The organism is Pseudomonas sp. G166 (assembly GCF_037027455.2).
In the GTDB taxonomy this organism is placed as follows: Bacteria; Pseudomonadota; Gammaproteobacteria; order Pseudomonadales; family Pseudomonadaceae; genus Aquipseudomonas.
In genome coordinates, this window is record NZ_CP146985.1 from 3,725,210 (window position 1) to 3,782,880 (window position 57,671).

The window sequence follows — 57,671 nt, forward strand, 5'->3', positions numbered from 1 at the left end:
TAGCAGTCATCGACGATTGGCAAGACGTGGCACGAGACGTGGTGGACTGGTCGGTGCTGGACAATATCGGCCAGGTGACTTTCCTTCACGACTACCCAGCCGACCGCGACACCCTCGCACAGCGCCTGCAGCGCTTTGAAGTCATCTGTGTGATGCGTGAGCGCACATCGTTCGACGAAGGCCTGCTGCGCCGCCTGCCCAACCTCAAGTTGTTGCTCACCGGCGGCATGCGCAATGCCGCCCTGGACCTCAAGACCGCCACCGAGCTGGGCATCCAGGTCTGCGGCACCGACAGCTACAAGCACGCGGCCCCTGAATTGACCTGGGCGCTGATCATGGCCCTGACCCGCAACCTGGTGCAGGAAGCCAATGCCCTGCGCACCGGCCTGTGGCAGCAAGGCTTGGGCGGAGATCTGCACGGCAAGACCCTGGCGATTCTCGGCCTGGGCAGCATTGGCAAGCGCGTCGCGCAGTTCGGCCAGGTGTTCGGCATGCGGGTGATCGCCTGGAGCCAGAACCTCACCGAGGAAAAAGCCGCCGAAGCCGGTGTGACCTACGTGAGCAAGCAGGCGCTGTTCGAACAGGCCGACATTCTTTCGATCCATCTGGTGCTCAGCGAGCGCAGCCGCGGCCTGGTGGATGCCCAGGCCCTGGGTTGGATGAAGCCTGAGGCGCTGCTGGTCAACACCGCGCGTGGGCCGATCGTCGATGAGGCCGCCCTGATCGACGCCCTCCGGCACCAGCGCCTGGCCGGTGCCGCCCTGGACGTGTTCGCCCAAGAGCCGTTGCCGTCCGACCACCCATTCCGAACCCTGGACAACGTCCTGGCCACGCCACATGTGGGGTACGTCAGCCGACAGAATTACCAGCAGTTCTATTCCATGATGATCGAGGACCTGCAGGCCTGGGCGGCGGGCAAGCCGATCCGCTTGTTGACGCCAGTCACCTGATCTCAACTCCACCATAGCCTTCCCTGCGGGAGCGAGCTTGCTCGCGATAGCGGTGTACCAGTCACTCTCGATGGTGATGATCTGCCGCCATCGCGAGCAAGCTCGCTCCCGTAGAATAGTGTTTTTCCAACACTGAAAATGGCCATCAAAACGCCTCTACCCCACCCGCCCTCCAATGGTGCGTCGCGCCATTGCATCGCGCACGGCGATGAAACATCGAGTTGCCCCTACACCTTTTTGGTGACAAGGAACTGCACTTCGTCGGTGCGTATCCCCCTTTGTCGTGTAGGAGATTGCCGACAAAAACCGTGATTGTCCGACAATGCGACGAAGCGAGCCGCACCGCTCTAAGTTCTGACCTAGACTGCCTAACCGGGGGAAAAACCTACCGGTCATCCAGCTGAAAAAAAGTCGAAACTTTTCACAACGGCGACAGGTCAGGTTAGAGGTAGGGCAACAGCGGGTGGTGCATTCCTTGCAACCACCCTTCCACCTGATTCGCTTCGCCGCATTGGGCAGCGCTTTGCTTTCCTTGCGTAGCGCTTGTGCGCCTGGCCGCAGGATTCGGCCAATGAAACAACAGCTCTGGCGCTTGCCGGAAACAGATCGAGAAAATGGGAGAAAGTTATGATCAGTGCTGCCTTGGAACCACAGCAAGTCCGTTCTCAATTACCGCCGGCGGCTGAATCCCCGACGGCACCGGTGCTGGCCACCGGCGGCAAGGCACTGCTCCCCGTCGTTCGACAGAATCCCAATCGCAAGAAGGTATTGTTCGTAACGTCGGAAATCGCTGACCTGGTAAAGACCGGCGGCCTGGGCGACGTTTCGGCCGCACTGCCTCGGGCCATGGCTGGCCTGCATGATGTCCGGGTGCTGATCCCCGGTTATCCGCAGGTGATGAACAGCGGCAATCCCATCCACATCATCGGCGAACTGGGTGGCCACGCAGCGCTGCCGCCCTGCAAGATCGGGCGCATGGACATGGCCGATGGCCTGGTGATCTATGTCCTGATCTGCCCGGAGCTCTTTGCCCGCGAAGGCTCGCCTTACGGAGCCAACAACGGTCGCGACTGGCCCGACAACCACATTCGCTTCGCCCGCCTGGGCCTGGCCGCGGCCGACATCGCCGCCAACCTGGCACAGATCCACTGGTGCCCCGACCTGGTCCACGCTCACGACTGGCCAGCCGGGCTGGCACCGGCCTATATGCACTGGCGCGGCCAGCGCACGCCGACCCTGTTCACCATCCACAACCTGGCCTACCAGGGCGTGGTGAGCCTGGCGTCCTGCCCGGAACTGGGTATTCCCGAACACGCACTGCAACAAGAAGGCATGGAGTTCTACGGCAAACTGTCGTTCCTCAAGGCCGGCATGGCCTACTCCAGCCACATCACCACGGTCAGTGCCACCTATGCCCAGGAAATCACCACCCCGGCGTTCGGCTGCGGCCTTGACGGATTCCTCGCGGCCAAGACCCAACAAGGCCTGCTCAGCGGCATCCCCAACGGCATCGATGAAAGCTGGGACGCGGCCACCGACACGCACCTGTTCCGCCAGTTCGCCATGGGCGACTGGGAAGGCAAGGCGGTCAACGCTGCCCATGTGCGCGATCTGTTCGGCCTCGACGACTCTACCGGCCCGCTGTTCGCCGTGGTGTCGCGCTTGGTGTACCAGAAAGGCCTGGACCTGACCGAAGCGGTCGCCGAGTTCATCGTCGAGTCTGGTGGACAGATCGCCATCATCGGCCGCGGCGAACCGGAAGAAGAACAAGCCATGCGTGAACTGGCACTGCGCTTCCCCGGACGGATCGGCGTGCGCATCGGCTTCAACGAAACCGACGCTCGGCGGATGTTCGCCGGCAGCGACTTCCTGCTGATGCCCTCGCGCTACGAGCCATGCGGCTTGAGCCAGATGTACGCCCAGCGTTTCGGCTCGCTGCCGGTAGCGCGCAATACCGGCGGGCTGGCAGACACCATCGAGGACGGCATCACCGGCTTTCTGTTCGATGAGTCCACGGTGGAAAGCTACAAACAGGCATTGAGCCGGGCCTTCAAGGTCTTCGCCTTTCCCGACCTGCTCAACGCCATGCGCTGCCGGGCCATGTCGGCCCCTTTCAACTGGTGCAAGGCCGTGGAGCCCTATGCCGAACTCTACGAACAGCTAGTGGCCAAGTCACTGGGTAAATCGGCCAGACAATGAGGTAACAATGCCGTCAAGGACGCCTGAAACCTGGACCCATGGCGCGGTCATGCTCGATGCCGAGCACACCCGTTTCGCCCTCTGGGCCCCGGATGCTTTTTTTGTCAGTGTCGAGCTCGACACTGGCGAGTCAATACCGCTGCTGCCCCAAGCCGACGGCTGGTTCATGATCCAGACCCGCTGCCCCGCCGGCACCCGCTATCGCTACAACATCGACGGCGAACTGGAGGTGCCAGACCCGGCCTCCCGCGCCCAGGCCGGTGACATCGACCGCCACAGCGTGGTGGTCGATCCCCATGCTTATCAATGGCGCCACACGAACTGGTCCGGTCGGCCCTGGCACGAAGCGGTGATCTACGAGCTGCACGTCGGTGCCCTGGGTGGTTTCGAAGGGGTCGAGCAGCACCTGGCACGCCTGGCCGGCCTGGGCGTAACCGCCATCGAACTGATGCCGCTGGCGCAGTTTCCCGGCGATCGCAATTGGGGCTACGACGGCGTCCTGCCCTACGCCCCCCAAGCGTCCTACGGCACGCCGGAACAACTCAAGCACCTGATCGACAGCGCCCACGGCCATGGGCTGGCGGTCATTCTGGACGTGGTCTACAACCACTTCGGCCCCGACGGCAACTACTTGCATCGCTATGCCAAGGGGTTCTTCCGCGAAGACAAGCACACGCCTTGGGGGGCGGCGATTGACTTCCGCCGCCGCGAGGTGCGGGACTTCTTCATCGATAACGCACTCATGTGGTTGTTGGAATACCGTTTTGACGGCCTGCGCCTGGATGCCGTGCATGCCATTGAAGATCCGGACTTCCTCCAGGAGCTGGCGATCAAGGTGCGGCAGCAGATCGACCCGACCCGGCATGCCTGGCTGACCGTTGAAAACGAGCACAACCAGGCCAGCCTGCTGGAACATCACTACGACGCCCAGTGGAACGACGACGGCCATAACGCCCTGCATGTGCTGCTGACCGGCGAAACCGATGCCTATTACGCCGACTATGCCGAACAACCGACCGAACAACTGGCGCGCTGCCTCAGCCAGGGTTTCGTCTTCCAGGGCCACACCAATCGCCATGGCGAGGCCCGGGGCGAACCCAGCGGGCATCTGCCACCCAACGCGTTCGTACTGTTCCTGCAAAACCACGACCAGATCGGCAACCGTGCCCTGGGTGAGCGCCTGCATCAACTGGCCCCGCCCCAAGCCTTGCACGCGGCAATCGCCTTGTTGCTATTGTCGCCCATGATTCCGTTGCTGTTCATGGGCGATGAAGTGGCCGCCGAGCATCCGTTCCTGTTCTTCACCAGCCATCACGGCGAATTGGCGGAGCTGGTGCGTGAGGGCCGGCGCAACGAGTTCGCGGCTTTCAGTGCCTTCGCCGATCCCGAAAATCGCGAGCGGATTCCCGACCCCAACGACGCCAGCACTTTCGAAGCCTCACGCCCGGTGTTCGAGGCGCAGCAAACCCAACAGCACGCCACCGAGGCGCTGTACCGCAAGCTGTTGAAGATTCGCCGCGAAGAGATCGTCCCGCGCCTGCCCGGAGCCCAGGCCCTGGGGGCCGATGTGCTGGGCTATGGCGCGGTCAGCGCACGCTGGCGGTTGGGGGACGGCAGCGTGTTACGCATTGACCTGAACCTCAGCGAGCAGCCGGTCGAGCATACCGCCCCGCAAGAAGCGCGCATTCTTTTCGAACATCCGCAGCAGACCATGGGTCTGTTGCAACAGGGCGCCCTTGCGCCCTACAGCGCGCTGGTCAGTCTGACGCAAGCGGCAAACGTGCCCAACATCACTGGAGAGCGCCTATGAGCGATGCGCAACTTGAAATTCTCGCCAGTCGAGCGGGCCTTGCAGTGGACTGGATAGACGCCAACGGCCGGGCGCAAAAAGTATCGCCCGCCGTACTGCGTTCAGTCCTGACGGGCCTGGGCCATCCCGCTGGGAGCGCCCAGGAAATAGATGCCAGCCTGCAGCAATTGCAACAGGATCAGCAGAATCATCAACTCCCACCGCTGATCACCGCTGACGTCGGTGTCAGCGTGGACCTGAGTCGCTATTTCGAAGCGGCAACGCCCTGCGAAATCAAACTCGAGGATGGCGCGACGCTGAACCTCAAACTCGACGCCGACGCCAAACTGCCGGGGATGATCCCGGTGGGTTATCAGCATGTCGCCATCCAGGACCAGCATTTCACCCTGGCCGTAGCGCCGGCCCGTTGCTACAGCGTAGCCGATGCGGTGGACGACCCGACGCCACGGGCCTGGGGCCTGAGCGCGCAGTTGTACGCGCTCAGGCGTCCTGGCGACGGCGGTTTCGGCGACACCCAGGCGTTGGAAGAACTGGCGCGGGTGGCTGGCGAACGCGGTGCCGATGCTATCGCCATCAGCCCGATGCACGCGATGTTCAGCAGCAACACCGGAAGCTACAGCCCTTACTCACCCTCCAGCCGACTGTTCCTCAACAGCCTGTATGCCGCGCCGGGCACCATTCTGGGTGAGCGCGCGCTGCGCACAGCCATCGATGCCACTGGCTTGACCAATCAGCTGCGCAGCCTGGAAGAACAACCTCTGATCGATTGGCCGGTAGCGGCCCAGGCCAAACAGAAAATCCTGCGTGCCTTGTATGACGGTTTCAGCCAGGGCGAACACCCACTGCATGAAGACTTCAGCAGCTTTCGCCACAGCAGCGGCGAAGCCTTGGAAAACCATTGCCGTTTCGAAGCCTTGCAGGCCGAACGCGCGGCTCGGGGAGAAAGCCTGGACTGGCGTCACTGGCCCGAAGAATGGCGTAACCCACGCAGCCCTGCGCTGACGCATTTTGCCGAAGAAAATGCTGACGAGATTGGCTACTACGCCTTTTGCCAGTGGCTGATTACCCGTTGCCTGGAGCGCGCCCAGAGCACAGCCAAATCCAGTGGCATGGGCATCGGCCTGATCGCCGACCTGGCGGTGGGCGCCGATGGTGGTGGCAGCCAGGCCTGGAGCCGGCAGGACGAACTGCTCGCCTCGCTGACCGTAGGGGCGCCGCCGGACATTCTCAACCGTTCCGGGCAAGGCTGGGGGATCTCGGCGTTTTCCCCGGAAGGCTTGGTACGCAACGGTTTTCGCGCCTTCATTGAAATGTTGCGAGCCAACTTCGCCCACGCTGGCGGCTTGCGCATCGATCATGTCATGGGGCTGCAACGATTGTGGGTAATCCCCAACGACGCCCCACCCGCCGATGGCGCCTACCTCTATTATCCGCTGGACGATCTGCTGCGCCTGCTGGCGCTGGAGTCCCATCGCCATCAGGCCATCGTGCTGGGCGAAGACCTCGGCACCGTGCCGGACGGCCTGCGGGAAAAACTCAGTGCCCGCGCGATCCTGGGCATGCGCGTGCTGCTGTTCGAACAAGACAACACCCACTTCAAGCCGATTCTCGACTGGCCGGACAACGCACTGGCAACCACCAGCACCCATGACCTGCCGACCCTCAATGGCTGGTGGCATGGTCATGATATCGACTGGAACGCGCGGCTGGAGTTGATCGACTCCCACACCGAGATGGACTGGCGCAAACATCGCGAGCGGGAACGCGAAGGCCTGCGCAACGCATTGAACCAGGATCCGCAGAATTTTCGCGAAGAACACCACGAGACCGACCAGGTGCTGGACGCCAGCGTGCGCTTCCTTGGCCACACCCGCGCGCCACTGGTGCTGCTGCCGATCGAGGATGCCCTGGGCATCGACGAGCAAGCGAACCTGCCCGGCACCACCGACACCCACCCTAACTGGCGCCGCCGCCTGGCCCACGAAAGCCAGGCGTTGCTGGATGCCCCGGACGCCGCCCGGCGTCTGGAAATACTCGCCTGCGCGAGACTTCAGGCGAGCGAGCGTGACCGATGAAACCGACGTTGATCCAACCACTACGGGCCACACTTCGCCTGCAGTTTCATAAAGACTTCACCCTGGACGATGCCGTCCCACAGGTACCGTACTTTGCCGCGCTGGGCATCAGCCACATATATGCCTCGCCACTGCTCAAGGCCCGCGCCGGGTCCATGCATGGCTACGACGTCGTCGATCCGACCCAGGTCAATCCGGAGCTGGGCGGCGAAGCCGCGCTCAAGCGCCTGGTCGCGACCCTGCGCGAGCACGGAATGGGGTTGATCCTCGACATCGTCTCCAACCACATGGCCGTCGGCGGCAACGATAACCCGTGGTGGCTGGACCTGCTGGAATGGGGGCGCCTGAGTCCTTATGGCGAGTTCTTCGACATCCAGTGGCACTCCCCTGACCCGTTGATGGAAGGCCAACTGCTGTTGCCGTTCCTGGGCAGTGACTACGGTGTGGCGTTGCAGGAAGGCACGCTGAACCTACGCTTCGATGCCTCCCAAGGCCGCTTCTATGTCGAGCATTACGAGCATCACTTCCCCATCTGCCCGATGCAGTACGGCGAGCTGCTCAAGCCCGCCGAAACCCTAGCGCCGGACCTGACAGAATCGCTCAAGGCCTTGGCCGAGCGCTTCACCACCTTGAACTACCAGACCGACGCCCATACCCTCGCCCGCCCGCTGCAGGCAGAGCTGCGGGACCTGGCCACCCAGCCGGGTATCCTCGCCGCCATCGCGGACAACCTGCGCGGCTATGACTCCCTGGAGCCCGAAGGCTTCGAACGGCTGCATCAACTGTTGGAGCGCCAGAGCTATCGCCTGGCCAGTTGGCGCACCGCAGCGGACGACATCAACTGGCGGCGGTTTTTCGATGTGAACGAACTGGGCGGCCTGCGCGTCGAGCGCCCGGCCGTGTTCGAAGCGACCCACGCAAAAATTTTCGAACTGATCGCCCAAGGCCTGGTAGACGGGCTGCGGATCGACCACATCGACGGACTGGCCGATCCTCGCGGTTACTGCCGCAAGTTGCGCAGACGTGTCGATTCGCTTTCGCCGTCGCGGCACCTACCGATTTTCATCGAGAAGATCCTCGGCGATGGCGAGACTTTGCGCCGGGACTGGAACATCGACGGCAGCACCGGCTACGAATTCATGAACCAGATCTCGCTGTTGCAACATGACCCGGCCGGCGCCGAGCCCCTTGCCGAGTTCTGGAGCCGTCTCAGCGAGCGGCCGGCGCACTTCATCGAAGAAGCGCGCCTGGCGCGCCAGCAGATTCTCAACGGGTCCCTGGCCGGCGACTTCGAAAGCGTCGCCCAGGCCCTGCTCCAAGTGGCCCGGGACGATGTGATGACCCGCGACCTGACCCTGGGGGCAATTCGTCGGGCCTTGCAGGAGCTGATCGTGCATTTCCCGGTGTACCGCACCTACATCAATCCATTGGGCCGCTCCACCGAGGACGAAGTGTTTTTCAACCAGGCCTTGGAAGGCGCCCGGCAAACCCTCAGCGAAGCCGACTGGCCAGTGCTCGATTGCCTGGCCGGCTGGCTCGGCGGCATGCCCTGGCGGCAACGACCACGCGGCAGCCAGCGCAAGCGCCTGCGCCACGCCTGCGTGCGTTTCCAGCAACTGACGTCACCGGCCGCCGCCAAGGCCGTGGAAGACACCGCGCTCTATCGTTCCGCGGTGCTGCTGTCCCGCAATGACGTGGGCTACAACACCGAACGTTTCAGCGCCCCGCCGCAAGCATTCCACGACGCCTGTCTCGAGCGGCTGCAACACTGCCCCGACAACCTGGTGACCACCGCCACCCACGACCACAAGCGTGGCGAGGACACCCGCGCACGCTTGGCAGTGCTCAGTGAACGTCCGCACTGGTACATCGCCTGTGTGGAGCAATGGCGCATTCTCTCGCCTTCACTGCACAGCGACCCCGCGGCCCCCTCGACCGGCGATGAACTGATTCTCTACCAGGCACTGCTCGGAAGCTGGCCACTGGACCTTGATCTCCATGCCCCCCAGGCACTGGCCGACTACAACGAACGCCTGTGGCAATGGCAACGCAAGGCCCTGCGCGAAGCCAAGTTGCAAAGCAGTTGGGCAGCGGTCAACGACGCCTACGAGCAGGCCACCCAGATGTTCCTCGAACGGCTGCTGCTGTGCGATGAAGGGCTGCCCCTGCGCAGCGCCATTGCCGAAGCGGTCCAGGCCATTGCCGCAGCGGGCGCCCTCAACAGCTTGGCGCAGACTTTGCTGCGAATGACCGTACCTGGCGTGCCGGACCTGTATCAGGGCAACGAATTCTGGGATTTCAGCCTGGTGGATCCGGACAACCGCCGACCGGTGGATTTCGAGGCGCGCCGTGAGGCGATGCACGCCGACAATACCCCGGCAGCGCTGATACGTGACTGGCGCGACGGCCGGGTCAAGCAGGCGTTGATCGCCAGGACCCTGGCGGTGCGGGCCGAACACTCGCAGTTGTTCCAACAAGGCAGCTATCAGCCGCTACCGGTGTTCGGCGAACACGCCCAACGGGTGTTGGCGTTCATGCGTGAGCACGAGCAACAACGGGCAATCATAGTTGTACCGATCCACGCAGCCGGCCTGCTGGAAAACAGTGCCGTGCCGCAGGTGGCTGCATCGGACTGGGGCGATACCCGTGTGTCGCTGCCATTTGCCGCCGAGGATGAAAAACTGAAGGGACTTTTTTCAAGCGCAGCAGTCACACCCCAAAGGGAGCTGATGGTCAGCGCCGCGCTGGGGGACTTCCCGGTCAATGTCTTTATCCAACCTTGAGTTCAGTCAGGAGCACCGCGATGAGTACCGACGATAAACGCATTCGTGAATTCGCCTATCAAATCTGGGAATCCGAGGGTAAGCCGACAGGGCAGGAAAAACGCCACTGGGAGATGGCGCGCAAACTGGCCGAAGCTGAAGCGCTCGCGCCGAGCAAACCGGCCAAGGCGGCGGCCAAACCTGCGGCCGGCAAGGCCGATGGCGCCAAGCCAGGCGCGGCCAAAAACACCGCAGCCAAGGCCGCGCCCAAAAGTACCGCCAAGGCCAAGCCTGCGACCAAACCTTCAGCAGCGGTCACGCCCGCTGAAAAACCTGCCGACAAGAAGCCACGGGCGGCACGCAAGCCGCCGGCGAGTTGACTCCTTCCTCACTGATCTCAAGCAAGCATCTCTTTGTGGCGACGGGGTTTATCCCCTCGCCACAGGGTTCAGCGCACAACCACCCGTCTTAACTTGAACAGCATTGCGTATCTGTCTGTCTTTTGCAGGAGCAACTATGACCCGTCCAAAAAAAACCACGCCGCCGCCCGTTATCGAGGCTTCGCGGATTCGTGAAGGGCTGCCTTTTCCGCTCGGTGCAACCTGGGATGGCCTCGGGGTCAATTTCGCACTGTTCTCAGCCAATGCCACCAAAGTCGAACTGTGTATTTTCGATGATGCCGGCGAGGTCGAGCTCGAACGCATCGAGCTGCCGGAATACACCGACGAGATCTACCACGGCTATCTTCCCGACGCCCACCCCGGGATGATCTACGGCTATCGGGTCTACGGCGCCTACGACCCGGAGAATGGTCATCGTTTCAACCCCAACAAATTGCTGATCGACCCTTACGCCAAACAATTGGTCGGTCAATTGAAGTGGTCCGAAGCACTGTTCGGCTACACCATCGGCCACCCCGATGGCGACCTCAGTTTCGATGAGCGCGACAGCGCGCCATTCGTGCCCAAATGCAAAGTCATCGACCCGGCCCACACCTGGGGCAACGACCAGCGGGTCAGTGTGCCCTGGGACAAGACCATCCTGTATGAAACCCATGTCCGCGGCATCAGCATGCGTCATCCCTCGGTACCTGAGAACGTGCGCGGGACCTTCGCCGGGTTGATGGTCGACGACGTCCTGGAGCACATCCGCAAGCTGGGTGTTTCGTCGGTGGAACTGCTGCCGGTCCATGCCTTTGTCAATGACCAGCATCTGCTGCACAAAGGCATGACCAACTACTGGGGCTACAACAGCATCGCCTTCTTCGCCCCGGATCCACGCTACCTGGCCAGCGGCAAGATCGCCGAGTTCAAGGAGATGGTCGCGCACCTGCACGAGGCCAACCTGGAGGTCATCCTCGACGTGGTCTACAACCACACGGCCGAAGGTAATGAACAGGGCCCGACCCTGTCCATGCGTGGTATCGACAACGCCTCGTACTACCGGCTGATGCCTGACGACAAACGCTATTACATCAATGACTCCGGCACCGGCAACACCCTGGACCTGAGCCATCCGTGCGTATTGCAGATGGTTACCGACTCCCTGCGCTACTGGGCCACGGAGATGCATGTCGACGGCTTCCGCTTCGACCTGGCGACGATTCTGGGCCGATACCATGACGGCTTCGATGAGCGCCACAGTTTCCTCGTTGCCTGCCGCCAGGACCCGGTGCTGCGCCAGGTGAAAATGATTGCCGAGCCCTGGGACTGCGGCCCTGGTGGCTATCAAGTGGGGGGGTTCCCGCCTGGTTGGGTGGAGTGGAACGACAAGTTCCGCGACACGGTACGCGCATTCTGGAAAGGCGACGACGGTCAACTGGCCGATTTCGCTAGCCGCATGACCGCCTCGGGCGAAATGTTCAACCAGCGGGGTCGACGCCCTTACGCATCGGTGAATTTCGTGACCGCCCATGACGGGTTTACTCTCAATGACCTGGTCTCCTACAACGACAAGCACAACGAAGCCAACGACGAAAACAACCAGGACGGCAGTAACAACAACCTGTCCTGGAACCACGGTGTCGAAGGGCCAACGGACGATCCGGCAATCAACGAGCTGCGTAATCGCCAGATGCGTAACTTCTTCGCGACCTTGCTGCTGGCCCAAGGCACACCGATGCTCGTCGCCGGGGATGAGTTTGCGCGTACCCAGCACGGCAACAACAACGCCTATTGCCAGGACAGCGAAATCGGTTGGGTCAACTGGGACCTGAGCGAGGACGGCGCGGCGCTGCTCAAATTCGTCAAGCGCCTGATCAAGCTGCGCCTGACCTACCCGATCCTGCGGCGTGGACGGTTCCTGGTGGGCAATTACAACGAGGACATCGGCGTCAAGGACGTGACCTGGCTGGCTCCGGATGGCAGTGAAATGACCACCGAGCAATGGCATGACAGCCACGGTCGGTGCCTTGGCATGTTGATGGACGGGCGTGCCCAGGAAACCGGTATCCGTCGCAAGGGCGGTGACGCGACGTTGTTACTGGTGGTCAATGCTCACCACGACATTGTCAACTTCCTCCTGCCGGAAGTGCCTGAGGGCAGTTTCTGGACCTGCATGGTCGACACCAACCAGCCGGCGGTCCGTGGCCAGGAACGATTCGACTTCAACTCCGAATACTCAGTCACCGGACGTTCGTTGCTGTTGTTCGAACTGCAACGTGAGGACGAGGAGTAAAAACCGCGATAAACGGCGGCTGCAAACGAAGGCCCGCAGGGACGCGGTTCTTCAGCCCTGGGCAGCCCAGTTCGAATAAAAAAAGGCAGTTCAGACACACATGTGACGCGACGAATTGGCCGACATGGGCAATACTTCGCATGCGGGTGTTTCCAGGATCAGGAGCACCGCGGATCGCAGTCAGGCCCTTTTACGGGCACAATCGGGCAATTGGCCCGGTGCTGACTGAAAGATTGAATTCAACAAGGACGTCCCTCATGAAACCTGCCTCTCGCTTGCAAGGTCGGCATCATCCGCAGATATGGAACAGTGCCCCGCAACTGGCCGACATTCCTATCATCAGCACCCAGACACTCATCCCGGCCGGCGCCCGCGCCGTCATCCTCGCCCCGCATCCGGGCGATGAGGTCGGGGCCTGTGGCGGATTGCTCCAGTTGCTGAGCAACCTGGACCAGCCCATGTTATTGATTTCGGTCACCGACGGCAGCCATAGCCCCCCCGGCTCGCCACTGTGGAGCGACGAGCGCCTGCGTGCGCATCGCCCTCACCCCCAGGAAAGCGTGGACGCCCTGCATCGCCTGGGCGTACCGACCCATGGCCTGCAATGGGTGCGCGGCGGCTTCCCGGAAAAGGCCCTGGTCGAACACGAGGCACAGGTGGCGGCCTTCATTGGTCGATACCTGCGACCCGGTGATGTGGTATTCAGCACCTGGCGCATGGATGGCGACACCGACCACGAAACGGTCGGCCGCGCCGGAGCCCTGGCGGCTGAAAACATTGGTGCGGTATTTAACGAACTGCCGGTTTGGGCCTGGCACTGGCCAGTGCGCGAGCAGAACAAAATACCCTGGCACCGGGCACGCAAACTGCGCCTGGACGTCTGGACCACCGCCCGCAAGCGTCACGCAATGCATGCCTACGCCAGCCAGCTCAACGGCGAACCCGCCAGCGGCATCTCGCCGCTGGTACCGCGGGTCATCCTTGATCGCATGGGCATGCCGTACGAGATCGTATTTATCTGAACGTGGGTGTTTCCACACTTACCTGTGGGAGTGAGCTTGCTCACGATAGCGCTGGGTCAGCTTGTATCAATGCTGAATGTCCCGCCGCTATCGCGAGCAAGTTCGCTCCCACAATTTTCGGGTGTTCGCGGAAATGGTGTTGACCACAAAAGCCCCTGTGGGAGCGGGCTTGCTCGCGAAGCGGACTGTCAATCAACGTTGATGTTGTGGGCGACAGGCGTTTACCGGCGGTACCCGGCCGCGCCACGGTTGGGCGCGTTCCAGTTGTGCGGCCAGGGCCAGCAAGGTGCTTTCCTCGCCAAAGCGGCCGGCGAAGTGCGCGCCCATCGGCAAGCCGTTGACGCTCCAGGACAACGGTACCGACATCGCCGGCTGGCCGCTGGCATTGAACAGCGCGGTGAACGGCGAGTAGCTGTGGTAGCGCTCCAGCAGTTGATCGAGGCTCATGCACACATCCTGAATGTCCAACTCGCCAATCGGCATCGGTTCACGGGTCAGGACCGGGCTCAGGATCAGGTCGTAATCCTGCATGAATACCGCCAGTTGCCGGCCCAGGGCATGAATCCACCCCACGGCGCCCGCGTACTGCGCGCCGCTGACGTTGCCCTTGTCTCGCAGGATGATCCGGGTGCGCACTTCCAATTCTTCGGCCTGCACCGCAAACCCACGCATCTGACCCAGCAGGTCAACGTAATGCCGCGTACTTGCACCGATGATGGTAAAGACCTGATCGAGAAACTCCGGCAACACCACCGGCAGGCTTACCGGTTCGACACGGTGCCCCAGGGATTCGCACAACCGCGCGGCCTCACGCACAGCCTCCAGGCTCTGGGGCGATGTCGGCCACGGGTCGAGCTGCTCGACCAGGCCGATGCGCAACGGCCGCGGGTCACGCAGTACCGCCGTCACATACGGCTGCGCCTGGACTGCAGCTGCGTACGGCGCCCCCAGATCCATCCCGGCGGTGGCATCGAGCAGCGCGGCACTGTCGCGCACCGACAAGGTAATCGCATGGGGCGTACCCATCCCGGCCCAGCCCTCACCCACCATCGGCCCCGACGGCAACAGGCCTCGGCTGGGCTTGAGCCCGAACACGCCACAGCAGGATGCCGGCACCCGCAATGAACCACCGCCATCGTTGCCGTGGGCGAACGGCACCACCCGGGCCGCCACCAGCGCCGAGGCGCCACCACTGGAGCCGCCCGAGCTATGCTCGGTGCTCCAAGGGTTACGCGTGGCGCCAAAGCGCGAGGACTCGGTGGAGTACGAGGTGCCGAATTCCGGCGAGGTGCTGGTGCCCACGATCTGACACCCCGCACGCCGCAGACGCGTCACGACCTCCGCTTCGAAATCCGCACGACACGCGCCCAATGAGCGCGAGCCGTTGGTCATCGCCGCACCATTGACCGGTGAAAACAGGTCTTTGATCAAGGTCGGCACGCCAGCCAGCAGACCTTGCCCGGCCTGGGGCGTGTGCGCCGCCTCCCGTGCCGACTCGTACAGCCGCTCGGCAACGGCATTGATCTGCGGCTCGACCCGCTCAAGGCGCTCGATAGCCGCCTCAAGCAGCTCACCGGGCTGGACTTCGCCGCGCCTGACCCACTCGGCCAGCCCTGTGGCGTCTTCATTGTCCATCAAATGGTGGATGTCTTGCATAGCCATGCTTCAGGTTCCTTATTTCACAACGATTGACGTGATCCAACGGCGTTCGCATGACCCTGGCCCCGTGCGCGCAAGCCGACGATCACCCAGAGCAACGCCGCGATAAAACTCACGAGTGCCAACCACTGGATGGCATGACGCAGGTCACCGGCAAAGGCGCTCACAAAGGCCACCACCAGCGGGCTGACGAACTGGCCGATGTACAGGCACGAAGTGAACCCGCCCAAACCACGGCCACGGGTAGTGGCGGTCAAGGCATTCATCACCGGCGCCATCACGTTGGGCACCAGCAATCCGGCGCCCAGGCCTTGGACGAGTGCGGCCACCAGTACTGCGTTGTAGCTCTGGCTGCGCATCAGCAACCACAGCCCGATGCCCATCAGGCCCAGCAACAAGGCGTTGCAACCGGCGATGCCGAAACGACGGCGCAACAATGGCCACATCAGCGAACCGACCAAGGTCGCCAGCAGGCTCAGTCCCGCCGCCAGGCCGATCATGGTGCTGGAGGTAATCCCCAGGCTGACCAGCAGCATCGGTGCCTGGATCGGCATGACGAAGGTCAGGATCATGCCGCCCAGGATCATCAGGTAGCCGACCACCAGCTGCGGCACCGCGACCTTGGCCAGGCCCGCCTCATCGGCTCGCGGCTCGACCGTTTGCCGCTTCACCAGTGGCGGTTCCCACAGCACGTTCACCATCGCCGGCACCAGCAGCAACGGCAGCAAGTACAGAAAGAATGGCGAACGCCACGAATGCTCCCCAAGCGCCCCGCCCACCACAAAAAACAGCGCCCCGACCAGGCCGATGGTGACTACCTGCCGGTTGACGTAGCGCATGCGCTCCTCGCCGTGCCAATAGTCAGCGATCAGGGTCGCGCAACAGGTCATTACCGCTGCTTCGGCGCAACCGAACAACAGCCGCGCGCCGACAATCGAAGGCAAGTTATCGAGGATGGCTGGCAAGGCCCCGAGCAAGGCGTAGAGCAGCGTGGCGATCACCAGCAGGACCTTGCGCCCGACTCGGTCAGCCAGCCAACCGGCCAACGGCGCGCACAGAGCAATCGCCAGGGCCGGACCGGTGATCGCCAATGGCACCAGCAGATCGGCGCGAGGCTCCATGGGGCCGAACTCGGCGCCCAATCGAGGCAGGATAGGCGCGACCATCGTCGAGCCCATGATGGTCAGGCTGCTGCCGAGCATCAGCACCAGTCCTTCACGGCGACTGGCCTGGCGCGACGGGGTCGCGGCCGTTGAAACGGAACTTGATTGGTTCATGGCGAGCCCCTTAGAAACTTTGCGAGATGCGCAGCGCCGCGGTGTAGCCTTCGGCGCGGTTTCGCGCATCAAGCTCCTTGTAGACATGCAGCCAGACCGGCGGCATACCTGGCTTGAAGTAACTCACCGCCGGCCCGACAGCCAGTACCCGGGCGCGATTGCCCGCTTCCAGCCCCGGTGCGTCGTCATCGGTGAACTGGCGGTAGTAATACCCGCCCACGCCTACGGTCCATGGCCCGACATGCTGGCCCACGGCGAACTCATGGCGGTATTCGACGCCGTTCTTGTAGTCGGTGGCCTGGTTGCGCGTATTGATGTCGGCTTCGAAGCTTGAAGAGACTTCAAAGCCGCTATCGGAGAGGTAAGTGGCATTGAGGATCGGCGAAAACGTCCAGTGATTGAGCCCCGGCGAAATCAGCCGGTCCTTGTCGTAGTCACCGGTCGGTGCCTGGATCTGGAACTGGGCATTGACGAACAGGTTCGGCGAAAGCGTCCACTGCAGGATCACCGGCAATACCTGGATGTCGGCCAGGCGGAACGGATCGGCCGCAAGATCCAACGGGCCAACAGGCGTCTGCACCTGTACCGAGGCGTCCATCTGGAAGAACGGCACCACGGTGCCGAAACCGTACTTGGCCCCCAGCACGGTGTAATCGGTCATGCGCATGTAGGCGACGCCGATGGACAGCACATCCAGCGAGAAGTTGTTGTCCAGCGATTTGCCGTGGCGATCTTTCTGCACGTTGGCCGAATAAAACGCGGTACGCAGACCGACTGTCCCGAAAGGCGTGGCCGGCGGCATCATGCCTGCGCCGAAATCGTAGACCCCGACCGCCGTGGTCGGTGCGCCGTTTTCGGTGCCATGGGCAGCGGTACAGAGACCGCTCAGTCCCAGGGTCAGCCACGTACAGTGCCAGACGTTGATTTTTTTATTTTGGTACATCGAATGCCCCTCCGACCATGTGGTGTTGGGGTCATCCTAGGGAGCTGGCTCGTCAGCGGTTATCCGTTTTCAGCACAGTTGAGCGCGACGCAAGGTTTGTGACGGGGTTTCGCCAAACAGAATCCGATAGTCATTGGAAAACCGGCTCAAATGCCAGAAACCCCAGCGCGCAGCGACTTCCTGCACGCCCTGCACCTGATCACCGCTACGCAGTTCACGGCGCACGGCATTGAGGCGCAATGCCCGCAAATAGGCCACCGGGTTGATGCCCAGGGTCTCCTGGAAGCAGTACTGCAATTTACGCCGGCTAGCACCGATGTGATTACACAGGTCGAGGATCGACAGCGGTTCGTCGACGTGGGCCAGGGCGTACTCCCGCGCCCGGTCGACCATGCGCTTGCGCGCCGTGGGGTTGAGCGGCGGCGCCTGATCCGGTGCGACCAGCTCCAGCATATGCAGCATTATCGTATCGCGCAGGCCACGCCGGATCGACTCGTAACCGAGCAACGAGTCGCGCCCCTGCTCGCCCCCTTCGAGCTCATCGAACAGCGCCGCCAGTTCGGCTGGCAGCGTCGAGTCGCCGAGGCGGTAACACTTGGGAAGATCAGTAATTCGAAAACGACTGCCCTGGCGTTCCAGCACGTGCTCCAGTGCCTGCTCTTCAATAGCAATGCCGAGCAGATCCAGATGCTGGGGTGTGCACAGGTCGGGCAAGTTGTGCCCGCGGGCGACCAGCAGGCTGGGCTCGATAATCGGATGCCCCGAGCAAAACACCGGACCGTCCGCACTCAATGGCACGCTGAAGGTGATCGCGCCTTCCCAGGCCATACCGCGCTTGGTCAGGGCCTGATTAGAGCGGTCGCGCACCAGTTGCATCCAGTCGCAGCGGAACTCGGTCAACTCGCCCTCGAAACGTCCGGGGGTCAACTGGTCGTAGCTCACCTGCCAACCGCCCATGTTGCGCGCGTGCTCGTCGATGTCTGCAGTGCGGAATCGATTGATCGGCAGCGTCGGCAATGCATCTGTCGAAACCGGCGGCTGCGCCACGTTGGAGTTGTTCATTGACCCGACCTTTCATGATTCCAGGGCTTACGGGTCAAAGCTCAGGCAAGTTCCATTCCGCCTTGGGGCGAGCTCACTCAAGTGTGCCGAAAACGGATAATCGGCCGAGAATTAGCTGCCTGCGTCGCCATGAGCTTGCTCAAAGAAGTAATCCTTCCAGCTGTCGGCCTTGTTTTTCAGCACACCCAACTCATGCAGTTTCTCGGCATAGATATAGGTGCGCTGCGGCACGACAGTGAAGTCGATTTCCGGATCGGTGACGATCTTTTCCACCAGCGACAGCGGCAACTTGGACTGCTCCACGCGAATGTATGTCTGGGCGGCGGCCGGCTTGTCGGCCTTGATGATGCCTTGCGCTTCCACCAGGGCATCGTAGAACGCCTTGTAGGTCTTCGGATTTTCGTCGTGGAATTTCTCCGTGGTGTAAAGCACGTTGAACGTCGCCGGCCCGCCCAGCACGTCATAGGAACTGAGCACCTTGTGCACATTGGGGCTCTGCAGCGCCTGGTACTGGAACGGTGGGCTGGAGAAGTGCGCATTGATCTCCGATTTGCCGGCGATCAACGCCGCCGTCGCATCCGGGTGCGGGAGGCTGACCGAGATGTCGTCGAATTTCTTGAAGTGCTCGTCCCCGAACACCTTGGCGGTTTCGATCTGCAACGTACGCGACTGGAACCCGACGCCCGCCGCCGGCACGGCAATCCGGTCCTTGTCGGTGAAGTCCTTGAGGCTCTTCACGTTCGGGTTGTTGGTCAGCAGATAGTTGGGCATCGATCCCAGCGAGGCGATGGCCTTGACGTTCTGCTTACCCCGGGTCCGATCCCAGATCGTCAACATCGGTGGAACGCCCGCCGACACCACATCCAGGGCACCGGTCAGCAAGGCCTCGTTCATCGCCGTTGCGCCGGAGATGCTGTTCCAATCCACCTTGATATCAAGGCCCTGGGCCTTGCCATGCTTCTCGATAAGCTGCTGGTCACGCACCACATCGAGGATCAGGTAGCCGATGCCGAATTGCTGGGCGATGCTGATCTTGCCTTCGGCGTGGGCCAAGGGATTGAGCAGCGCAGTGGCCGCCAGGGAAACCAACAAGGTGAGCGCAGAACGCTTGAAAGTCATGGTCTGATGAACCTCACAGTAAATGGGCAAGATTGAAGAGCACGACTTTAAAGCTATAAGAAAATTAATTTAAATATCTGAATGGCATATCAATAGCACCTAAATGTTCGCCGCCTCACGCCAGTAGCTCGCACTCAGGAAGACGATCACCCGGCCTCGCGTTTGCCGGGTCTTTTTCTATGGAGGCGTTGATCCAGGCAAGTCTGAATATCGTCACTGCCCAGCAAAATCCATATCAATACCCGTCCCCTACCCGCTGCGCACAAGGTAAGGTAGACAGAAACCATCCGGATCGAGGTGTGCCCGTGGCGTCCTATTCCTTGCGTCAGCTGAAGTACTTCGTCACCACTGTCGAATGTGGCAGCGTCGCTGAAGCGTCCCGCAAGCTGTACATCGCCCAGCCGTCGATCGCCACCGCCATCAAGGGTCTGGAAGACAGTTTCGGCGTGCAGTTGCTCATTCGTCATCACGCCCAGGGGGTATCGTTGACGCCTGGCGGCGCGCGTTTCTATCGCAAGGCCCAGGAGCTGTTGCGCATGGCCCGGGAGTTCGAACAGAACGCTCTGGCCGACAACGATGTGGTCAGCGGGCAGATCGACATCGGCTGCTTTGAAACGGTCGCCCCGCTTTACCTGCCACGGTTGATCGCCGGTTTCCGTGAGCGCTTTCCCGGGGTGGAAATCCGCGTGCAGGACGGCGAGCAACAGGAGCTGGTGCAAGGCTTGACGGGTGGGCGTTTCGACCTGGCGATTTTTTATGAACACGACCTGGACAGCACCATCGAGACCGAAGCGTTGACCGCCCCACAGCGACCCTATGCGTTGCTGCCGGCAGGGCATCGTTTCGCCAACCAGGCGCAAGTGTCGCTGCGCGACCTGGCGTTGGAGCCGATGATCCTGCTGGATGTGCAGCCCAGCCGGACCTATTTCGTGAGCATCTTCGAGGAATTGGGCCTGACACCGAACATCGTCTTCAGCTCGCCGTCCATCGAGATGGTGCGTGGCATGGTCGGCCAGTCCTTCGGCTTTGCGGTGCTGGTCACCCGGCCGCATTCCACCTGCACCTACGATGGCCAGCAAGTGGTCTGCGTCAACATCGCCGAAGACGTGACCGGCTCGGCGTTGGTGGCCGGATGGCTCAAACGCGCGCACCTGACCAAACCGGCGCAGTTGTTCGTGGATTACTGCAAGGAACAGTTCAGGCAATGGCTGGCCTGAACCTTGTGGCGAGGAAGCTTTGATCGTCCCCACGCTCTGCCTGGGAATGCATCCCGTGACGCTCTGCGTCACCCTCCAGAAGCGGAACGCGGAGCGTCCCTGGCGATGCTCCCACGCAAAGCGTGGGAACGATCGGTCCATGTGACGGGGCGGTTCGGTGCCTAGCGAGCCGCCCAGGCGTTGAAGCGTTGCTCAAGCTCCTCGCCATGGTCGACCCAGAACTCGGCATCCACGGCCCGGGCTTCAGCCAGGTTGGCCTCGGCGGTAGGCAACTGCTCCTGCACCGCTGTGGGCAACAACGCGAGGGTCTTGCGATGCACCGGCCCATAGGGGATGTTTTCCGAGAACACCTTCTGCGTCTGTGGCTGGCTGGCAAAGGCAATGAACCGCTCGGCCAAGGCCTTGTTCGGCGTGCCCTTGACCACGGCCCAGTACTCCGGGTCATACAAACTCTGCGGCCAGACGATGCTCAGCTTCATACCTTCCTTTTGTGCCGAGGCGATGCGGCCGTTGTAGGCTGCACTCATCGCCACGTCCCCGGCTACCAGCCACTGCGCCGGTTGGGCACCAGCCTCCCACCATTGGATGTTCGGCTTGATCTGGTCCAGCTTGGCGAAGGCCCGGGACACGCCCTGCGGTGTGTTCAACACCTTGTACAAGTCCTGGGCCTTGACCCCATCGGCCAGCAAGGCGATTTCCAAGGTGTACTTGGCCCCTTTGCGCAAGCCGCGCTTGCCCGGGTAATCGGCCACATTCCAGAAGTCCGCCCAGGACTTGGGCGCCTTGGCGAGCTTGCTCTGGTCATAGGCCAGGACCATCGACCACACATAGGTGGCCACGCCACATTCGGTGAGTGCCCCCGGGACAAAATTCGCCGGGTCGCCCAGGGCCGTCTGGTCGAGCTTTTCAAACAAGCCCTCCTCGCAACCACGCAGCAGCTCGGGGCTTTCCACTTCGACCACATCCCAACTGGTGTGACCAGCCGCGACCATGGCCTTGATCTTCGATAGTTCACCGTTGTATTCGCCAGCCACGATGCTTCCCGCACCGCTGGCGTTGAAGGGTTGGAAGTAGGCCTTGTCCTGGGCCTGCTTGGTGGCGCCGCCGAAGGAAATCACGGTCAAACTCTGGGGCGCGGCCAGGACGCTGGTACTCAACAACGCCAGTGCACACGCAATATTGCAACGCAAGGATCTGGACATGAAGCGGTTCCTCGAAATGCCGGCTCGCCCGCACGAACCGGTGACGGGACTCAAAGGTGACCGTAAACACGGGCGGTATGGTCTACAGCAAAGGCTCTTGTCGGCCTGTTCGTTGTCGCCTGGCTGACCACCAGGAATCTCCGTCCATTGAAATCGTTCTCCTCAGGCAGCCTTGCGGTCAGCAATCATTGGGTTCACAGAGATAGCTCGCCAGCCGATCCATCAAGCGGTCGCAGGCGGCCATTTGTTCAACACTCACGTATTCGTCGGGCTTGTGCCCCTGGTCCATGCTGCCGGGGCCACACACCACCGTTGGCACGCCGGCCTGATGAAACAAACCGCCTTCGGTGCCAAACGCGACGGTGCTGAACGCATCGCTGCCGCACAGACGGGCAATCAGTTGCGCGGCGGAGCTGTCAGGGGAAGTCGCCAGGCCGGGGTAGGCGGACAGTTGTTCAAAACGGATCGAGGTGTCGCCTTGCACCGCACGCATCGGCGGCAGCAGCGTCTGTTCGGCAAAATCCTGCAATTGCTCGGCCACCACTTGCGGGGCGAAATCCGGCAAGGCGCGCACTTCGAAATCGAAGCGGCAATCGGCCGGGACGATGTTCAGCGCCGTACCGCCCTGGATCACGCCGACCTGCACCGTCGAATAGGCCGGGTCGAAACGCGCGTCATGCAACGAAGGGTCGGCCAGCGCTGCGCCGATCTCCCCCAACCGGCCCATCAGGCGCGCCGCCTGCTCGATGGCATTCACGCCGTAAGGTGCGTAGGCCGAATGACAGGCCGCGCCTTTGACGTAGCAACGCATCGCCAGCTTGCCCTTGTGACCCAGCACCGGTTGGAGTTGGGTCGGCTCGCCGATCAGGCACAGCGCTGGCTGGGGAATGCGCTGCACCAGCACCTCCAGCAGCCTGCGCACGCCCAGGCAACCGACCTCTTCGTCATAGGAGAACGCCAAGTGCAGCGGACGACGAAGCGGGCTGGCCAGGAACTGCGGCACCGCCGCCAGCACCGAGGCCAGATAGCCCTTCATGTCCGCCGTCCCCCGGCCGTACAACCTGCCGCCCGCCTCGCTCAGGCAAAACGGATCGACCGTCCAGGCTTGTCCATCCACCGGCACCACATCAGTATGCCCGGATAACACCACGCCACCGGGCACCGACGGGCCGATACTCGCCAACAGGTTGGCCTTGGTCCGCTCGGGGTTGTAGATCAGCTCGCAAGCCACCCCCAGGTCGCGCAGGTAGCCACGCACGAATTCGATCAGCGCCAGGTTCGACTCGCGACTGACCGTGGCAAAGCCCACCAGACGGGCGAGTAACGCGCGGCTGCGCAGTTCACTCATCGCCCGGCACTCCATAGCTGGGGGCCTGGGTCGGGTCGAGGGCACGGGTCAGGTAATCCTGCAATTGCGGCTGATAGGCCAGCCAGAGTTTCGCCAACTCACCGATGGGATTTTCCTCGGCCCAGTCCACTCGCAGATCGACGATGGGCCAGGTCAGGTCATCCACCACCGACAGCGCCGCCGAATGCACCGCCCCGGCTTCGCCACCGGCCTGCTGCCCGGCCTGCAACGCACTCAACAAGCGTGAGGCCAGGCAGCCTTCGCTGTGCTCGAAAGCCACGACCATGGCCTCGATCACGCCTGCACTGGCCAATAGATTGCCGGCGGCCACGCACTGCTCACCGGCCAGCGCGTTGTGGGTGCCCAAGGCATGGCTGCCACTGAAAATCGCCGTGTGTCCATGGGCATCGACCACCGCCACCTGGCGGTACTGGCTGTAGCCATTGCGCGCCAGAGCGCGGTCCACGGCCTCTTGTGCCACCAACCCGCTGGCCAGCTCGTCGAGGATCAACGGGCCAAGGGCCGGCAGCGTAATGTTCTGGCTCGACACCGCGCCGACGCCCGCCCGCAACCAGGGGCAACGGGCGCCGACGGCAATGCTCGAGGAGCTGATAGCGACACCCAACTGACCGGTTTCGGCGCAGCGCCCGACGATGGAAAAAGTCATGTTCCACTCCTTATTCGGGGATCACCGCGATCACGTCGATTTCCATCAGCCACTGCGGCTGGCCGAGGGCGCTGACCACCAATCCGGTGGAAATCGGGAACACGCCCTTGAGCCATTTACCGACCTCCTGGTACACCGGTTCGCGGTAGCGTGGGTCGATCAGGTAGGTGGTGGTCTTGACGATATGGCTGAGGTCGCTGCCGGCTTCTTCCAGCAATTGCTTGACGTTGCGCATGGCCTGCTCGGCCTGCGCACGAGGATCGCCAAGGCCCACCAACTGACCATTGAAGTCCGTACCGACCTGCCCGCGCACATAGACGGTGTTGCCTGCGCGCACGGCCTGGCACAAGTCGTTGTCCAGGGTCTGGTTCGGGTAGGTGTCTTTGGTATTGAACATGCGGATGCGTGTGTGAGTAGGCATCAACGGACTCCCATGAGGCTGGTCTTCTGGCTGGGCGAATCGCTGGGGGCTGCTTGCTCCCGCGGATTCTCGTTCTGGCGCTGGGCAGCATCCCGATAGGCCAGATAGGTACGCTGCTTGACGATGTGGTCAGCGATATGCCGAGCGTCATGCCACACGCCCCAGATGAACGCCGAGCCGCGCCGTGACAGCCATGGCAGCCCCACGAAATACAGGCCCGGCTCGCTCGAAACTCCGCGCTGATGCTGGGGTTTACCGTGGGCGTTGAGCGCGTCGACCTTCAGCCAGCTGTAATCCACCGAGTAGCCGGTGGCCCAAATAATGCTGGTCACCCCAGCGGCGGCCAGATCCAACTGCAGGATCGGCTGCGTCAGGCAGTGCGGGTCGGGCAGCAGCTGGCGGGCCTCGGGCTCGAGGGGCAGATCCAGGCCGTTGCGAGCGATATAGGCATCAGCGGCATCCAGCAGCGCCAGGTAGTTTTCGTCGCCGCGAGCGATGTTTTCGGCCAGGTTCGATTCAAAGGTCACCACGCTGCCGTTGAACGATTTCGTCAGGCCCACCAAGGTGATGCCCTCATGGGCCAGCCGACGAAAATCCACGGTATGGCCACCACGGGCGCCGCTCACGGCAATGGTCACGTGTTCCTTGCCGGGCTGGACAACCTCGGCATCCCACTCGCCGAGCACCCCCAGCCACCAGCAGAAATCGCGGTTGCGATAGGCCCGTGGCGGCCGATCATGGGCGCCCACCGAGAGGTAGACTTGCTTGCCGGCGCGCTGCAACTCATCGGCGATCTGCACCCCCGACGACCCGGCGCCCACCACCAGCACCGCCCCCTCGGGCAACTGCTGTGGATTGCGATACTCGGCGGAGTGAATCTGGGCGACCGTGGCCATTTCGGGGGCGATCGGCGGAATCACCGGCCGTTGGAACGGCCCGGTGGCCACGACCACATGAATGGCCTCGATCGGGCCATCAGAGGTTTCAATGGTGAACCCCGGGCGGCCGACGTTGCGCTCGACGCTGTTGACCTCCACGCCGGTACGGATCGGCGCATTGAACTTGCGCGCATAGGCTTCGAAATAATCGGCAACCTGGTCCTTGCCGGCGAAGGCATCGGGGTCAAGCCCCTCGAATTCCAAGCCAGGAAAACGGTCATGCCAGGCCGGGCCGTTGGCGACCAGCGAATCCCAACGCGCAGTGCGCCAGGCCTCGGCAATCCGGTTGCGCTCCACGACCAGGTGAGGCACACCTTGTCGGCTCAAGTGCTCGCTCATGGCCACACCGGCCTGACCGGCACCGACAACAAGCGTATCTATGTGTAAGGTTTCAACGGGCATGTCTGTGCACTTCCGGCAGTGGGTTGGTTCAGGCCGGCATCGCGCCGCCTCGGGTACTGATTTTTTTGTTCTGCGATTGCGACTATCGGGAAGAGGTGTCGAGGCGATTGTGTTGGCAGGCGGGAATTAGCGAAACGAGGGTTTTTATCGTTGCTGGGAAGGAAAAAGCTGGATGTACGCCTGATGTCGGGTCAGGCGTTCGGCAGTGGCTCGGAGCTTGAAGGGAGGGTGTGGCAGTGGATCCTGATAACTCGGTATCAGGCGTTTACTGACAGGTCTGTTTCAACTGCGCCGGAAACGCCTTGAGCTCAAGCTTCTCCATCACCAACCCAATGAATGCCGAGACCGCCAGCGGCAACTGGCGTCGACTCGGGTAAAGCACATTCAGGCCAAAACCGGCGCGTTGGTATTGCGGTAGCACGCGCACCAACCTGCCGGCCTCCAGGTCGAGGCTGCTCAGCGCCGACGGCAGCACGGCGATGCCCAGGCCGGCGACGGTTGCCCTGCGCAACGCTTGGGCAGTGTTGGCATTGAATCGGCTGGCGATCTGCACGTGTTCCTCGACACCATCCGGGCCGACCAATCGCCAATGGGTCATGCCGCTGGGGTGGGCGAAGCTCACGCTGTCGTGGTGAGCCAGGTCCTGTAGTGAAGCCGGCGTACCGCGTGCCGCTAGGTAGGCCGGGCTGGCGACCATGCCATCACCGTCGTTCTTGAGGAGTTGACGACCAACATACCCCGAGTCCTGCAAGGGACCGCCGCGAAAAGCGACGTCGATGCGATCGGCAATCAGGTCGACACGAGCGTCGCTGAGCACGAAATCAAGTTGCACCCGAGGATGTGCGGCCAAAAAGTCGGCCACCCATTCCATGGGGAAGAAATCGAAAAAATCCGCCATCGCCGCAATGCGCACCAGACCGCTGGGTTCCTCGGTGCCCATCATCAATTCCTGTCCCGCCTCCATCAGACCGTCCACTGCGTTCACGCAGCGCTCATAAAACCCTTGGCCCACATGGGTCAACGTGAGTTTACGGGTGGAGCGTTGCAGAAGCCGCGTGCCGAGCTGTGCCTCCAACTGCTGGACACGCCGGCTCACGGTGTTGGATGGCATGCCCAGGCGCCTGGCCGCTTCGGCAAAACTGCCGCTGCGGACCACTTGGACAAACAGCGCAATGTCGTTGAGATCGGGCATAGCGACGCTATTCCTTCGAATTCTGGATGAGTTCAATCCGATTGTATCGGCTAATCAATCTATTGGCAGGCACTTATCCTTTCTCGTATCGAGGCTGCCAAACGCTCAAGAATCCGAGGTAATCCATGAACAGCATCGTCGCAGCACCGCCACGCGCCATCGTCCATCGCACCTCTGGCCGCAGCCACGGGCCGATCACCCGGCTCATGAGCCCCGGTGACCTGGGCCAGCTGTGCAAGCCCTTCGTGTTTCTCGATCGCTTCGCGTTCAAGGCCGACGCCATGCAACGAGGTTTCGGCATGCACCCACACTCCGGGATCGCGACGCTGACCTATATGATTGAAGGCGAAGTGGTCTACGAAGACACCACCGGCCAGTCAGGCACTTTGCCCAGTGGCGGCATGGAGTGGATGCAAGCCGGCCACGGCGTGTGGCACGACGCCCGGCCAGTCGGTGGCGCGCCGATCCAAGGTTTCCAGCTCTGGGTTGCGCTGCCGTCTGCGCAAGAGAATGCCCCGGCCCATAGCGTCTATCTGGCGCCCCGCGACCTTCCCCGCGAAGGCCCGGCACTGGTGTTGCTCGGCCAACACGGCGCGGCCCGTAGCAGCGTTGCCTCCCCAGCGGGCATGAACTACCTCGCCGTGCAGTTGAAAGACCAGGAGCGCTGGCGTTACACCCCACCGGCCGGGCACACCGTCGCCTGGCTGGCGGTCAGCAGCGGCAGCCTCAGCGCTGGCGGCAACGTCGAAGCCGGGGAAATGGTGGTGTTCCAAGAGTCCGGCCAGGCCATCGACATCGTTGCCCGGGGCGCGACCTCATTCGTGCTCGGCTCGGCGGTCAAGCATCCCCACGACCTGGTGATGGGTTACTACTCGGTGCACACCAGCGAGGCCGCGCTGGAGAAAGGTGAGAAAGAAATCCAGCGCATCGGCGCCCTTTTGCAACAAGAGGGCCGGCTGGCTTAGCCGCCCCTCGACTCACTCCTTATCCATATCCGATCCCAAAGAGGTGAATCATGACCAACATCGGTCTCGATCTTCTGCTGTCCCGTGCTCAAGTCGGCAAGCTGTCCTTGAAAAACCGCATGATCATGGCGCCCATGACGCGCAGCCGCGCAGGCGCGGGTGATGTGGCCACGCCCCTGATGGCCGAGTACTACAGCCAGCGGGCCAGTGCTGGCCTGATCATCAGCGAAGGCTCCCAGGTATCGGCGCAGGGCAAGGGTTACCTGCGCACACCAGGGATCTTTACTCCCGAACAAATTGCCGGTTGGAAACAAGTGACCGACGCGGTTCACGCCCAAGGCGGACAAATCTTCCTGCAGCTCTGGCATGTAGGTCGTCTTTCCCATCCGTTGGTGCAGGTTAACGGCGCCCAGCCCGTGGCCCCTTCGGCGATCAAGGCCGACGGTGAGATCTATACCGCCGAAGGCCTCAAGCCCTACGAACTGCCCCGGGCGTTGGACCTCGATGAAATTCCAGGCGTGGTCGCCGATTTTCGCCAAGCCGCGGCCAACGCGAAGCTGGCCGGTTTCGACGGCGTGGAAATCCATGGCGCCAACGGCTACCTGATCGACCAGTTCCTGCGTGACGGCACCAACCAACGTACCGATGCCTACGGCGGCTCGATCGAGAACCGCGCGCGTTTCCTCAAGGAAGTGGTCGAATCGGTGATCGAAGTCTTCGGCGCCAGCCGTGTTGGCGTGCGCCTGTCGCCAATCTTCAGTTATTTCTCGATGAGCGACAGCAATCCGCAAGCAACTTTCGAATACGCCGCCAGGATGCTCAGCCGTTACGGCCTGGCCTACCTGCACATCGTGGAGCTGGGCCAAGGCCCGTTCGACTTCCTGGAACTCAAGCGCCGCTTTGGCGGGCCCTACATTGCCAACGGCGGCTACAGCGCCGAACGCGCGGCCGCTGCCATCAGCCGTGGCGAAGCGGACCTGGTGGCGTTCGGCACACCGTTCCTGGCCAACCCGGACCTGGTGGAGCGTTTCAAACTGGGCAAGGCACTGAATAGCCCTGACACGGCGACGTTCTACCAGGGTGACGAACAGGGTTATACGGATTATCCGACGTTGGCCGAAACCCAGACACAACAATGATCCAGTGAGACGGGAGGCAAGGCTTCAGTGCCCTCCTCACGTCTCGGCTTGAAATTGTACAAATTCACATTTTCTTATACAAATAACTTTAAAACGTACAACCACTGAAGTAGGCTTCAAAAAACTTGTACAGAAATATGTATCTGTACAATATTTCGGAGCCTAGCATGTCCGCCTATCTCCAACGTTTCGCCCAGGCTTTTGCCGAACTGGACGCCCGACGCCTGGCCGAGCTCGATGAGCTCTACAGCGTCGACATCCATTTCCAAGACCCCTTGCACCGGATCGAAGGCCTGACGGCCCTGCGTGAGTACTTTGCGCAGTTGTATGCCAGTGCCAGTGACGTGCGCTACGACTTCCACTCGTTCGATGAGGTCGCTCCCGGCGAAGGCTATTTGCGCTGGACCTTGCACTTTCGGCACCCACGCCTGGCGGGCGGAGCCCCCGTGGCATTGTCGGGTTGCAGCCATTTGCGCTGGACCGACCGGGTCTACCACCACCAGGACTTCTTTGACGCCGGTGCCCTGCTCTACGAACACTTACCGTTATTGGGGCCGGTGATCCGCTGGCTCAAGCGCAGGCTGGCATGAGCCGCGTCTGGCTGACCGGCGCCAGCAGCGGCATTGGCGCGGCATTAGCGCAAGTGCTGCTGGAACAGGGCCACCACTTGGCATTGAGCGCGCGCCAGGTAGAACCCTTGCAGGCACTGGCAACACGCTATCCAGACCAGGTGCTGGTACTGCCAGGCGACCTGACCGACCCGCCCCAGGTCGCCAGGGTCTGCCAGCAGATTGACTGTGAGTGGTTGGCGCTGGACCTGGTGATTCTCAATGCCGGTACCTGCGAATACCTGGAGCCTGGACGCTTCGACACCCGTCTCGTCGAACGCGTCATCACCAGCAACCTGCTGGGCACCAGCCATTGCCTGGAGGCCGCCCTACCCTTGCTGCGCCGAGGCCAGTGCCCACATCTGGTGGTGGTGAGCAGCGCGGTCACCTGGCTGGCCCTGCCTCGCGCCGGCGCCTACGGTGCCTCGAAGGCCGCGTTGCGCTATCTGGTGGAGTCCTTGCGTATCGACCTGGCCACCGAAGGCATCGACGTCACCCTGGTGAGCCCCGGTTTCGTCGATACGCCACTGACCCGACGCAACGATTTTCCCATGCCCATGCGCTGGTCGGCGCAACGGGCCGCACGGCATATCGCACGGCGCTTGCCGGCACGGCCTTTGGACATCGTATTCCCCTGGTTCTTCACCGTCGTCCTGCGCTTGCTTGGACACTTGCCCGCAAGCTGGCGGCTGGCCCTGGGCCGGCGCCTGGCACGCCCCTCCAAGGAATCTTGAGACATGCGCATCGCAATCATCGGCAGCGGCATTTCCGGGCTGACCTGTGCCTATCTGTTGGCTCGTCGACATCAGGTCACTCTGTTCGAGGCCGACAGCCGGATCGGTGGCCACACCCATACCGTGGATGTCGATTGCCAGGGCAGGCGCTTTAGCGTTGATACCGGCTTCATCGTGTACAACGACTGGACCTACCCGAATTTCATTCGCCTGCTGGATCAATTGGGCGTCGCTTCGCGTCCTACGCAGATGAGCTTCTCGGTGCATGACCCGGCCACCGGGCAGGAATACAAGGGCTACACCTTGCGCAGCCTGTTCGCCCGCCGGCGCAACCTGCTGTCGCCCGGTTTCTGGGGCATGCTGCGCGACATCCTCCGGTTCAACCGGCAGGCGACGGCCGACCTGCAGGCGCACCGTATCGACAGCGCCACGCGACTCGGTGACTACCTGCACAGCCACGGTTATGGCCAGCGTTTCATCGACCACTACATCGTGCCCATGGGTTCTGCGATCTGGTCGATGTCGCCGGCCAGGATGCTGGAGTTTCCGCTGCAGTTCTTCGTGCGCTTCTGCCACAACCACGGCCTCCTGTCGGTCAATCACCGCCCACAATGGCGCGTGATCGAGGGCGGTTCACGCAGTTACATCACTCCCTTATGCGCCGGGTTTCACCAACACATCCGGCTCAACTGCCCGGTGCAAAGCGTCAGCCGAGACGCGACTGGGGTATGCGTGACCAGCGCCGCGGGCATCGAGCGTTTCGATAAAGTGGTGTTCGCCTGCCATAGCGACCAGGCCCTCGCCCTGCTCGAGGCGCCCAGCACCGAAGAAACCGAGGTCCTCGGTGCCCTGGCCTATGCCAGCAATGAAGTGCTGCTGCACACCGACACGCGATTATTGCCACGGCGGCGCCAGGCCTGGGCGAGCTGGAACTACCGCCTTGGCGGCCCACCTCAGGCTCCGGCCGCGCTGACCTACAACATGAACATCCTCCAGGGCCTGGACGCGCCGGTGACCTTTTGCGTAAGCCTGAATCAGAGCGATGCGGTCGATCCGGCGCAGGTGCTTGCGCGCTTCGAGTACGCCCATCCCCAGTACAGCCTCGCCGGGGTAGCCGCGCAGGCCCGCCAGGGTGAATTGCAAGGACACCGGCACAGCTATTTCTGCGGTGCCTACTGGGCCAATGGTTTCCATGAAGACGGCGTGGTCAGCGCACTCCACGTAGCGGAGCTTTTCGGAGAACGCCTTTGAACAGCAGCCTGTGTCGCGGCTGGATCGACCATCGGCGCCATGCACCGCGAGTCCACGCATTTCGTTATCCGATCGGCATGCTGTACCTGGACCTCGCTGAACAGGATCATGTGCTGGGTCTGTCACGCCTGCTGCGGTCATGGCCCCTGGCGCCGCTGTGCTGGCGCGAACGCGACTACCTGCCTGCGCGCACCCGCCTGGGTGTGCCCTTGGTCGACGCCGTGCGCGAGATCCTCACCGAAGCGCTGGGTACAGCTCCCCAAGGCGCGATCCAACTGCTGACCCAGCCACGTAGCTGGGGCCTGTCGTTCAACCCGGTGAGTTTCTATTTCTGCCACGAAGCCGACGGGCGCCTGTCGGCGATTCTCTGCGAAGTGCGCAACACCCCGTGGCGCGAGCGTCATCACTATGTGCTGCCGGTACGCCCTGGCGAGCCCCAGGCGTTCCGGGTGGCCAAGGCTTTCCATGTTTCACCGTTCCTGCCCCGGGACATGGATTACCGCATGCGCTTTCGGCTCCAGGACTCCCACATTCGCGTGCACATGGAGAACTGGCGCGACGGGCACAAGGTCTTCGAGGCCCACCTGGCGCTCGAGCGCGAGCCTCTCGATGGCCGGTCGTTGCGCCGCCATGTCCTGGCATTCCCATGGATGAGCCTGCGCACTGTCAGCGCCATCTACTGGCAGGCGTTGCGCCTGCTGCTCAAACGCACCCCCCTGTACACACACCAGGCAAGCCAAGGCGACCTGAGTATTGGTGAAACCGCCCACAAGGACCCCGACCATGCCCGAACCCACCCTGAGCGTTACTAAGGCCAGCAGCTTCTCCCCGTTCAACGGCGGCTTCTTCAAGCAGGCCGTGCTCGGCCAACTGCGCCGCCTGCGTCACGGCCATCTGCGCCTGACGGTCGATGGCGCGCCGTTGAGTTTCGGCGACCTGAGCAGTCCCTTGGTGGCCGAGGTCGAGATCCTCGACGCCGCCGCCTGGGGCATGGTCGCCGGTAACGGTTCCATCGGCGCCGGCGAGGCCTATATCCGGGGCTACTGGCGCAGCGCCGACCTGACCGCCGTGACACGCCTGTTTGTGGCCAACCTGGAAGTGCTCGACGCCATGGACAGCGGCCTGGCCCGCCTCAGTCGCCCCCTGATGCGCGGCTTGCACTGGCTCAACCGCAACAATCGAAAAGGCTCGCGGCGCAATATCATCGCTCACTACGACTTGGGTAATGAGCTGTTCGAGCGACTGCTCGACCCCACCATGATGTATTCGGCCGCACTGTTCGAAAGCCCGGAGCAAAGCCTGGAAGACGCCCAGCTCAACAAGCTTGAACGCATCTGCCGCAAGCTCGATCTGCGCCCAGGCGACCATTTGCTGGAAATCGGTACGGGCTGGGGCAGCCTCGCCATCCATGCAGCCACTCACTACGGTTGCAAGGTGACCACCACGACCTTGTCCGACGAGCAATACCGCCACGCGCTGCAGCGCATCGAGACGCTGGGCCTGCAAGAGCGCGTGCACGTGCTGTGCAAGGACTATCGTGACTTGCATGGGCGCTACGACAAGTTGGTGTCCATCGAAATGATCGAAGCCGTCGGGCATCGATACCTGCCTGAGTATTTCCGCTGCTGCGCCGCGTTGCTCAAGGATGACGGCCTGATGCTGCTGCAATCGATCACCATCCGCGACCAGCGCTACACCCAGGCCAGACGTTCGGTGGATTTTATCCAGCGCCATGTTTTCCCCGGCGGCGCACTGCCGTCGCTGTCGATTCTGTTGAGCACCGCCAGCACGCGGACGCAACTCAACCTGCTGCACCTTGAGGATTTCGGTGCGCACTACGCCCGTACGCTGCGACACTGGCATGAGAATCTGCGCCAATCGCGCCAGGTTTTGTTGGAGCTGGGCTACGACGAAACCTTCCAGCGCCTGTGGGAATTCTACCTGTGCTACTGCGAAGGGGGATTCCAGGAGCGTGCCATCGGCGTTGCCCAGTTGCTGTTCGCCGGCCCCGCTGCCCGCCCGACGGCCCTGGCGGAACAACGGCAGGCCCGATGAACCGCATCGGCCTGCTGATCAACGCACTCTGGCTGCAACTGGGCTGGTGGGGATGCGTGGCCGGCGCCCACCAGCCAGGCTGGCTGCTGGTGGTAATCTGTGGCCTGCTCGCTCACCTAGCATTCAGCCCGACGCCCAAGTCCGAGTTCTATGCGGTGACCAGCGTTGGCCTCTGCGGCATGTTGCTGGACTGGAGCCTGGGCGCACAGGGCCTGTTCGTGTTCAAGCAGAGCCCGTTGCCACTTTGGCTGGCCCTGCTCTGGCTGGTCTTCGCCACGGGCTTGCGGCATAGCCTGGCCTGGGCCATACGGCCGGTCTGGCGCGGTGCGCTGGCAGGCATGGTGGGTGGTCCGCTGGCCTATTGCGTGGGAGCACCATTGGCCGGGGTCACGCTGCCCCTTGGCGTACTCGGAACCGCGTTGGTCTTGGCCCCTCTCTGGGGGTTATGGCTACCACTGGCGTTGCGCCTGGCTGAATCGCGCTGACCACGGGATGCAAGCGGGCAGCTACCAAGGCTCGTCCAGAAAAAGTGGCAGGCGCAATGGCTCGACCACCCCCTCGCGCAAACCGCACATTTCATCATGGACCACCTGTTGCACCAGCACGCACGGCAGGCGCGGCACAAAACGCAGCAGTTCACGAAGATGGGTGGTAGAGCGCACCGGCAACGTCTTGCCCGATTCGTCGAGCAGCGTATACAACCCACTGCCCCGCCGAGCGCGCAACACGTAAAGACCGCCTTCCAGCGACAAGAGCTCAAGTTCGTGGATCCGACCGTCGACGGCCAGATCGGTCAGCTCCTGCAAGGTCATGGCGTACTCCCGGCCTGACGCCGGAAAAACAGGGTCACCTGGCCCAGCTCGACACCGAGCTTGCTCATGCTGGAACGGTTGATCAGCGTGTCTTCATCCATCAGGTACATCCAGTCATCGAAAGTGACTTCATAGGTCGAACCGTCGACCGGCAGGTTCAGCCGATAACGCCAACGTAGAGCATTGCCAGCCACCTCTCCCTGCGCCTCGCCGATCACGTCGTCCGCACGACCGCGCCAAAGCCCTGGCCCAACAGGCGTCAACGTCCAGACCCGCCGCTGGCGAGTGCCGTCGCTGTAGAGGAAACGCTCATCCAGGATCAGTCGATCACCCTCGTGGCGGCTGGAAATCTCCACCACAAAACGCTTGATCACTTCACCCGAACGCTTTTGATAGATGCCCCAGGCCTTGACGGGCGTGCTGAAAAACTGCGCCAGATCCAGTCGTGGTTGCTGGTCGGCATAACGTTCGACATTCACATTCCCGCAACTGGTCAGGCCCAGCATCAGCAGCAATGCCAGCAGAAAATGCTTCACTGATTCTCTCTCCCCTCACTTGAACTCTGGATTCCAAGTAATTGATTCCTAAGAATGGGTTCTCGAGTTCGAGGATCGAGCCAGATAGCAAAAAATGCCCGGGCAAACAGTGGGTCTGCGACCACAAGAGACAGCTTTTCACCCACATAGAAATGACAGCCCAGCCCCGGTAGATACACGCCAGTGATACGGCTTCCAGGCTTCACATCAATAAAAGCACGGCGCATTTGACCGGCCCATTCGTCCCGGCGCTTGACGTCCAGGGGCGCCCCGTTGAGGCGCTGCATTTCCTTCAGGCTCGTTTGGACCAAAGCCTCTTTACCGATGGCGCGCCGGTAACTGAGTTCCAGGGCAAACGCCGTTTCCAGGCTTGGCACAGCGGCCGCACTCCAGAGCCTGGCCTGGTAGATGTCGAACCCGTACCAGTCGAAATCGGCTTGCCCGACCAGGCGCGTGCCTGGCAAAACGCCGCGCCAGTCCGACAAAGTTTGAGTGCAATAAAGCGTAGACATGCACACCACTATGGCGACCAAGCTTTTCCTGAGCGCGAGCGACCGGGCCATGAAAGCACTACCCGTTTACCAAGGGAGCCTTGATAATTGTACAAGAAGTTAATTTTGTACAGCTTTTAAAGAAAACTCCGCTTACTTAGTGGTCACGAGGCTCATTTCGCAGAATGGATAAACCGGATCGTATGTGCAGCTATATGCTTTCCGACACATCGATCTGAAGTGGCACCACCCGCCTTGACGCCGAGCCTGGCGGCGTGGCTGTTGCTGCCTCGACCAGTGCTTCAACCGCTTGTTCGGCCATGGCCGCGACAGGATGCGACAGCACCGCCTGGACCAGCCCCGTCTTCAACGCGTCACGCGTCAGTGGCGTCAGGTCATGGCACACCACGATGGGCAAGCGCAGCTGTCGGTCCTTGAGATCGCGCAAAGCCCGCAACACCCCCGCTATGCCACCTCCAGCCACATAAAGCCCGACAAGATCAGGTTCTGCCGTGAGCAGGTCCAACGTGTTGCCATAGGCGAACTCATCGTCCTCCAGCGTCAGGCGCGAGGCGAGCAGTTCCCATTCACTGGAGTGCTCCGCCAGATAACTGCGAAAGCTCAGTTCACACAACTCCTGGCACTGGAAACGCTGGCTGCTGAGCATGACCGCCACCGGGCCGGGCTGGCCGGTGAGGCGGCTGACGAACCAGCCTGCCGTGCGCCCGGTGAGCCGGTTGTCCAACCCGACATAACCTGTGCCGGTAGCGCTGGACAGCTCGGACAGCAGTGCCACCACCGAAACACCCGTCTCGCGCAGTTGTGCGACCGCCTCGCGCACCCTGGGATGGTCCACCGCCACCACGCCCAGGCCGTCCACTTGATCGCGCAAGGACGAGATGCGCTGCGCCACGGTGATCGGGTCGAGGTCATCCAGATAGCCGATGACCACCCGAATCCGCGCTCGCATGCACGTTGCGGCGGCATTCGACAACGCGTGGGCAAGGCCTTGGTAAAAAGGCACGCCGCTTTTCTGCAACAGGAAGCCAAGCCGCAAGGTCGGGCGGTCATTGAGCACCCGCTGTTCGATAATGCCCTTGGCATGAAATCCCAACCGCGCGGCAGCCGCGGCGATGCGCTGGGCGGTGTCGGCGCGCACGTCAGCGCGCAGGTTCAGCACCCGGTCGACGGTGGACAGGCTGACTCCGGCTTCCCGAGCGACATCGGCCATCGTGGGCCGCAGTTTACGACGTGGTTTTTCTGACATGTTTTGACACCTCTATCGGGCATCATGAGGGGTTTTGACAGATTAAGCCATCACCCCATGGCCCCCTCTGCGGCAACCCAATAGCATCAGGCCAAGCACATAAAAACAAACACAGCCGGAGTGCCCCATGACCATCCACATTTGCACCGCGCCTTGCTGCTGGGGCGTCGACGACGTCAAGAACCCTTTCCTGCCGCCGTGGCGCCGCGTGCTTGGCGAAGCAGCCGAGGCCGGCTATCGCGGCATCGAGCTGGGCCCCTACGGTTACCTGCCGCTCGACGCCGGAACCGTCAGTCCCGTCTTGTCCGAACTTGATCTGCATGTGGTCGCCGGGACGATCTTCGACGACCTCGTCACCCCCGCCAACCTGCCCGAACTGCTGCGCCAGACCCATGACATCTGCACGCTGCTCAAGCAATTGCCAGCCTCGCAAAAGCAAACCGGACAGCGCCATGCCGGCCCCTACCTGGTGATCATCGACTGGGGCCACGAGGAGCGCGACTACGCCGCCGGCCACTCGGACCGCGCGCCACGCCTGGACGATGCACGCTGGAACACCATGATGGCGCACATCCGCGCCATCGCCGACCTCGCCTGGCACACCTACGGCATCCGCGCCGTTATCCATCCCCACGCCGGCGGCTACATCGAGTTCGCCGACGAGTTGGCGCGCCTGGTGGACGACATTCCCGACGAAGTCGCCGGGCTGTGCCTGGACACCGGGCATCTCTATTACGCGGGCATGGACCCGCTCGCCTCGCTGCGCACCTACGCTCATCGCCTGGACTACCTGCACTTCAAGGACATCGACCCGGTGGTGTTCGACCAGGTGCTGAACGAGCACATCCGTTTCTTTGCCGCCTGCGCCCGAGGCGTGATGTGCCCCATCGGGCGTGGTGTCATCGACTACCCAGCGCTGCACAGCCTCGTGCATGAATTGGGTTACCAGGGCTGCATCACCGTCGAACAGGAACGTGACCCGCGCAACGCCGGGACCAGCCTGGACGACGTAGCGGCCAGCCGCGCCTACCTGGCCCGAATCGGTTTCTGATCAGCACAAGGACAAACCCCATGATCAACGGCAGCAAAACCCTTACGCGCCCCATCCGCTGGGCCATGGTCGGTGGCGGGGAGCAAAGCCAGATCGGCTACATCCACCGCTCGGCCGCCCTGCGCGACCGGAATTTCGAATTGGTCGCCGCGGCGCTGGATATCGACCCTGCACGCGGCCGGACCTTTGGCGAGCAATTGGGCATCGACCCCGCGCGCTGCTATTCGGACTACCTGAGCCTGTTCGAACTGGAAGCGCAACGTGCCGATGGGATCGAGGCAGTGTCGATCGCCACGCCCAACGGCACCCACTACGCCATCACCCGGGCCGCTCTGGAAGCCGGGCTGCATGTGGTCTGCGAAAAGCCGCTGTGTTTTACCCTCGAACAGGCCGAGGCGCTGCGCACCCTGGCGCAAACCAAGGGCCGCATCGTTGGCCTGACCTACGGCTACGCCGGACACCAGTTGGTCGAACAGGCCCGGGCGATGATCGCGGCGGGAGAACTGGGGGACGTGCGTATGGTGCATATGCAATTCGCCCATGGTTTCCATAGTGCACCGGTCGAGGCGCAGAACCAGGCCACCCAGTGGCGCGTCGACCCGCGCCAGGCCGGGCCCAGCTACGTGCTGGGGGATGTCGGCACCCACCCGTTGTACCTGGCGAAAGTGATGCTGCCCGACCTCAAGATCAAACGGCTGATGTGCAGTCGGCAAAGCTTCGTCGCCAGCCGCGCCCCGTTGGAGGACAACGCCTACACCTTGATGGAGTACGAAGGCGGCGCCATGGGCATGGTCTGGTCCAGCGCGGTGAATGCCGGGTCCATGCACGGGCAGAAGATCCGCGTGATCGGCTCCCGGGCCAGCCTTGAGTGGTGGGACGAACGGCCCAACCAACTGAGTTTCGAAATCCAGGGCCAACCGGCGCAGGTCCTGGAGCGCGGCATGGGCTACCTGCACCCCGACGCGCTGCAGGACGACCGTATCGGCGGCGGCCATCCCGAAGGGCTGTTCGAAGCCTGGTCCAATCTCTATCGCCGCTTTGCCCTGGCCATGGACGCATCCGACCGTGGCGACAGCGAGGCACTGGCCGCCCTGCGCTACCCCGACATCAACGCCGGCGTCGACGGCGTGCGCTGGGTCGAACGCTGTGTGGAATCAGCCAACCAGGATTCAGCCTGGGTCGCGTATTGACCCCCTCGCCACGGTAATGAGCATTACTTGAAGGAGAACAACAATGAAAATCGCCCTCGACCCGTACATGCACCGCCACCTGAGCCTGCCGGATCTGTGCCGTAAGACCGCCGAGCTTGGCTACGAGTACCTGGAGCTGTCGCCACGGGAAGACTTCCTGCCGTGGTGGGTGCGCCCCCGCGCCCACAAGGAACGCATCGCCCAATTCAAGAAAGCCCTGCGCGACCATAACCTGCAACTGGCCTCGCTGCTGCCAATGTACCGCTGGGCCAGCCCCCATGAAGACGAACGCCGGGCGGCGGTGAATTACTGGAAAGAAGCCATCCAGATCGCCGTGGAGATGGGCTGCACGACCATGAATTCGGAGTTCGGTCGCGGGCCTTCACCGGATCGCGGGCACAAAGTCAGCTGCTGCGGGGGGCTACACAGCCATGAGTCCAGCGAAGCGGCCTGGTGGCGCTCGATGGAGGAACTGGTGCCGATCCTGGAAAGCGAGGGCGTCACGCTGAACGTCGAACCGCACCCGGAAGACTGGTGCGAAACCCTGCACCCGGCCCTGGACATGCTCAAGACCATCGGTTCGGACAACGTCAAGTTTCTTTACTGCACGCCGCACACCTTCTATTTCGGCGATGACATGAAGGCCATGATCGCCGAGGCCGGGTCGATGATCGCCCATGTCCACATCGCCGATACCTACAACCACAAGGCCTCCTCCGGCCTGCGCTACATCGTCAACCCACCAGGTGCCAAAGTCACCGTCCACCAGCACATGGACATGCACCAGGGCGAGATCGACTGGGACCTGTTCTTCAGCGAACTGGCCAAGACTGGCTTTGACGGCATCGTCACCGCCTGCGTGTTCGGCTGGGAAGAACGGGCGGATGAATCCGGGCGCTTCATGCGCAAGGAAATCCAGGCCTACGTCGATAAGTACTTCAGGTAGACGCGTTCGTCACTCCAGTAATTGAACGATCCGCGGCTCTATCGCGCTTGCGCTCACCTCGAGCAAGGCCAGCGTCACCGGTAGCTTGAACCGCCGCCGGCCGGCGCTGCCGGGGTTGAGGTACAAACGTTCGCCGCGCCACTCGATGCCTGGCTTGTGGGAGTGGCCGGTGATCACCAGTTTCACTCCCGGTTCGAGCACCGCCGGCACATCAGCGATGTCATGCACCAGCAAAACCATCCACCCGCAGAGCTCGAATTGCAGGCGGTCGGCAAGCTGCCCAGCCCAATCGGCCCCCAAGTCGTTATTGCCACGCACCACGTGCAATGGTGCGATGGATGCCAGTTGATCCAGGATCCCGTGGCTGCCGATGTCACCGGCATGGATGATCCGATCACATCCCTCCAACGCTGCCAGCGCTTGCGGACGGAGCAGACCGTGGGTATCGGAAATGACGCCAACCTTCATGAGCGGTCCCCTCGCAGAAAACAGCGGCTACCGTGCAGCCCAACGGGAGCAAGCTTGCGCGCCACAATGACTCAGGCAAACCCTGGAAAGCAGCATGGCTTGACCGACAGCTATTAGGCACTAACCGCGAGCGTTTGTGTCCTTACTTTAACGCCTGATATCTACCCACGCGTGTCACCGCACATGCCGGCCGCGTCGCAGCTAGCTAACGTGCTGAAATCGAATAAGATAGGCTCCGCCTCAATCGTGCGCAGACCCGTCGTAGAAGGAAATATTGATGCTCGGACGCAAACGCCCAGAGCCAAGGATTGCCAACCCTGATGAGGCCTTTTCCCCCGAGGCTGCACGGACCGGAGCGGCATTGCGGCTTACCGTAAGCTTCATGCTGGTGGTGGTTATCGCCTTCCTGGCCGTTGAAGGCTGGCGGACCTGGCGCGATTATCGTGCCGCGTTTTCGTCCGCGCGCGACTCCGTGACGAATCTGGCGCGGGCCACGGCGCAGCACGCCGAAGACACCATCCGGCAAGTGGATGTGGTGACTGCCGCGCTCAGTGAGCGGGTAGAAGGCGACGGTCTCCCGAACATGGACATCCCGCGCATCCATAAGCTGCTGGTACAACAGTCCGCCATCATGCCGCAACTGCACGGGCTGTTTATCTACGGCCCGGACGGCCAGTGGATCGTGACGGACAAGGAAGTGACCCCGGAACCGGCCAACAACGCCGACCGCGATTACTTCCAGTACCACCGCACTCACGCCGATCGAGGCGTGCGTATCGGCGAGGTGATCAGGAGTCGATCCACCAACGACCTGATCATCCCCATCTCCCGACGCCTGAACAATCCTGACGGCTCGTTCGCCGGCGTGTTGCTTGGCACGGTCAAGGTCAGCTACTTCGTGGACTACTACGGCGACTTCAAGATCGACGACAAGGGTGCGCTGGTCCTGGCCACGCGAAGCGGGACCATTCTGGTACGCCGGCCCTTCGTCGCCTCGGTGGTCGGCAAAAGTCTACTCAATAGTGTGATCTTCAAAAGCTATCTGCCCACTTCGAACCAGGGTGTCGCAGAGGCCAAGGCTGTCATAGACGACACCGAGCGGCTGTACGGCTACAGGGCCCTGACCACCTACCCATTGGTGGTAGAGGCCGGTCTATCCCGGGAATCCATCATCGCCCCCTGGCGTCGCGACCTGCTCAAGACCAGCTTCGTGCTGATTTTCCTGATCGTGATACTCGTTGGCTTCGGGCTCATCGTGTTGAGCCAGTTGCGCTACCGGATGACCATGGAAAAACAGATCCGCAGCGCACACCAGGCCATGCGGGACATGGCGTTGACCGACAGCCTGACCGGGCTGGGCAACCGCAGGCGCCTGGACATTACATTGGCTGATGAGATTCGCCTGGCCAAGCGCCAGGGTTCTTCCCTGGCGTTGATCATGCTCGATGTCGATTACTTCAAACGCTTCAACGACAAGTATGGCCACGCCGCCGGGGACGACTGCCTGCGCGCGATTGCCGGTGCGATCCAGAAGACCATCAAGCGACCGGGTGACCTGGCCGTCAGGTACGGCGGCGAAGAGTTCACCGTGTTGCTTCCCCACACCGACAGTACAGGTGCGACCAAGATCGCCCAAGAGATCCTGCAATCCATCCGGGCGCTGAACATCGAACACGTCGACCACCCATTGGGCATCGTTACCGCCAGCGCGGGCATCACCACCAGCGAGCCGGGCAGCGAGGACATGACCCCGGCCATGCTGATAAAGGCTGCCGACGCTTTTTTGTACCTGGCGAAAAACACTGGGCGAAATCGCTGGTGCAGCGCCGGTGCGTCCCAGGGATGACGCCAGCGGGACAACCGCGCATCGGTCCACATCACACGAACCCAAGTCCACAGGTGCCGACCAGGTGCCTGGCGGCTACAATGGTCGCTTCGTCCGTGACCAGCCTGATAAAAAATACATGTCCTTGCCCAAACATCATCTGGAACTGCTCAGCCCCGCCCGCGACGTAACCATCGCCCGCGAAGCCATCCTGCATGGCGCCGACGCCGTGTACATCGGTGGCCCGAGTTTCGGCGCGCGTCATAACGCCTGCAACGAGGTGGGTGATATTGCCCGATTGGTGGAGTTCGCCCATCGCTACCACGCCCGTGTGTTCACCACGATCAATACCATCCTGCACGACAATGAGCTGGAGCCGGCCCGTCAGCTGATCCACCAACTGTACGATGCCGGTGTCGATGCGTTGATCGTCCAGGACCTTGGGGTAATGGAGCTGGATATCCCGCCCATCGAGCTGCACGCCAGTACCCAGACCGACATCCGTACCCTGGCACGGGCGAAGTTCCTCGACCAGGCCGGTTTCTCGCAACTGGTGCTGGCCCGCGAGTTGAACCTGCAGGAAATCCGCGCCATCGCCGACGAGACCGAGGCGGCCATCGAATTCTTTATCCATGGCGCGCTGTGCGTGGCCTTTTCCGGCCAGTGCAACATTTCCCACGCCCAGAACGGTCGCAGCGCCAACCGTGGCGACTGCTCCCAGGCCTGTCGCCTGCCCTACACCCTCAAGGATGACCAGGGCCGGGTGGTCGCCTACGAAAAACACCTGTTGTCGATGAAGGACAACAACCAGAGCGCCAACATCCGTGCCCTGGTGGAAGCCGGCGTGCGTTCGTTCAAGATCGAAGGGCGCTACAAGGACATGGGCTATGTGAAGAACATCACCGCCTATTACCGCCAGCGCCTGGACGACGTCCTCGAAGACCGTCCGGACCTGGCCCGCGCTTCCAGCGGCCGCACCGCACACTTCTTCGTGCCAGATCCGGACAAGACGTTCCATCGCGGTAGCACCGACTATTTCGTCAGCGAGCGCAAGATCGACATCGGCGCCTTCGACTCCCCGACCTTTACCGGCGTGCCGGTGGGCGTGGTGGAGAAAGTCGGCAAGCGCGACCTGCAAGTGGTGACCTTCGACCCGCTGTCCAACGGCGACGGCCTCAATGTGCTGGTCAAGCGCGAAGTGCTGGGGTTCCGGGCCAACATCGCCGAGCCCAAGGGCGAATTCGAAGAGGACGGCCAGAAGCGTTACCGCTACCGCGTCGAGCCCAACGAGATGCCCGCAGGTATGTACCAATTGCGCCCCAACCATCCGCTGAGCCGCAACCTGGACCACAACTGGCAGCAGGCGCTGCTCAAGACCTCCTCCGAGCGCCGCGTGGGTCTGTCCTGGGTGGCGCGCCTGCGCGAAGAACGCTTGGAACTGACCGCCACCAGCGAGGAAGGCATCAGCGCCAGCGTGGCCCTGGATGGACCGTTCGGCCTGGCCAACAAGCCGGAGCAAGCGCTGGAGCAGTTGCACGACCTGCTCGGGCAATTGGGCACGACCGAATACCACGCCACCTCGACCAGGCTGGATGCGCCCCAGGCGTACTTCATTCCCAACTCGCAGCTCAAGGCATTGCGTCGCGAAGTCATCGAGGCCTTGACCGCCGCCCGCATCGAGGCCCACCCGCGTGGTGGCCGCAAGGCCGAGACCAGTCCGCCACCGGTGTACCCGGAGTCGCACCTGTCGTTCCTCGCCAACGTCTACAATCAGAAGGCCCGGGACTTCTATCACCGTCACGGCGTGAAGTTGATCGACGCCGCGTTCGAGGCCCACGAAGAAACCGGGGAAGTGCCGGTGATGATCACCAAGCACTGCCTGCGCTTCTCGTTCAACCTCTGCCCCAAGCAGGCCAAGGGCGTCACCGGCGTGCGCACCAAGGTCGCGCCAATGCAACTGATCCACGGTGATGAAGTACTGACGCTGAAGTTCGACTGCAAACCCTGCGAGATGCATGTGGTGGGCAAGATCAAGGGCCACATCCTTGACCTGCCACTACCGGGCAGCACCGCGCAGCCAGTGGTCGGCTACATCAGCCCTGAAGACCTGCTCAAGACGATTCCTCGCGCGCCGCATTGAGCAACGCCAACCTGTGGGAGCAGTCTTGCTCCCACATTGGCCTTTGGGTAACTGCAGAATTTGTATCCAGCGCAAATCCCCTGTGGGAGCGAGCTCGCGATGGCGTCACCAGGATCAGTATTGATGCAAACTGACCCACCGCTATCGCGAGCAAGCTCGCTCCCACATTGGGTTTTGGGTGGCTGGAATAAATTTTTCATTTCTGCGCCGTTTTTGCCTCGCTGTGCGACAGATTTTTCCTCGGGACTCCCCCAGCGCTTCTTCGCAATGTTAGGTTGTAAGGGTTTGTGTCATCAAATCAGACACTTCTCTCTCAACTGCCTGCAAAGGAATGCCCCCAGCAATGGACTTCTCCCTCAAGCACCTGGCCGTGACCACCCTGCTCCTGTCCAGCCTCGCATCAATCACCACCCCGGCATTTGCCAATATCAGCGCGCAACAGAGCGCGGCCATTGTCAAAACCTTCTCTGACACCTCAGTCACGGATTTCCGGCAGTTCCTGGCAAGCGTGGCCAAGAACGACGTGGCCAAGACAGCCAACCTCGCCCCAGCTATCAGCGCCTTCCTCGACAACAAGCCGCTTTCGGCTGAACAGCAGAACGAAATCCATCGCCTGCTGGGTCTCTATGCCCGGGTGAAGTACGGCAACGCAGCCACCGAGACGTTGAAAGAGCTGGTAGCGATCCCGACCTTTCGCAAGGACGGCGTTGCCCAGCACGAGAACCCGGAGTTCCTCAAGATCGCCGACAAGATCAAAAGCCTGGCCGAATCTTTCAACCTGAACTTCCGCAACATCGACAACCGCGTCTATGAGATTTCCCTCGAAGGCAGCGGCGACGAAGTCGTGGGCATTCACGCCCATGCCGACGTGGTGCCGGTGACGCCGGAAAACTGGGTGCTCAAGGACGGCACCCGGCTCGATCCGTTCAAGGTCACCCTGGTGGGCGACCGCATGTATGGCCGCGGCACCGAGGACGATAAGAACGGCATCGTGGTGGCGCTCTATGCCATGAAGGTCATCAAGGAAGAGAAGCTGCCGCTGGCGCGCAATTTCAAGCTGCTGGTCGACACCACCGAGGAAACCACTGGCGACGCGATCCCCTATTACTTCGAACACAACCCAACGCCCAACTACAACCTGGCGCTGGATGGTGGTTATCCGGTCGTGATTGCCGAAAAAGGCTACGGCACGGTCATGGCGAACTTCGCCCGGCGCAATGCACAGGGCAAGGGCGCTGAGATCACTGCGCTGACCGGTGGCCTGGCCACCAACCAGATTCCGTCGACCTCGGTAGCCACCTTTGCCAGCGACAAGCCGGCCGAACTGGCCGCCAACCTGCTCAAGGCCGGTAGCGACTATGCCAAACGCAATGGCGGCAACTTCGAGGTGTCCAGCCAGGTCGTCGGCAAGGAGGTCAAGCTGACCTTCACCGGTGTATCGGCGCACTCCTCCGAACCCGAGTCAGGCGTCAACCCGGTGGCGAGGATGCTGGACTTCATCAACGGCCTGGGCGGCAAGGTCGCGCTCAAGCACAACCACATCACCGATGCCGCCCGCTATGCCGCCGACAACTGGGGCCTGGACTACCTGGGTAACAAACTGGGCATTGGTTTTTCCGACGCCTTCATGGGGCCGCTAACGGCGTCCCTGACCTATGTCGGCATGGATGACAAGGCTTTCAAGCTGGCGGTCAACCTGCGGGTACCGGTCGGCAAGTCCACCGAAGCGCTCAAGACTGAAATCGCCGATAAGCTCGCCGCCTGGAGCAAGAAGTCCCACGTCGCCGTAGCCTTCGATTATTCCATCGATGAACCGATGTACCGCAACCCTGAAGGCGAATGGGTCAAGGCGCTGCTGGCCGTGTCCACCGAGAACCTGGGCATGGAACACAAGTACGGCACCTCCGCCGGCGCCACTTCGGTTCATGACTTGCCCAACGGCGTGCAGTTCGGCCTGGCCATGCCTGACGTCAAGTACACCGGTCACAACGACAACGAGTTCAAGACGGTCGAGCAGTTCCTGCTGGACCTGCAGATCGTGACCGAGATGATGGGACGGATCGGGCAGTTGCCGAAGCTCTAAGACAAGTGTGATCCATTGTGGCGAGGGAGTTTGCTCCCTCGCCACAGGTTTATTTCATTCCTTCAGGTGGGTTGCGCTTGGGTCGATGACCTTGGCCGTAATGTCCACCAGCTCCAGCCCCCAATCACCATGCAGGTACCAGTCCTCGCCGATCATCTCGGCCGGGTGCATCGTTCGGTCGGCCCCGTTACCACAGGCCAGCGCACTGGTCGCACAGTAACGATCACAGCCCCAGCAAATGCGCTCGGGATGTTTGGGACTGATGGGAAAAGGCTTTGCCATGACGACCCCGTATAACCGGTGGGTGTAGCCGTACCCTACCTCGTAGAGGCGCAGTGGCCCTTGATTCTGATCAAGAACCGCCGAGCCTGAGTGAACTGCTGCTGGCGAGCGTAAATTAACGCTGAAAATTGACAAGAATCATTATTATTCGCAGCGAAGCCTCCTAGACTCGGCCATCCCTTAGTCGTCCAGGAAGTCAGCATGCGTACCCTTGCCCCTCTCTCTATCGCCCTTCTGTTTCTCTCCCCCCTGGCCCAGGCCAAGGAATACCCCATCGGCGAACCGCAGATGTGCCCCGGGCTGGAGGTCGGTGCGGTGTATTTGCAGCCGATTGAAATGGCCCCGGCCGGAATGATGCGGGCCACGGCCGATTCCGATGTCCACCTGGAAGCCGACATCCGCGCCACGGCGGACAACAAACAGGGCTTCCAGGAAGGCAGTTTCGTGCCCTACCTCAATGTGTCGTTCCAACTGAAGAAGCAAGGCAACGACACCGAGCTCAAGGGTGACTTCCACGCCATGGTCGCCAACGACGGGCCGCACTATGGCGACAACGTGAAGTTGCTCGGCCCTGGCAAATATCAACTGACCTTCACTGTCCTGCCACCCGGCGGCCATGGCTCCCTTGGCCGGCATACCGACAAGGAAACCGGCGTGGCGCCCTGGTTCGAACGCTGCGAACTGCATTACGAATTCGTCTACGCCGGGATCGGTAAAAAAGGCGGGTACTGAGCATGAGCCGCTCATCCTGCCCACGGCGCGGCGCGGCTCATCGACGCCTGGCCTGGTTGACGCTGGCCGGCTTGATGCTGCCCTCGATCGCCCATGCCGAACTGCCGACCTACGAGTTGAGCATCCGCGACGGGCATTTCACGCCGCCGCAACTGGAAGTACCGGCCGGGCAGCGCTTCAAGATCGTGCTGAAAAACGTCGGCCAGGGCCCGGCGGAGTTCGAGAGCACGCCACTGCGGGTGGAGAAAGTGCTGTCCCCCGGCGTTACCACGTTTGTGGTGATCCATCCGCTGCGCCCCGGGCGCTATCCGTTTTTCGATGAATTCAATCCGCAACTGCCCGAGGGCGGCATCCTGGCCCAGTAGTCGGCCAGCAGGAGGCGTTTGCATGACTCAATCGATGTTTATTGTCTGGCGCGAAAGCGTCGAGGCGCTGTTGGTGATCGGTATTCTCCAGGCCTGGGTCGGCCGGCAGCAACAAGCCAGCCAACTGCTGCGCTACCTATGGGCCGGCGCGGCGTTGGGCCTGCTGCTTTCCGGCGTATTGGCCGGCTTGATTCTGCTGGCTGGCGAGGCCATGAGTGGCGCGGCCAACGAATGGTTCCAGGCGTCATTGGCACTGATCGCAAGCTTGCTGATCGTGCAGATGGTCGGCTGGATGCACCGTAACGCGAGGACGCTCAAGCAGGACCTGACGCGCCACGCCGATCAACGCCTGAGCCGCCAGGGTGGCCTCGGCTTGATGGTACTGGCGTTGCTGGCGGTCAGCCGTGAAGGCAGTGAAACCGTGGTCTTCCTGTACGGCGCCGGTGCCCGCCTGCAAGGCTCGCAACTGGGTCTGTTCGCCGTCGGGGCAATCGCTGGCCTGACACTGGCGCTGTTGACTGTTTCCTTGCTGCACAGCACTCGCCGGTTCATCTCGTGGCCGCGTTTTTTTGCCATCAGCGAAGCGATCCTGCTGCTGTTGGGAGCCGCGTTGCTGGTCAGCGGTATCGAGCGGATCGGCGGGCAACTGCTCGGCATGGACTGGCCGGACGCAGTGTATCGCGGCATTGGCGAGGCGCTTTGGGACAGCAGCGCGATACTGGACGACGGCCATGGTTTCGGTGGATTCCTGGCTGACTTCACCGGCTATCGCGCCAGCCCCAGTGCGCTAACGTTGCTGGTGTGGCTCTGCTATTGGGGTGTCGTCGCGGGTTGGCTGCGGCCACGCAAGGCGCAAGACCTGCCATGTCCGACCTGAACCCTTGGCTCCAGCGCCTGGGCGACGGCATGAGGCGCCACGGTGCAAGCATTCGCGCCGTGCAATGGGCGGTGGTGCTGTTTTACGCAGTTCTGCTGGTGATACCGGCCCTGTTGCCATTGCCCGGCAGCCAGGCGCGCCTGTTCGACAACCTGACGCTGCTGGCACAGTTTCTGTTCTGGGGCCTGTGGTGGCCGTTCGTGTTGCTGTCGATCGTGTTGTTCGGGCGGCTCTGGTGTGGCGTGCTGTGTCCCGAAGGCGCCTTGAGTGAATGGGCCAGCCAGTACGGCAAGGGCCTGGGCATGCCCCGCGGGTTGCGCTGGGCCGGTTGGCCCACCGTGGCGTTCTGCCTGACCACCCTCTACGGTCAACTGATCAGCGTCTACGACTATGCCCAGGCTGCGTTGCTGATCCTGGGTGGCTCGACCGTCGCCGCGGTGATCGTTGGCCTGTTGTTCGCCCGCGGCAAGCGGGTGTGGTGCCGTTACCTGTGTCCAGTCAGCGGCGTCTTCGCCCTGCTCGCCCGTTTGGCGCCAGTGCATTTCCAGGTGAACGAACAACGCTGGCTGGAAAACCCCGCTCCACGGCGCCCTCCCCCCAACTGCGCGCCCTTGCTGGACATCCGCCGTATGCGCGGTGCCGCCGATTGCCATGCCTGTGGTCGCTGCAGCGGCCAACGCGATGCGGTGCGCCTGATTGCCCGCTCCAGTAATGAGGAAATCCTTCACTCTACCGCCAACACGCTCTCGCCCTGGGACGTTCGCTTACTGTTGTTCGGCGTCATCGGCCTGGCCATGGGCGCCTTTCAATGGACTGTCAGCCCTTGGTTCATTGCCCTCAAGCAAAGCCTGGCGCAATGGTTGGTCGCGCATGGATGGTTCTGGGCCTTACAGGACAACGCACCTTGGTGGCTGCTGACCCACTATCCGCAACTCAACGACAGCTTCAGTTGGCTCGATGGCTTTTGCATCGTCGTTTATCTGGGCATGAGTGCCTTGTTGCTGGGCACTTCGCTGATGCTATTGATGCGCCTGGCGGCAAGCATTTCGGGTGATCCCGCACAGTATTGGCCCTTGGCCATCACCTTGACGCCCCTTGGCGGTGCAGGACTGTTCCTCGGCTTGTCGGCCACCACGGTCAAGCTGCTGCGTTATGAAGGACTGCTGCTGGAATGGGTGCAGCCGGCACGGGCTGGGTTGCTGGTGCTGGCGATCGCATGGAGCCTGTGGTTGGGCTGGAAACGCCTGGGGCAGATGACTGCATCACCGATTCAACGACTGCCAGCCATGGCCTGCCTGGTCCTGGCCAGCGGCTTGGTGGGCTACGGCTGGTGGTTGCAGTTCTGGGGGTGGTGATCACCGCTCCAACACCTGAACTCCCACATTGGATTTATGTTGCCCACAACATTCAGACACAACACAAAACCCTGTGGGAGCGAGCTTGCTCGCGATGACATCGGCACCTCCAACATCACTGCAATCTGACCCTCCGCCATCGCGAGCAAGCTCGCTCCCACAGGGGATTTGCGGTGAGGTCGATTGCCGTGAAGCCTGGCAGTGCCTCGCCTACACCTTGAACCGCGCCACCGTCTCATGCAGTGAACCGGCCATCTGCGCCAGGTCCTGGCCGGCCGTATCGGTGTGTCGGGCGCCCAGCAGCACCTGTTCGGACAGGTTGCGAATGCCCACCAGGTTGCGGTCCACCTCTCGGGCCACCAGGGCCTGCTGTTCCGTGGCGCTGGCGATCATCAGGTTGCGCTCGTTGATCTGCGAAATCGAATGGGCGATTTCATCCAGAGCATCGCCGGAACGCTGGGCCACTAGCAGAGTGGCCTGCACCAGTTCACTGTTGTTTTGCATGGAGGTCACCGCGTGCCCGCTGTCCAGGCGGATATTGCCGATCATGTCCTCGATCTCCCGGGTCGAAACCTGGGTCCGATGGGCCAGAGCGCGGACTTCATCGGCGACCACCGCAAAACCACGCCCGGCATCACCCGCGCGAGCCGCTTCGATGGCAGCGTTCAGGGCCAGCAGGTTGGTTTGTTCGGCAATGCTGCGGATCACATCCAGCACCGAACTGATGTCCAGCACCCGCCCGGCCAATTGCTGGATGCGCTCGGAGCTGTCCGTCACGCCGTCCGCCAACGCCGTGATGGACGCGACCGTTTCCTGAACCTGTTCACGGCCACGCTGGGCGGTTTGCTCGGATACTCGCGAAGCTTCGCTGGTGCTCACGGCATTGCGCGCCACTTCATCCACGGCGGCGGTCATCTGGTTCACCGCCGCCGCGGCCTGTTCGATTTCCTGCCCTTGCAACTGCAAGGTGCTGTTGGTCTGGCTGCTCACCGCGCTCAACTCTTCGGAGGAACTGGCCACCCGATCCACCGAGGCGGCAATGTGCCGGACCATGCTGTTGAGGCTCTGCTGCATGTCGTGCATGTTGCTCATCACGCTGTCGTTGGCGCCGACACCCACCGGCACGCGGATCGTCAGGTCGCCCTGGGCGATAAGGTTCAGCACCCGCGCCGCGTCATTGGGCTCACCGCCCAAGGGACGGGTCACGCTGCGGGTCACCAGTGTCGCGACGAGGCTCACCAGGGCCAGGCAAGCCAGCACCAACGCCAGCATGTTGCGCCGCGCCTCGCTGTAGCGCGCCTGGGCCAACTGTTCACGTTCGACAAAGACCTTGCCCTGCATCGCCATCATCACATCCAGGCTCTTGTACACCTCAAGCTCTGCCGGCATCACGCCTTGCTTGAGCTGTGTCATCGCCTCGTCCGTCGCGCCCTGGCGGATCAACGCCTGCACCTGGACGAACGCCGCCACATAGGCCTCGCGGCGCTTCTTCAACTCGGCATACGCGGCCTTGCCTTCGGGCTGATCGAACAACGGCTCCAACGTGGCGAAGGCCTGGGTGATGCGCTGCCGGGTGGTATCGATCGATTGCTGGACTTGCGCATTGTTCTTGTCGATCAACAAGTCCCGGGTGTTGCGGGCGTTATCGCGCACGCCCGTGGCGATGACCATGATCGGATCGATCTTCGGCCAATCCTGTCTGACGATCTGCTCGGCCTGGTCGCGCAGCATCGCCAGGTCGCTCAAGGCGTACAGCGCCAAGGCGATCAAGGCCAATGGAGCGATGGCGAAGCCGATCACGATACGTTGGGCAGTGGTGAGTCTGGTCATATCAAATGCTCCCTGTTCAACTACCTGCCAACTGGCAGCGCATTTGAAAACCTTGGAAAAAGTGTGGCCCGGTCATCCCGGGCCGCTGTCGGTCGTTCCGCCCTGCGCTCGTTCAACTGCGTAAGACGAACGAGGGGAACAACTCGCGCATGGCGGCCCACAGCTCAGGCTGCAAGGCTTGTGCCGAGACGCTGGAAAGATGGGGATCGAGCATCCGCGCGGTGCGCACCAATTGCACGGCGAACCGGCTGACACCGCGCTCGCTCAACCGTCGGGCCAGGGTCAGCAGTCGTTCGGGGTCAAACAGGTGCCAATGCACGGTGGTGCGGCATTCATAATCCACACCGCTGGCCAGCAGGTGGTCGAGGCTGCGCCAGTTGGCGGCGCCGCTGCCTTCGACCCGGGTCACGTCCAGGGCATCTTCGGGCAAGGCCTTGATGTCGAACCCCACCCAGTCGGCTTGCCCGACCACTTTGGCGAAGGCCGCCGGCTTGATTCCAGCGCTGTGCAGGCCGATGCGAAACCCCATCTGCCGTACCTCGTCCATGGCCGAGGCCAGGCCGTCCTGCAAGGTCGGCTCGCCGCCGCTGAACACCACGGCGTCGAGCAAGTCCTGGCGACGTTGCAGGAACGCCAGGACCCGACACCAATCCACCTCCTCGCTGCCGCGCGGCGGGATCAGTTGCGGGTTGTGGCAGTAACGACAACGCCAGGCGCAGCCCTGGCAAAACAGTACGCAAGCCAATTGGCCCGGATAATCGAGGGTGGTCAGGGGCACCATGCCCCCGACCCGTAGCACTCGACTCATGGACGCCCGGCCGCGCTTTCGGTGAAGTGCAGCCGTTCGCGATGCTCAGACTGCTTGCCCGGGTTGAAGGCCGCCACCGGGCGGTGATAACCCATCACGCGGGTCCAGACTTCGCAACGTTGACGCTGTGCCTGCGGAAGAGATTGTGATGCGTTCATGGATGAAGCTCCTTGCGGTCGATGGATCGGGTCAGTGAACGCTGCCTGCCAACTGCTGTTGCAGCAGCAAGGCTTCGTCGCATTTGGGGCAGAACTCGTGTTCGCCGGCCAGGTAACCGTGCACCGGGCAGATGGAAAAGGTCGGCGTGATGGTCAGGTACGGCAGGCGGAAACGTCCCAGGGCCTTGCGCACCAGTTGCTTGCAAGCCTGAGTGGAGGAAATCTGCTCGGCCATGTACAGGTGCAACACGGTGCCCCCGGTGTACTTGCATTGCAGTTCGTCTTGCAGCTCCAGGGCTTCGAACGGATCGTCGGTAAAACCCACCGGCAATTGCGAAGAGTTGGTGTAGTACGGCGCAACCGGGCTGCCGGCCTGCAGGATATCGGGGTAGCGCTTGAGGTCTTCCTTGGCGAAGCGATACGTAGTGCCTTCGGCAGGCGTGGCTTCCAGGTTGTAGAGATGGCCGGTTTCTTCCTGGAAACGCAGCAGCGTGGCCCGCACGTGATCCAGCAGTTTCAGGGCGAACGCCCGGCCCTGCTCGGTGTGCAGGCCTTGCTGGTCATCGGTGAAATTGCGCAGCATTTCGTGCAAGCCGTTCACGCCGATGGTGGAGAAGTGATTGCGCAAGGTACCCAGGTAGCGCTTGGTGTAGGGGTACAAACCGGCGTCCATGTGGTGCTGGATGACCTTGCGCTTGACCTCCAGGCTCTCTTTCGCCAGCTCCATGAGGGCATCGATGCGTTGCAGCAACGCACTGGTATCGCCCTTGTACAAGTAACCCAGGCGTGCGCAGTTGATCGTCACCACCCCCAGCGAGCCGGTCTGTTCCGCCGAGCCGAACAGGCCGCCACCGCGCTTGAGCAGTTCGCGCACGTCCAGCTGCAGTCGGCAACACATCGAGCGCACCTGGTTGGGTTGCATGTCCGAATTGAGGAAATTCTGGAAATACGGCAGGCCATAACGGGCGGTCATTTCGAACAGGCGGTCGGCGTTCTCGCTGTCCCACGGGAAGTCATGGGTGATGTTGTAGGTCGGGATCGGGAACGTGAACACTCGCCCTTTAGCATCACCGGCTTGCATCACCTCGATGTAGGCGCGGTTGATCAGCTCCATTTCCACTTGCAGGTCGCCATAAGCGAACGGCATTTCTTCGCCGCCGATCACCGGGATCTGCTCGCGCAGGTCCTGCGGGCAGACCCAGTCGAACGTGAGGTTGGTGAACGGCGTTTGCGTGCCCCAGCGCGACGGTACGTTGAGGTTGTAGATGAACTCCTGCAACGACTGGCGAACCTCGTCGTAGCTGAGTTGGTCCTTGCGCACGTAGGGCGCCAGGTAGGTGTCGAACGAGCTGAACGCCTGGGCCCCGGCCCATTCGTTTTGCAGGGTGCCGAGGAAATTCACCATCTGTCCCAGGGCGCTGCTCAGGTGCTTGGGTGGCCCGGCCTCGACCCGGCCTGGCACGCCGTTGAGGCCTTCGTGCAACAGGGTGCGCAAGGACCAGCCGGCACAGTAGCCGGCGAGCATGTCCAGGTCGTGGATATGCAGGTCGGCCTCGCGGTGGGCCTGGCCGATGGCCTGGCTGTAGACCTCATCGAGCCAGTAGTTGGCGGTGACCTTGCCCGATACATTGAGGATCAGCCCGCCGAGGGAGTAACCCTGGTTGGCGTTGGCTTGCACGCGCCAGTCTTCACGGTCCAGGTATTCGTTCATCGAGGTGGCGACTTCCACCAGGGTGCGGCGATCCCGGCGCAGGCGGCCGTGTTGCTCGCGATAGACGATGTAGGCACGCATGGAGAGGAAGTAACCGGCGTCCATCAGCACTCGCTCGACGCGGTCCTGGATCTGCTCGACGTTCAACCGCGCTTGCCCTTCCAACCGCGCCAACACCGCCTCCAGCAACCCTTCGGCTTCGGCTTCAGCGTACTCACCGGTGGCCTTGCCGGCAGCGATCAGCGCTTGGCGGATCTTGTCCGCATCAAAGGCGACCACGCTGCCATCGCGCTTGTGCAAGCGGTTACAGCCTACTGAGATCAACGTGCTCTGCATTTTGGCTCCAGACACTACATATAGATTTTTAAAATCTTTAAAACACAACATGCAGTGGATAGTACGGACAAAGGCACGGGTTGCAATTGATCGATATCAAGAATCGAGGGTGGGTCAGCAGCATTGAGGTTGACCTTGCTGCCGCCATCGCGAGCAAGCTCGCTCCCACATTGGTTTTCAGGTGACTGCGATTTCTGCGTACACCACAAATCTCCTGTGGGAGCGAGCTCCCACATTGGTTTCAGGCGACTGCGATTTCTGCGTACACCACAAATCCCCTGTGGGAGCGAGCTTGCTCGCGATGGCGGCGGTACATTCAACATATGCAGTGAAGCTCACCCCCCACTCATGTTCATGAACCGCACAATCTGCACTTCCCCGCCAGGGCTGAAGTCGTGGCGCAGGGGTTTGCCGCGCAACGCCTGCTGCACCGCCTGGATCAGTGGCTGGTCGTCCAATGGATAGCGGCGCAGCAAGCCGCGCAGGTCGAGGGAATCCTCTTGCCCGAGACACAACAGCAAGCGCCCTTCGACAGTCATGCGCACACGGTTGCAACTGGCGCAGAAGTTATGGGTGTTGGGCGATATGAAACCGATCCGGGTATCCGGATGCCGTTCCAAACGCACATAACGCGCCGGCCCGCCGCTGTTCTCGGCACTGTCGAGCAGTCGGTGATGATGGGCGATCTGCGCCCTTACCTCATCGCTGGAACAGAACGCCTCACCCCGGGAACGCCCGACCTCCCCCAAGGGCATTTCCTCGATGAAACTGATATCGATCCGTTGTTCGATGGCGTACTGCACCAGCGCCGGGACTTCATCGAAGTTGCGCCCTTTCATCACCACGCAGTTAAGTTTGATCCGTTCGAACCCGGCCGCCTTCGCCGCCTCAATGCCGGCCAGCACCTGGTCCAGGTTGCCGTTGCGGGTGATCGCCCGAAAGCGTTCCCCGTCCAGGCTGTCGAGGCTGATGTTCATGCGTTTGACCCCAGCATCGACCAGCGGCTGGGCCAGGCGCCCCAGCTGCGAGCCGTTGCTGGTCATCACCAGTTCCCGCAAGCCGGGCAATGCCGCGATCTCGCGACACAGCCCGACAATGCCCGGACGGATCAACGGCTCGCCACCGGTCAGGCGTATTTTCTTCACCCCCAGGCCGACGAACAGCCGTGCCAGCCGTTGCAACTCTTCCAGGGTCAACACCTGCTGGCGCGGCAGGAAGGTCATGTTCTTCGCCATGCAATACACACAGCGAAAATCACAACGATCGGTCACCGACATCCGCAAATAATCGATCTGGCGCCCAAACCCGTCCTGCAACACGGCGTTCATGTATATCCCCCGATTGAGCCAGTGCTCACTGCACCAGCGGCGAGTCGGCACCCTGAAGATGAATGCCACGGATGTCCGCCGCACCGATCAGGGTTTGCAGGTACTGCACCAACGCTTTTTGCCACACGCCCTGCTGCAACTGGGTACGAATCGCCGTCGCCACCGCCTCGTAAGGCAACGGCTGGCCTTCGATACGCTGGTCGATACTGATCACGTGCCAGCCATAACGGCTTTCCAAGGGTTTGCTGGCCAGGCCCGCTGGCAAGGTGAACAATTGGCGCTCCAGCTCGGGCACGGTCTGGCCCTTGCTGATCTGCCCCAGTGAACCGCCCTGCTCCTTGGACGGACACGCCGAATGTTTCAGCGCCAGTTCGGCAAAGCTGCCCGGGAACTGGTCCAGCCGCTCCAGTAGCAATTCGGCCTGGACGAGGGCCAGGCTGCGCGACTCGGCATCGTCCGGCGCACATTCGAGCAGGATGTGCCGTACCGCCAACAATGGGGCGCTATGAAAGCGCGCTCGATTGCTCTCGTAGTAACGCAGGCAAGTCGCCTCGTCACAGTTCGGCACCTGAACCTCACGTTCAAGGAGCAGCCGCGTGGCCGCCTCCTCTTCGTTTTCACCGGCGCCGACCTGCAGCGCCAGGCCCAACTCGGCGATACGCTGCTGAAGCAGTTCGCGTATCACCAAGGCCCGCGCGGCCTGATAGACCGCATCCTCGCGACTGTCAGCCGGGTGATATTGCAGTTCCTGGGCCATCGCCTGTGGGGTGATCGACACCCCGTTGACGCTGATGATCGGCCACTCCTGCTCACTGCTGGCGATCAATTGGGGGGCTTGATCAGCCGCCACCGGCTCGGCCTGGGCCGGTTCGAACTGCACCGCCCCGGCCGGTTCGACATCGGCAACCGGCGCGCTCACCGGTGCCGCTTTTGCCGAAGAACCGCAGCCGCCACTGCCGCCACCACTACCGCCACATCCGCATCCACTCGCCATGATCTTCTCCTCAAAACTTCTGCCGAACGATTTGATAACGACGTCCCAGGTACCAGACCGGCGCACTGACGATATGGACCAGACGAGTGAACGGGAACAACACGAACAAGGTCAGGCCCAGCACCACATGGAGCTTGTAGACCAGGCCCACCGGCGCTATCGAGGTGGCTGCTTCCACCGGACGCAACAGCACAGTGTTCTGGGCCCAGTCGGCCAGCATCACCATCACCGAACCGTCCATGTGCGCGGTCGAAGCGACGATGGTCATCAGCCCCAGCACCAGTTGCACCAGCAGTACCACCAGCACCAGGATGTCCGAGACATTGGAGGTGGCACGGACCCGCGGGTCGGTCAGGCGGCGGTTAAGCAACATCACCAGGCCGATCAGGCCCA

The 57,671-nt window shown here is 62.2% G+C and carries 51 protein-coding genes (2 of these 51 running past the window's edge); 27 read left to right on the plus strand and 24 right to left on the minus strand.

What is annotated here, in order from left to right; translation table 11 throughout:
- From SGN16_RS16080 to SGN16_RS16115, 8 genes are all read left to right on the plus strand, one after another.
- Positions 1–950, plus strand: partial view of a D-2-hydroxyacid dehydrogenase family protein gene (locus tag SGN16_RS16080; RefSeq protein WP_210639012.1) — the 3' portion only. It extends 13 nt beyond the left edge of the window; 950 of the gene's 963 nt are visible here — the last part of the coding sequence; the start codon falls outside the window, past its left edge; the stop codon is at positions 948–950.
- 627 nt (positions 951–1,577) lie between these two features.
- Positions 1,578–3,149 carry a glycogen synthase GlgA gene (gene glgA, locus SGN16_RS16085; protein ID WP_210639013.1) on the plus strand — a complete coding sequence of 524 codons (1,572 nt, stop codon included), beginning with the start codon at positions 1,578–1,580 and terminating at the stop codon, positions 3,147–3,149.
- Between the two features lie 7 nt (positions 3,150–3,156).
- Positions 3,157–4,959 carry a malto-oligosyltrehalose trehalohydrolase gene (treZ, locus tag SGN16_RS16090; protein ID WP_210639014.1) on the plus strand — a complete coding sequence of 601 codons (1,803 nt, stop codon included), beginning with the start codon at positions 3,157–3,159 and terminating at the stop codon, positions 4,957–4,959.
- Positions 4,956–7,034 (plus strand): 4-alpha-glucanotransferase, encoded by a 2,079-nt coding sequence (gene malQ / locus SGN16_RS16095; protein ID WP_210639015.1) that lies wholly within the window; start codon positions 4,956–4,958, stop codon positions 7,032–7,034. The genes treZ and malQ overlap by 4 nt, the downstream gene beginning before the upstream one ends.
- Positions 7,031–9,817 carry a malto-oligosyltrehalose synthase gene (locus SGN16_RS16100; RefSeq protein WP_210639016.1) on the plus strand — a complete coding sequence of 929 codons (2,787 nt, stop codon included), beginning with the start codon at positions 7,031–7,033 and terminating at the stop codon, positions 9,815–9,817. The genes malQ and SGN16_RS16100 overlap by 4 nt, the downstream gene beginning before the upstream one ends.
- A gap of 20 nt (positions 9,818–9,837) precedes the next feature.
- On the plus strand, positions 9,838–10,176 hold the full coding sequence (locus tag SGN16_RS16105; protein ID WP_210639017.1) for a DUF2934 domain-containing protein: 339 nt from the start codon (positions 9,838–9,840) through the stop codon (positions 10,174–10,176).
- Positions 10,177–10,312: 136 nt separating this feature from the next.
- A complete protein-coding gene (gene glgX / locus SGN16_RS16110; RefSeq protein ID WP_210639018.1) occupies positions 10,313–12,472 on the plus strand; it encodes a glycogen debranching protein GlgX in 2,160 nt (719 codons plus the stop codon).
- 257 nt (positions 12,473–12,729) lie between these two features.
- Positions 12,730–13,494: a PIG-L family deacetylase gene (locus tag SGN16_RS16115; protein ID WP_210639019.1), complete on the plus strand. Its 765-nt coding sequence runs from the start codon at positions 12,730–12,732 to the stop codon at positions 13,492–13,494.
- A gap of 192 nt (positions 13,495–13,686) precedes the next feature.
- Here the strand turns inward: SGN16_RS16115 and SGN16_RS16120 are convergent, their stop codons facing one another.
- From SGN16_RS16120 to SGN16_RS16140, 5 genes are all read right to left on the minus strand, one after another.
- Positions 13,687–15,156 carry an amidase family protein gene (locus SGN16_RS16120; RefSeq protein ID WP_210639020.1) on the minus strand — a complete coding sequence of 490 codons (1,470 nt, stop codon included), beginning with the start codon at positions 15,154–15,156 and terminating at the stop codon, positions 13,687–13,689.
- Positions 15,157–15,173: 17 nt separating this feature from the next.
- Complete coding sequence (locus tag SGN16_RS16125; protein ID WP_335945199.1) at positions 15,174–16,430, minus strand: MFS transporter; 1,257 nt, start codon at positions 16,428–16,430, stop codon at positions 15,174–15,176.
- Positions 16,431–16,440: 10 nt separating this feature from the next.
- Entirely contained in the window at positions 16,441–17,373 is a 933-nt protein-coding gene (locus tag SGN16_RS16130) for a transporter (RefSeq protein ID WP_335945198.1), read from the minus strand.
- A 69-nt stretch (positions 17,374–17,442) separates the two neighbouring features.
- Positions 17,443–18,435, minus strand: a complete 993-nt coding sequence (locus SGN16_RS16135) for a helix-turn-helix domain-containing protein (protein WP_210639023.1) — start codon at positions 18,433–18,435, stop codon at positions 17,443–17,445.
- A 111-nt stretch (positions 18,436–18,546) separates the two neighbouring features.
- Positions 18,547–19,554 (minus strand): ABC transporter substrate-binding protein, encoded by a 1,008-nt coding sequence (locus tag SGN16_RS16140; RefSeq protein ID WP_335945197.1) that lies wholly within the window; start codon positions 19,552–19,554, stop codon positions 18,547–18,549.
- A gap of 305 nt (positions 19,555–19,859) precedes the next feature.
- Between SGN16_RS16140 and SGN16_RS16145 the strand changes: the two genes are divergently transcribed.
- Positions 19,860–20,771 (plus strand): LysR substrate-binding domain-containing protein, encoded by a 912-nt coding sequence (locus SGN16_RS16145; RefSeq protein WP_335945196.1) that lies wholly within the window; start codon positions 19,860–19,862, stop codon positions 20,769–20,771.
- Positions 20,772–20,932: 161 nt separating this feature from the next.
- On the opposite strand, the gene SGN16_RS16150 is transcribed toward SGN16_RS16145, so the two are convergent.
- From SGN16_RS16150 to SGN16_RS16175, 6 genes are all read right to left on the minus strand, one after another.
- The gene (locus SGN16_RS16150) at positions 20,933–21,973 is read right to left on the minus strand and encodes an ABC transporter substrate-binding protein (RefSeq protein WP_210639029.1); all 1,041 of its coding nucleotides are present in this window, start codon (positions 21,971–21,973) and stop codon (positions 20,933–20,935) included.
- A 178-nt stretch (positions 21,974–22,151) separates the two neighbouring features.
- Positions 22,152–23,321: an acetylornithine deacetylase gene (gene argE, locus SGN16_RS16155; RefSeq protein ID WP_335945195.1), complete on the minus strand. Its 1,170-nt coding sequence runs from the start codon at positions 23,319–23,321 to the stop codon at positions 22,152–22,154.
- Positions 23,314–23,988: a DUF1028 domain-containing protein gene (locus SGN16_RS16160; protein WP_335945194.1), complete on the minus strand. Its 675-nt coding sequence runs from the start codon at positions 23,986–23,988 to the stop codon at positions 23,314–23,316. The genes argE and SGN16_RS16160 overlap by 8 nt, the downstream gene beginning before the upstream one ends.
- Positions 23,989–23,998: 10 nt before the next feature.
- The gene (locus SGN16_RS16165) at positions 23,999–24,409 is read right to left on the minus strand and encodes a RidA family protein (protein ID WP_003201555.1); all 411 of its coding nucleotides are present in this window, start codon (positions 24,407–24,409) and stop codon (positions 23,999–24,001) included.
- Positions 24,409–25,749, minus strand: coding sequence for an NAD(P)/FAD-dependent oxidoreductase (locus SGN16_RS16170; protein ID WP_335945193.1), 1,341 nt, complete (start codon positions 25,747–25,749; stop codon positions 24,409–24,411). Before SGN16_RS16170 ends, SGN16_RS16165 begins: the two co-directional genes overlap by 1 nt.
- Before the next feature lie 265 nt (positions 25,750–26,014).
- The gene (locus tag SGN16_RS16175) at positions 26,015–26,941 is read right to left on the minus strand and encodes a LysR family transcriptional regulator (protein WP_210639033.1); all 927 of its coding nucleotides are present in this window, start codon (positions 26,939–26,941) and stop codon (positions 26,015–26,017) included.
- 125 nt (positions 26,942–27,066) lie between these two features.
- Here SGN16_RS16175 and SGN16_RS16180 point away from each other — a divergent pair, with 125 nt between their 5' ends.
- The 8 genes from SGN16_RS16180 (at position 27,067) to SGN16_RS16215 (ending at position 34,178) form a co-directional block, all read left to right on the plus strand.
- Positions 27,067–27,906, plus strand: a complete 840-nt coding sequence (locus tag SGN16_RS16180; protein WP_335945192.1) for a pirin family protein — start codon at positions 27,067–27,069, stop codon at positions 27,904–27,906.
- A gap of 50 nt (positions 27,907–27,956) precedes the next feature.
- Positions 27,957–29,045, plus strand: a complete 1,089-nt coding sequence (locus SGN16_RS16185; RefSeq protein ID WP_335945191.1) for an alkene reductase — start codon at positions 27,957–27,959, stop codon at positions 29,043–29,045.
- 167 nt (positions 29,046–29,212) lie between these two features.
- Positions 29,213–29,635 (plus strand): nuclear transport factor 2 family protein, encoded by a 423-nt coding sequence (locus SGN16_RS16190; RefSeq protein ID WP_135845181.1) that lies wholly within the window; start codon positions 29,213–29,215, stop codon positions 29,633–29,635.
- On the plus strand, positions 29,632–30,387 hold the full coding sequence (locus SGN16_RS16195) for an SDR family NAD(P)-dependent oxidoreductase (protein WP_335945190.1): 756 nt from the start codon (positions 29,632–29,634) through the stop codon (positions 30,385–30,387). The genes SGN16_RS16190 and SGN16_RS16195 overlap by 4 nt, the downstream gene beginning before the upstream one ends.
- A gap of 3 nt (positions 30,388–30,390) precedes the next feature.
- Positions 30,391–31,638 carry an FAD-dependent oxidoreductase gene (locus tag SGN16_RS16200; RefSeq protein WP_210639037.1) on the plus strand — a complete coding sequence of 416 codons (1,248 nt, stop codon included), beginning with the start codon at positions 30,391–30,393 and terminating at the stop codon, positions 31,636–31,638.
- The gene (locus SGN16_RS16205; protein WP_210639038.1) at positions 31,635–32,450 is read left to right on the plus strand and encodes a DUF1365 domain-containing protein; all 816 of its coding nucleotides are present in this window, start codon (positions 31,635–31,637) and stop codon (positions 32,448–32,450) included. The genes SGN16_RS16200 and SGN16_RS16205 overlap by 4 nt, the downstream gene beginning before the upstream one ends.
- On the plus strand, positions 32,422–33,693 hold the full coding sequence (locus SGN16_RS16210) for a cyclopropane-fatty-acyl-phospholipid synthase family protein (protein ID WP_335945189.1): 1,272 nt from the start codon (positions 32,422–32,424) through the stop codon (positions 33,691–33,693). Before SGN16_RS16205 ends, SGN16_RS16210 begins: the two co-directional genes overlap by 29 nt.
- Complete coding sequence (locus SGN16_RS16215) at positions 33,690–34,178, plus strand: DUF2878 domain-containing protein (RefSeq protein ID WP_135845176.1); 489 nt, start codon at positions 33,690–33,692, stop codon at positions 34,176–34,178. Before SGN16_RS16210 ends, SGN16_RS16215 begins: the two co-directional genes overlap by 4 nt.
- 21 nt (positions 34,179–34,199) lie before the next feature.
- Here SGN16_RS16215 and SGN16_RS16220 read toward each other — a convergent pair whose 3' ends face one another.
- From SGN16_RS16220 to SGN16_RS16235, 4 genes are all read right to left on the minus strand, one after another.
- The gene (locus SGN16_RS16220; RefSeq protein ID WP_135845175.1) at positions 34,200–34,505 is read right to left on the minus strand and encodes a DUF6482 family protein; all 306 of its coding nucleotides are present in this window, start codon (positions 34,503–34,505) and stop codon (positions 34,200–34,202) included.
- Complete coding sequence (locus SGN16_RS16225) at positions 34,502–35,041, minus strand: DUF3833 domain-containing protein (protein ID WP_335945188.1); 540 nt, start codon at positions 35,039–35,041, stop codon at positions 34,502–34,504. The genes SGN16_RS16220 and SGN16_RS16225 overlap by 4 nt, the downstream gene beginning before the upstream one ends.
- The gene (locus tag SGN16_RS16230) at positions 35,038–35,553 is read right to left on the minus strand and encodes a chalcone isomerase family protein (RefSeq protein WP_335945187.1); all 516 of its coding nucleotides are present in this window, start codon (positions 35,551–35,553) and stop codon (positions 35,038–35,040) included. The genes SGN16_RS16225 and SGN16_RS16230 overlap by 4 nt, the downstream gene beginning before the upstream one ends.
- Before the next feature lie 190 nt (positions 35,554–35,743).
- A complete protein-coding gene (locus SGN16_RS16235) occupies positions 35,744–36,799 on the minus strand; it encodes a LacI family DNA-binding transcriptional regulator (protein WP_335945186.1) in 1,056 nt (351 codons plus the stop codon).
- Between the two features lie 127 nt (positions 36,800–36,926).
- On the opposite strand from SGN16_RS16235, the gene SGN16_RS16240 reads away from it, so the two are divergent.
- From SGN16_RS16240 to SGN16_RS16250, 3 genes are read left to right on the plus strand one after another with little or no spacing between them, the layout of a single operon-like run.
- Positions 36,927–37,850, plus strand: coding sequence for a TIM barrel protein (locus SGN16_RS16240; protein ID WP_335945185.1), 924 nt, complete (start codon positions 36,927–36,929; stop codon positions 37,848–37,850).
- A 20-nt stretch (positions 37,851–37,870) separates the two neighbouring features.
- A complete protein-coding gene (locus SGN16_RS16245; protein ID WP_335945184.1) occupies positions 37,871–39,040 on the plus strand; it encodes a Gfo/Idh/MocA family oxidoreductase in 1,170 nt (389 codons plus the stop codon).
- Positions 39,041–39,083: 43 nt separating this feature from the next.
- Positions 39,084–39,986, plus strand: coding sequence for a sugar phosphate isomerase/epimerase (locus SGN16_RS16250; RefSeq protein WP_335945183.1), 903 nt, complete (start codon positions 39,084–39,086; stop codon positions 39,984–39,986).
- Between the two features lie 9 nt (positions 39,987–39,995).
- On the opposite strand, the gene SGN16_RS16255 is transcribed toward SGN16_RS16250, so the two are convergent.
- A complete protein-coding gene (locus tag SGN16_RS16255) occupies positions 39,996–40,454 on the minus strand; it encodes a metallophosphoesterase family protein (protein ID WP_335945182.1) in 459 nt (152 codons plus the stop codon).
- A 277-nt stretch (positions 40,455–40,731) separates the two neighbouring features.
- Between SGN16_RS16255 and SGN16_RS16260 the strand changes: the two genes are divergently transcribed.
- From SGN16_RS16260 to SGN16_RS16270, 3 genes are all read left to right on the plus strand, one after another.
- Positions 40,732–42,300, plus strand: coding sequence for a sensor domain-containing diguanylate cyclase (locus tag SGN16_RS16260; protein WP_335945181.1), 1,569 nt, complete (start codon positions 40,732–40,734; stop codon positions 42,298–42,300).
- Between the two features lie 118 nt (positions 42,301–42,418).
- Entirely contained in the window at positions 42,419–44,419 is a 2,001-nt protein-coding gene (locus tag SGN16_RS16265; RefSeq protein WP_210639048.1) for a U32 family peptidase, read from the plus strand.
- A 343-nt stretch (positions 44,420–44,762) separates the two neighbouring features.
- A complete protein-coding gene (locus SGN16_RS16270; RefSeq protein WP_335945180.1) occupies positions 44,763–46,502 on the plus strand; it encodes a dipeptidase in 1,740 nt (579 codons plus the stop codon).
- A 54-nt stretch (positions 46,503–46,556) separates the two neighbouring features.
- Here the strand turns inward: SGN16_RS16270 and SGN16_RS16275 are convergent, their stop codons facing one another.
- Positions 46,557–46,784 (minus strand): DUF3079 domain-containing protein, encoded by a 228-nt coding sequence (locus SGN16_RS16275; RefSeq protein ID WP_210639050.1) that lies wholly within the window; start codon positions 46,782–46,784, stop codon positions 46,557–46,559.
- A gap of 201 nt (positions 46,785–46,985) precedes the next feature.
- On the opposite strand from SGN16_RS16275, the gene SGN16_RS16280 reads away from it, so the two are divergent.
- The 4 genes from SGN16_RS16280 to SGN16_RS16295 are packed head-to-tail and all read left to right on the plus strand — an operon-like array spanning position 46,986 to position 50,113.
- Complete coding sequence (locus SGN16_RS16280) at positions 46,986–47,516, plus strand: iron transporter (RefSeq protein ID WP_210639051.1); 531 nt, start codon at positions 46,986–46,988, stop codon at positions 47,514–47,516.
- A gap of 2 nt (positions 47,517–47,518) precedes the next feature.
- Complete coding sequence (locus SGN16_RS16285) at positions 47,519–47,881, plus strand: cupredoxin domain-containing protein (RefSeq protein WP_210639052.1); 363 nt, start codon at positions 47,519–47,521, stop codon at positions 47,879–47,881.
- 22 nt (positions 47,882–47,903) lie between these two features.
- Positions 47,904–48,758 carry an FTR1 family protein gene (locus SGN16_RS16290; RefSeq protein ID WP_335945179.1) on the plus strand — a complete coding sequence of 285 codons (855 nt, stop codon included), beginning with the start codon at positions 47,904–47,906 and terminating at the stop codon, positions 48,756–48,758.
- Entirely contained in the window at positions 48,746–50,113 is a 1,368-nt protein-coding gene (locus SGN16_RS16295; RefSeq protein WP_210639054.1) for a 4Fe-4S binding protein, read from the plus strand. The genes SGN16_RS16290 and SGN16_RS16295 overlap by 13 nt, the downstream gene beginning before the upstream one ends.
- Positions 50,114–50,323: 210 nt before the next feature.
- Here the strand turns inward: SGN16_RS16295 and SGN16_RS16300 are convergent, their stop codons facing one another.
- From SGN16_RS16300 to narI, 7 genes are all read right to left on the minus strand, one after another.
- Positions 50,324–51,943: a methyl-accepting chemotaxis protein gene (locus SGN16_RS16300; RefSeq protein WP_210639055.1), complete on the minus strand. Its 1,620-nt coding sequence runs from the start codon at positions 51,941–51,943 to the stop codon at positions 50,324–50,326.
- A 112-nt stretch (positions 51,944–52,055) separates the two neighbouring features.
- Positions 52,056–52,751 (minus strand): anaerobic ribonucleoside-triphosphate reductase activating protein, encoded by a 696-nt coding sequence (locus tag SGN16_RS16305; protein WP_246883013.1) that lies wholly within the window; start codon positions 52,749–52,751, stop codon positions 52,056–52,058.
- A complete protein-coding gene (gene nrdD / locus SGN16_RS16310; RefSeq protein ID WP_135845159.1) occupies positions 52,748–52,909 on the minus strand; it encodes an anaerobic ribonucleoside-triphosphate reductase in 162 nt (53 codons plus the stop codon). The genes SGN16_RS16305 and nrdD overlap by 4 nt, the downstream gene beginning before the upstream one ends.
- Before the next feature lie 31 nt (positions 52,910–52,940).
- The gene (locus SGN16_RS16315) at positions 52,941–54,956 is read right to left on the minus strand and encodes a ribonucleoside triphosphate reductase (protein ID WP_335945178.1); all 2,016 of its coding nucleotides are present in this window, start codon (positions 54,954–54,956) and stop codon (positions 52,941–52,943) included.
- Positions 54,957–55,291: 335 nt separating this feature from the next.
- Positions 55,292–56,284 carry a GTP 3',8-cyclase MoaA gene (gene moaA / locus SGN16_RS16320; RefSeq protein ID WP_335945177.1) on the minus strand — a complete coding sequence of 331 codons (993 nt, stop codon included), beginning with the start codon at positions 56,282–56,284 and terminating at the stop codon, positions 55,292–55,294.
- 25 nt (positions 56,285–56,309) lie between these two features.
- A complete protein-coding gene (locus SGN16_RS16325) occupies positions 56,310–57,278 on the minus strand; it encodes a peptidylprolyl isomerase (RefSeq protein ID WP_335945176.1) in 969 nt (322 codons plus the stop codon).
- Between the two features lie 10 nt (positions 57,279–57,288).
- On the minus strand, positions 57,289–57,671 hold the 3' portion of the coding sequence (gene narI, locus SGN16_RS16330) for a respiratory nitrate reductase subunit gamma (protein ID WP_210639059.1). It continues 298 nt past the right edge of the window; only the last 383 of its 681 coding nucleotides appear in the window; its start codon lies beyond the right edge, outside the window — the gene reads right to left on this strand; it ends in the stop codon at positions 57,289–57,291.

Excerpts from the sequence above, each read along its gene's own strand:
- glgA (WP_210639013.1), top strand. The coding sequence starts at position 1,578 with ATGATCAGTGCTGCCTTGGAACCACAGCAAGTCCGTTCTCAATTACCG.
- treZ (WP_210639014.1), top strand. The coding sequence starts at position 3,157 with ATGCCGTCAAGGACGCCTGAAACCTGGACCCATGGCGCGGTCATGCTC.
- malQ (WP_210639015.1), top strand. The coding sequence starts at position 4,956 with ATGAGCGATGCGCAACTTGAAATTCTCGCCAGTCGAGCGGGCCTTGCA.
- SGN16_RS16100 (WP_210639016.1), top strand. The coding sequence starts at position 7,031 with ATGAAACCGACGTTGATCCAACCACTACGGGCCACACTTCGCCTGCAG.
- SGN16_RS16105 (WP_210639017.1), top strand. The coding sequence starts at position 9,838 with ATGAGTACCGACGATAAACGCATTCGTGAATTCGCCTATCAAATCTGG.
- glgX (WP_210639018.1), top strand. The coding sequence starts at position 10,313 with ATGACCCGTCCAAAAAAAACCACGCCGCCGCCCGTTATCGAGGCTTCG.
- SGN16_RS16115 (WP_210639019.1), top strand. The coding sequence starts at position 12,730 with ATGAAACCTGCCTCTCGCTTGCAAGGTCGGCATCATCCGCAGATATGG.
- SGN16_RS16120 (WP_210639020.1), bottom strand. The coding sequence starts at position 15,156 with ATGGCTATGCAAGACATCCACCATTTGATGGACAATGAAGACGCCACA.
- SGN16_RS16125 (WP_335945199.1), bottom strand. The coding sequence starts at position 16,430 with ATGAACCAATCAAGTTCCGTTTCAACGGCCGCGACCCCGTCGCGCCAG.
- SGN16_RS16130 (WP_335945198.1), bottom strand. The coding sequence starts at position 17,373 with ATGTACCAAAATAAAAAAATCAACGTCTGGCACTGTACGTGGCTGACC.
- SGN16_RS16135 (WP_210639023.1), bottom strand. The coding sequence starts at position 18,435 with ATGAACAACTCCAACGTGGCGCAGCCGCCGGTTTCGACAGATGCATTG.
- SGN16_RS16140 (WP_335945197.1), bottom strand. The coding sequence starts at position 19,554 with ATGACTTTCAAGCGTTCTGCGCTCACCTTGTTGGTTTCCCTGGCGGCC.
- SGN16_RS16150 (WP_210639029.1), bottom strand. The coding sequence starts at position 21,973 with ATGTCCAGATCCTTGCGTTGCAATATTGCGTGTGCACTGGCGTTGTTG.
- argE (WP_335945195.1), bottom strand. The coding sequence starts at position 23,321 with ATGAGTGAACTGCGCAGCCGCGCGTTACTCGCCCGTCTGGTGGGCTTT.
- SGN16_RS16160 (WP_335945194.1), bottom strand. The coding sequence starts at position 23,988 with ATGACTTTTTCCATCGTCGGGCGCTGCGCCGAAACCGGTCAGTTGGGT.
- SGN16_RS16165 (WP_003201555.1), bottom strand. The coding sequence starts at position 24,409 with ATGCCTACTCACACACGCATCCGCATGTTCAATACCAAAGACACCTAC.
- SGN16_RS16170 (WP_335945193.1), bottom strand. The coding sequence starts at position 25,749 with ATGCCCGTTGAAACCTTACACATAGATACGCTTGTTGTCGGTGCCGGT.
- SGN16_RS16175 (WP_210639033.1), bottom strand. The coding sequence starts at position 26,941 with ATGCCCGATCTCAACGACATTGCGCTGTTTGTCCAAGTGGTCCGCAGC.
- SGN16_RS16180 (WP_335945192.1), top strand. The coding sequence starts at position 27,067 with ATGAACAGCATCGTCGCAGCACCGCCACGCGCCATCGTCCATCGCACC.
- SGN16_RS16185 (WP_335945191.1), top strand. The coding sequence starts at position 27,957 with ATGACCAACATCGGTCTCGATCTTCTGCTGTCCCGTGCTCAAGTCGGC.
- SGN16_RS16190 (WP_135845181.1), top strand. The coding sequence starts at position 29,213 with ATGTCCGCCTATCTCCAACGTTTCGCCCAGGCTTTTGCCGAACTGGAC.
- SGN16_RS16195 (WP_335945190.1), top strand. The coding sequence starts at position 29,632 with ATGAGCCGCGTCTGGCTGACCGGCGCCAGCAGCGGCATTGGCGCGGCA.
- SGN16_RS16200 (WP_210639037.1), top strand. The coding sequence starts at position 30,391 with ATGCGCATCGCAATCATCGGCAGCGGCATTTCCGGGCTGACCTGTGCC.
- SGN16_RS16210 (WP_335945189.1), top strand. The coding sequence starts at position 32,422 with ATGCCCGAACCCACCCTGAGCGTTACTAAGGCCAGCAGCTTCTCCCCG.
- SGN16_RS16215 (WP_135845176.1), top strand. The coding sequence starts at position 33,690 with ATGAACCGCATCGGCCTGCTGATCAACGCACTCTGGCTGCAACTGGGC.
- SGN16_RS16220 (WP_135845175.1), bottom strand. The coding sequence starts at position 34,505 with ATGACCTTGCAGGAGCTGACCGATCTGGCCGTCGACGGTCGGATCCAC.
- SGN16_RS16230 (WP_335945187.1), bottom strand. The coding sequence starts at position 35,553 with ATGTCTACGCTTTATTGCACTCAAACTTTGTCGGACTGGCGCGGCGTT.
- SGN16_RS16235 (WP_335945186.1), bottom strand. The coding sequence starts at position 36,799 with ATGTCAGAAAAACCACGTCGTAAACTGCGGCCCACGATGGCCGATGTC.
- SGN16_RS16240 (WP_335945185.1), top strand. The coding sequence starts at position 36,927 with ATGACCATCCACATTTGCACCGCGCCTTGCTGCTGGGGCGTCGACGAC.
- SGN16_RS16245 (WP_335945184.1), top strand. The coding sequence starts at position 37,871 with ATGATCAACGGCAGCAAAACCCTTACGCGCCCCATCCGCTGGGCCATG.
- SGN16_RS16250 (WP_335945183.1), top strand. The coding sequence starts at position 39,084 with ATGAAAATCGCCCTCGACCCGTACATGCACCGCCACCTGAGCCTGCCG.
- SGN16_RS16255 (WP_335945182.1), bottom strand. The coding sequence starts at position 40,454 with ATGAAGGTTGGCGTCATTTCCGATACCCACGGTCTGCTCCGTCCGCAA.
- SGN16_RS16260 (WP_335945181.1), top strand. The coding sequence starts at position 40,732 with ATGCTCGGACGCAAACGCCCAGAGCCAAGGATTGCCAACCCTGATGAG.
- SGN16_RS16265 (WP_210639048.1), top strand. The coding sequence starts at position 42,419 with ATGTCCTTGCCCAAACATCATCTGGAACTGCTCAGCCCCGCCCGCGAC.
- SGN16_RS16270 (WP_335945180.1), top strand. The coding sequence starts at position 44,763 with ATGGACTTCTCCCTCAAGCACCTGGCCGTGACCACCCTGCTCCTGTCC.
- SGN16_RS16275 (WP_210639050.1), bottom strand. The coding sequence starts at position 46,784 with ATGGCAAAGCCTTTTCCCATCAGTCCCAAACATCCCGAGCGCATTTGC.
- SGN16_RS16280 (WP_210639051.1), top strand. The coding sequence starts at position 46,986 with ATGCGTACCCTTGCCCCTCTCTCTATCGCCCTTCTGTTTCTCTCCCCC.
- SGN16_RS16285 (WP_210639052.1), top strand. The coding sequence starts at position 47,519 with ATGAGCCGCTCATCCTGCCCACGGCGCGGCGCGGCTCATCGACGCCTG.
- SGN16_RS16290 (WP_335945179.1), top strand. The coding sequence starts at position 47,904 with ATGACTCAATCGATGTTTATTGTCTGGCGCGAAAGCGTCGAGGCGCTG.
- SGN16_RS16295 (WP_210639054.1), top strand. The coding sequence starts at position 48,746 with ATGTCCGACCTGAACCCTTGGCTCCAGCGCCTGGGCGACGGCATGAGG.
- SGN16_RS16300 (WP_210639055.1), bottom strand. The coding sequence starts at position 51,943 with ATGACCAGACTCACCACTGCCCAACGTATCGTGATCGGCTTCGCCATC.
- SGN16_RS16305 (WP_246883013.1), bottom strand. The coding sequence starts at position 52,751 with ATGAGTCGAGTGCTACGGGTCGGGGGCATGGTGCCCCTGACCACCCTC.
- nrdD (WP_135845159.1), bottom strand. The coding sequence starts at position 52,909 with ATGAACGCATCACAATCTCTTCCGCAGGCACAGCGTCAACGTTGCGAA.
- SGN16_RS16315 (WP_335945178.1), bottom strand. The coding sequence starts at position 54,956 with ATGCAGAGCACGTTGATCTCAGTAGGCTGTAACCGCTTGCACAAGCGC.
- moaA (WP_335945177.1), bottom strand. The coding sequence starts at position 56,284 with ATGAACGCCGTGTTGCAGGACGGGTTTGGGCGCCAGATCGATTATTTG.
- SGN16_RS16325 (WP_335945176.1), bottom strand. The coding sequence starts at position 57,278 with ATGGCGAGTGGATGCGGATGTGGCGGTAGTGGTGGCGGCAGTGGCGGC.